The 57,671-nt window shown below is 30.8% G+C and carries 35 protein-coding genes (1 of these 35 running past the window's edge); 27 read left to right on the plus strand and 8 right to left on the minus strand.

The window, feature by feature from the left end; translation table 11 throughout:
* The 7 genes from BLV79_RS12935 to BLV79_RS08430 all read right to left on the minus strand — a co-directional run.
* Positions 1 to 323: hypothetical protein (locus tag BLV79_RS12935; RefSeq protein ID WP_207645670.1), on the minus strand; the 323-nt coding region annotated here is incomplete at its 3' end.
* Entirely contained in the window at positions 323 to 1,144 is an 822-nt protein-coding gene (locus BLV79_RS08405; protein ID WP_074718048.1) for a hypothetical protein, read from the minus strand. The genes BLV79_RS08405 and BLV79_RS12935, both read right to left, overlap by 1 nt.
* A gap of 3 nt (positions 1,145 to 1,147) precedes the next feature.
* Positions 1,148 to 1,840, minus strand: coding sequence for a hypothetical protein (locus tag BLV79_RS08410; protein WP_074718050.1), 693 nt, complete (start codon positions 1,838 to 1,840; stop codon positions 1,148 to 1,150).
* Positions 1,833 to 2,507, minus strand: coding sequence for an ABC transporter ATP-binding protein (locus BLV79_RS08415; protein ID WP_074718053.1), 675 nt, complete (start codon positions 2,505 to 2,507; stop codon positions 1,833 to 1,835). Before BLV79_RS08415 ends, BLV79_RS08410 begins: the two co-directional genes overlap by 8 nt.
* 366 nt (positions 2,508 to 2,873) lie before the next feature.
* Entirely contained in the window at positions 2,874 to 3,569 is a 696-nt protein-coding gene (locus BLV79_RS08420) for a LytR/AlgR family response regulator transcription factor (RefSeq protein WP_074718055.1), read from the minus strand.
* 172 nt (positions 3,570 to 3,741) lie between these two features.
* Positions 3,742 to 4,206, minus strand: a complete 465-nt coding sequence (locus BLV79_RS08425) for a threonine/serine exporter family protein (protein WP_022749857.1) — start codon at positions 4,204 to 4,206, stop codon at positions 3,742 to 3,744.
* Positions 4,203 to 4,982: a threonine/serine exporter family protein gene (locus BLV79_RS08430; protein ID WP_027422431.1), complete on the minus strand. Its 780-nt coding sequence runs from the start codon at positions 4,980 to 4,982 to the stop codon at positions 4,203 to 4,205. The genes BLV79_RS08425 and BLV79_RS08430 overlap by 4 nt, the downstream gene beginning before the upstream one ends.
* Positions 4,983 to 5,211: 229 nt before the next feature.
* On the opposite strand from BLV79_RS08430, the gene BLV79_RS08435 reads away from it, so the two are divergent.
* The 12 genes from BLV79_RS08435 (at position 5,212) to BLV79_RS08490 (ending at position 16,016) form a co-directional block, all read left to right on the plus strand.
* Entirely contained in the window at positions 5,212 to 5,535 is a 324-nt protein-coding gene (locus BLV79_RS08435; RefSeq protein ID WP_074718057.1) for a DUF3837 family protein, read from the plus strand.
* A 46-nt stretch (positions 5,536 to 5,581) separates the two neighbouring features.
* Positions 5,582 to 6,142 carry a TIGR01440 family protein gene (locus tag BLV79_RS08440; RefSeq protein WP_074718059.1) on the plus strand — a complete coding sequence of 187 codons (561 nt, stop codon included), beginning with the start codon at positions 5,582 to 5,584 and terminating at the stop codon, positions 6,140 to 6,142.
* Between the two features lie 129 nt (positions 6,143 to 6,271).
* Positions 6,272 to 6,796 (plus strand): adenine phosphoribosyltransferase, encoded by a 525-nt coding sequence (locus BLV79_RS08445; protein ID WP_074718061.1) that lies wholly within the window; start codon positions 6,272 to 6,274, stop codon positions 6,794 to 6,796.
* Positions 6,797 to 6,813: 17 nt separating this feature from the next.
* Positions 6,814 to 7,314, plus strand: coding sequence for a phosphatase PAP2 family protein (locus tag BLV79_RS08450; protein ID WP_074718063.1), 501 nt, complete (start codon positions 6,814 to 6,816; stop codon positions 7,312 to 7,314).
* A gap of 274 nt (positions 7,315 to 7,588) precedes the next feature.
* Positions 7,589 to 7,978 (plus strand): LytR/AlgR family response regulator transcription factor, encoded by a 390-nt coding sequence (locus tag BLV79_RS08455; protein WP_074718065.1) that lies wholly within the window; start codon positions 7,589 to 7,591, stop codon positions 7,976 to 7,978.
* 105 nt (positions 7,979 to 8,083) lie between these two features.
* Positions 8,084 to 9,091 carry a hypothetical protein gene (locus BLV79_RS08460; protein WP_074718067.1) on the plus strand — a complete coding sequence of 336 codons (1,008 nt, stop codon included), beginning with the start codon at positions 8,084 to 8,086 and terminating at the stop codon, positions 9,089 to 9,091.
* A 240-nt stretch (positions 9,092 to 9,331) separates the two neighbouring features.
* The gene (locus BLV79_RS08465; protein WP_074718069.1) at positions 9,332 to 11,068 is read left to right on the plus strand and encodes an ABC transporter ATP-binding protein; all 1,737 of its coding nucleotides are present in this window, start codon (positions 9,332 to 9,334) and stop codon (positions 11,066 to 11,068) included.
* A 4-nt stretch (positions 11,069 to 11,072) separates the two neighbouring features.
* A complete protein-coding gene (locus BLV79_RS08470; RefSeq protein ID WP_074718117.1) occupies positions 11,073 to 12,824 on the plus strand; it encodes an ABC transporter ATP-binding protein in 1,752 nt (583 codons plus the stop codon).
* Positions 12,821 to 13,408: an MptD family putative ECF transporter S component gene (locus tag BLV79_RS08475; protein ID WP_074718071.1), complete on the plus strand. Its 588-nt coding sequence runs from the start codon at positions 12,821 to 12,823 to the stop codon at positions 13,406 to 13,408. Before BLV79_RS08470 ends, BLV79_RS08475 begins: the two co-directional genes overlap by 4 nt.
* Positions 13,405 to 14,106, plus strand: a complete 702-nt coding sequence (locus BLV79_RS08480; RefSeq protein WP_074718073.1) for an energy-coupling factor transporter transmembrane component T — start codon at positions 13,405 to 13,407, stop codon at positions 14,104 to 14,106. Before BLV79_RS08475 ends, BLV79_RS08480 begins: the two co-directional genes overlap by 4 nt.
* Positions 14,103 to 15,551 (plus strand): ABC transporter ATP-binding protein, encoded by a 1,449-nt coding sequence (locus tag BLV79_RS08485; RefSeq protein ID WP_074718075.1) that lies wholly within the window; start codon positions 14,103 to 14,105, stop codon positions 15,549 to 15,551. The genes BLV79_RS08480 and BLV79_RS08485 overlap by 4 nt, the downstream gene beginning before the upstream one ends.
* 174 nt (positions 15,552 to 15,725) lie before the next feature.
* Positions 15,726 to 16,016 (plus strand): hypothetical protein, encoded by a 291-nt coding sequence (locus BLV79_RS08490; RefSeq protein ID WP_074718077.1) that lies wholly within the window; start codon positions 15,726 to 15,728, stop codon positions 16,014 to 16,016.
* Between the two features lie 84 nt (positions 16,017 to 16,100).
* Here the strand turns inward: BLV79_RS08490 and BLV79_RS08495 are convergent, their stop codons facing one another.
* A complete protein-coding gene (locus tag BLV79_RS08495) occupies positions 16,101 to 16,988 on the minus strand; it encodes an AraC family transcriptional regulator (RefSeq protein ID WP_074718079.1) in 888 nt (295 codons plus the stop codon).
* A gap of 282 nt (positions 16,989 to 17,270) precedes the next feature.
* Here BLV79_RS08495 and BLV79_RS08500 point away from each other — a divergent pair, with 282 nt between their 5' ends.
* The 15 genes from BLV79_RS08500 to BLV79_RS08570 all read left to right on the plus strand — a co-directional run.
* Positions 17,271 to 19,544, plus strand: a complete 2,274-nt coding sequence (locus tag BLV79_RS08500) for a glycogen/starch/alpha-glucan phosphorylase (RefSeq protein ID WP_074718081.1) — start codon at positions 17,271 to 17,273, stop codon at positions 19,542 to 19,544.
* Positions 19,545 to 19,769: 225 nt separating this feature from the next.
* A complete protein-coding gene (locus BLV79_RS08505) occupies positions 19,770 to 21,194 on the plus strand; it encodes an alanine/glycine:cation symporter family protein (protein WP_074718083.1) in 1,425 nt (474 codons plus the stop codon).
* Positions 21,195 to 21,280: 86 nt separating this feature from the next.
* Positions 21,281 to 22,243, plus strand: a complete 963-nt coding sequence (mmuM, locus tag BLV79_RS08510) for a homocysteine S-methyltransferase (RefSeq protein WP_074718085.1) — start codon at positions 21,281 to 21,283, stop codon at positions 22,241 to 22,243.
* 72 nt (positions 22,244 to 22,315) lie between these two features.
* Positions 22,316 to 23,671, plus strand: coding sequence for an LbetaH domain-containing protein (locus tag BLV79_RS12890; protein ID WP_074718088.1), 1,356 nt, complete (start codon positions 22,316 to 22,318; stop codon positions 23,669 to 23,671).
* A 181-nt stretch (positions 23,672 to 23,852) separates the two neighbouring features.
* The gene (locus tag BLV79_RS08520; RefSeq protein ID WP_074718090.1) at positions 23,853 to 25,334 is read left to right on the plus strand and encodes an alpha/beta hydrolase-fold protein; all 1,482 of its coding nucleotides are present in this window, start codon (positions 23,853 to 23,855) and stop codon (positions 25,332 to 25,334) included.
* Positions 25,335 to 25,606: 272 nt separating this feature from the next.
* The gene (locus BLV79_RS08525) at positions 25,607 to 26,578 is read left to right on the plus strand and encodes a tetratricopeptide repeat protein (protein ID WP_083354513.1); all 972 of its coding nucleotides are present in this window, start codon (positions 25,607 to 25,609) and stop codon (positions 26,576 to 26,578) included.
* 115 nt (positions 26,579 to 26,693) lie between these two features.
* On the plus strand, positions 26,694 to 27,944 hold the full coding sequence (hflX, locus tag BLV79_RS08530; protein ID WP_074718092.1) for a GTPase HflX: 1,251 nt from the start codon (positions 26,694 to 26,696) through the stop codon (positions 27,942 to 27,944).
* Positions 27,945 to 28,045: 101 nt separating this feature from the next.
* A complete protein-coding gene (locus tag BLV79_RS08535; protein WP_074718094.1) occupies positions 28,046 to 29,377 on the plus strand; it encodes a hypothetical protein in 1,332 nt (443 codons plus the stop codon).
* A gap of 53 nt (positions 29,378 to 29,430) precedes the next feature.
* A complete protein-coding gene (locus BLV79_RS08540; RefSeq protein ID WP_083354514.1) occupies positions 29,431 to 30,141 on the plus strand; it encodes a DUF6320 domain-containing protein in 711 nt (236 codons plus the stop codon).
* Between the two features lie 92 nt (positions 30,142 to 30,233).
* Positions 30,234 to 31,943 carry a LicD family protein gene (locus tag BLV79_RS08545; protein ID WP_074718096.1) on the plus strand — a complete coding sequence of 570 codons (1,710 nt, stop codon included), beginning with the start codon at positions 30,234 to 30,236 and terminating at the stop codon, positions 31,941 to 31,943.
* 228 nt (positions 31,944 to 32,171) lie between these two features.
* Complete coding sequence (locus BLV79_RS08550) at positions 32,172 to 48,062, plus strand: non-ribosomal peptide synthetase (RefSeq protein WP_074718098.1); 15,891 nt, start codon at positions 32,172 to 32,174, stop codon at positions 48,060 to 48,062.
* Positions 48,063 to 48,074: 12 nt separating this feature from the next.
* Positions 48,075 to 55,361, plus strand: coding sequence for a non-ribosomal peptide synthetase (locus BLV79_RS08555; RefSeq protein ID WP_074718100.1), 7,287 nt, complete (start codon positions 48,075 to 48,077; stop codon positions 55,359 to 55,361).
* 84 nt (positions 55,362 to 55,445) lie between these two features.
* The gene (locus BLV79_RS08560; protein WP_074718102.1) at positions 55,446 to 56,714 is read left to right on the plus strand and encodes an MFS transporter; all 1,269 of its coding nucleotides are present in this window, start codon (positions 55,446 to 55,448) and stop codon (positions 56,712 to 56,714) included.
* Between the two features lie 19 nt (positions 56,715 to 56,733).
* Complete coding sequence (locus tag BLV79_RS08565) at positions 56,734 to 57,486, plus strand: thioesterase II family protein (RefSeq protein WP_159429345.1); 753 nt, start codon at positions 56,734 to 56,736, stop codon at positions 57,484 to 57,486.
* Positions 57,470 to 57,671, plus strand: the 5' end (the start) of a protein-coding gene (locus BLV79_RS08570; RefSeq protein ID WP_074718107.1) for an ABC transporter permease. The gene runs 2,369 nt beyond the window's last position; 202 of the gene's 2,571 nt are visible here — the first part of the coding sequence; its start codon is at positions 57,470 to 57,472; the stop codon falls past the right edge of the window. Before BLV79_RS08565 ends, BLV79_RS08570 begins: the two co-directional genes overlap by 17 nt.

The following is a 57,671-nucleotide window of genomic DNA, read 5'->3' on the forward strand; positions in this document are numbered from 1 at the left end:
CTTTTTATTTCAAAAATATGGTTTATTCTAATTGCGATAATATATATTATAGAAAAAATACTTGCTGTTTTAAAATTAGCAATATTAGCCCTTAATACAAGTTTAATTCTATTTTTTTCTCTGACAATTCTTGTAGAATCCATTAAATTTTCAATATCGCTAGAGATATTGAAAATGTAAAGGAATGCTAGTAAAAGAGTAAAAACTTCTCGCCTCCATATCATTACGTTTTCTTTAAACAAAGCTATATCAAAAAGGATTATAAAAATATAGAAAGAAAAAAATATTATTTTTTTATAGTTCTTTAGTAAATATTCAATCACTAATATATGTCCTCCCTCTTTGTTCCAATGTAGATGCCGATTGCTCCTGTAATAATGAAAAACCCTAAAAGTGTTAATGTAGGTATAACGTCCTTAAATTCATAGGTTGTACAATATAATCCTATTCTTGTCCAGGAATTATTAATATTTGTAATTCTTTTTAGTATTACACTTAAAATTTCAAATCCTGTCAAAACTATAAAAGGAGCAACTATAACATGAGTTTTTTTAAAAAACTTAAACATATGTGATAGTCCATACCCAAACCATGCAAAAACACCAGCTACCATACTTCTATAAAATATAGTAAGAGTTAAATATAGAATAGGGCGATATTTTATTAAATCTTCAAATATCCAATAATCTGATTGAGATAAAATATATTGTTCTGGTTGAGAGAAAAAATTAATGCCTTCAGCTGGAAAAAATAAAGTTATCAAAATCAGATTAACCAATAATGCAGTTGTAAAAACTATGCTAGACATAAATGCAACTGCTAGACCTTGTTTTATAATTTGCTTTTTTTTGCTTATTCGTGTATAAATACATGCAGTTATTTCATTGTTGCGTTCTTCAACGGCTATAGAGGAGCCTATATAGCAACTAATAACAGGAAGTAACAGAGAGAAAAATAGTTCTGCAGGAGAATTGGTAAAGCTATCTAATACAGATAGGGAAATGGGTGTTAGAATCTCGCTTAAGTAATATCCCCGGTACATATTAATGGTGTAGATAAAATCTCCACATCCTGCTGTTAACAGTACTAAAAAAGCAATCCATAATTCATTTCTATTTAAAAGTTTTTTTATCTCGAATTTCATAATCTACACCTTCTTTAAAATATCATTTATATTTTTTTTGTTACTATCGTAAAACTCAACAACGTTCGGATCCAACGTGAATGAATCATATTTTTTTAATTCTTTATATTTTAATGAAGAATTATCTGATTGCTTTTGTGTCATTAAAAAGCATTTACCATCTACAGTATCTTTTGTAACATGGTATTTGCTTATGCTTCCAGTGGTTAAAACATAGGTATTATCATATTTACCATACATGTCACCGGGATATTTCCTCAGAAAAACAATATAATCTTCGCCATTGTTAAAGAAGAGAGATCCTTCTGCACCGCTTAAGTGCTTGTTTGCAATAAAAATTGATTCGACAATTTTTATTTTGTCTTCAATAACTTTTCCTTTATATATTTCTTTAACTTTTCCTTCAACATAACTTGACTGATAGGTTTTATGATGTTTGGTATTTTTTCCAATATTAACACGTACAATCACGTCTGCATCTTTATAGAGAGTGTTAAAATTTTGTATTTGAGCGGGTGTTTTTGCTTCATTTTCAAAAAGTTCATCGAAACAAACGGTATAGTTGCCATAATCGTTAGATGGAATAAATAACAAATCATTTTTCCATGTTTTTTTTATTGCTATACCAAAAAAAAGACTAGTAACAACTATTATAAGAGTCACTAATCCATACAGTAATTTTATTTTTTTATGCACTTAGGTCATCTCCCTTTTTAGTATATTTAGTTTGTTCTTTTAAAATTTTTCCATTTTCCATTGTAATTGTTTCATCAAATAAATCTTTTAACCATTCTAAACTGTGGCTGACAACAATTACAGTAGTTCCGTTTGATTTTTCTTCTTTTAAGATTTGTTCTAAACGTTGATTTCCATCAGTGTCTAATGCATTTGTAGGTTCGTCTAATAATAATAAATCGGGTTTTTCCATTATTGCTTGGGCGATTCCAAGGCGTTGTCTCATTCCTAAAGAAAATTTACGGATTAAAGTTTGTTCTTTTCCTTTTAGACCTACTCGCTCTATTGCATCTTCTATTTCTTTGTCACCAATTTCATTTTTTATAGAAGCAAGTGTTTTTAGAGTTGCTTTAAGTGTATAGTTTTTCCAGAACATAGGATTTTCAATTAAAACTCCAACTTTAGGAGGAAAATCAATATCTTTATGAATAATTTTTCCATCTATTATAACGTTACCAGTTGTAGGAACAATTAATCCGGCAATCGCTCTTAATAGCATTGTTTTTCCGCAACCATTATGACCTTGTATTCCATATATTTTCCCTTTTTCGAATTCTATGTTAATTTTATCTAATACTATATTTCCCTTTATTTTTTTGGTTAGATTCTCTAACTTGATATATTCCATATTCAATTCCTTTCTTAAAAGTGTTCATCATAGTTTATTTAATAAATTATGATGAACACCTAAATATAAATAAGTTAAACGTTATTTATAATTAACAACTCCTGATGCCTTAACAGTGTTTGCTGGTGTTAACAATAATGAAAGTGCTAATGCACTAGCACCTCCAAATGCTATCAATTTTTTACTAATTTTGTTCATACCTAAATCCTCTCTTCCTTAAAAATATTATATTTATGAAAATTTACTATAGAAAAAATAGACTAGTAAATTTTCAAACTTATTACATTAAGAGTATAATATTTCAAATGCTATATTTCAAGTTTTTGTAATAAACGAGAATATTCTGTAATAAACGTGTTTATTACATCAAGAATTTTGTAATAGGTTATGAACATTTTTAGAAAATTTGGCACCAATTGGAAGTATTTTTCCAGATAAAAGAATTACATACCTAGATTTAATTTTTTTTACAAAATTGATGTTAATCATGTAGGATTTGTGTATACGTACAATATCTGTCTCACATAGATTATCTTCTAAGAGACCGATATTTTTAGAAATAAAAATTTCTTCATTAGTGCATATTATATTAGAGTATCTTCCAAAAGCCTTTATAAATTCTATATCGTTCACATTAATACTTTTTTTTTCACCATAATAATTGTAACAGAGGATGTTATTTTTTTTAGAAGCTATTATTTTTTTTAAAAATAATAGCGTTTTTTTAAAATATTTATCTGAAGTGAGGGGTTTTTTAAGAAATCCTCTTGTTTTAGAACAAAAACATTCGGGTAATAGTGAATCATTACCAGCAATAAAAACAACATAACTAATTTTTTTTGATTTTTCAATTAGGTGCAGAGTTTTATGGTTAAAAAAAGAAAAATCGATATCAAAAAATAATATGTCGATATTTTGCCCATTTTTTTTTAGAAACGTCATGATATCATCGATTTCTTTAGGTGTTATAATATCAAGATTATTTTTGGAAAAATTTAATTGTGCTTCTTTAGTCAATGTATTTATTGTTTTGTTATCTTTAGTATAAATCATAATTGTCATTGTGTTATTCTCTCTATTCATTGTATTGCATATTTAAAATAATTCTTGTATATTATGAAGGTTTACAAGATGTATAGTCTCTTATGCCTATGCTGCGATAATTATACTATTTCAATAATTGCACTTCAAGTTTTTGTAATAAACGAGAATATTCTGTAATAAACGTGTTTATTTAGGTCGTTTTGTGATGAAAAAGCTGTCCAAGTTTTGCAAATAGAGACTGAGGTATTGCAAAACCAAAAATAATTCCAAAAACTATTGCGGATGCAATTTCAAAAGTTTCAAGACCTTTTTGAGCAAAAAGAGTATGTTGCTTAGTAATTAAATAATATGCAGTGTAGTAAATTCCAGCTCCCGGCACAAGTGGAAATATTCCTGGTAAAATATAAATTGTAGCTGGATGCATTCTAATAACTGCAAATGATCTAGAAATAATAGCAAGTCCTGAAGTCGCAATTAAGGCAGCAACGATAATTGAATAATGAACATAATTATTTAGAATAAAATAAATAATCCATCCGAATCCACCTGTAATTCCACAAAATATAGCTTCTTTTCTTGGTGCACAAAAAATAACAGAAAAGGATAAAGTGGCAATAGATGCAATTAAAAATTGAATAAATAATTCTAAAATCATAATACTGGTACTCCTCCATTTATAGATTGATAAATGCTTATAACAATACCGACTCCGGCTGCAATGCATAATGCAGTCAAAAGGGCATCAATTAAATGAATTGTGCCAGATAAATAATCGCCGTTGTAATAATCACGTATTGATGTCGTAAATGTTATACCAGGCACTAAAGGCATAATCACACCAATAACAATTTTGTCGTATGAAATTTTAAGCCCAAACAAAAGAGGTAATAAGCTAAGAGTCATTGCAACTATACTAGCAAATACATTTTTTGTAAAACGAGAAAGTTTTTGATGGGCACAGTATAAAAGAAAAATTTCAAGAAAAATACCTGCAACGAAAGCCATAATAGAATCTAAAATTGTTCCTCCAAATAAATAAGTAAAACATGAACAACCAAGTCCACAGAAAAAGCAAAGAAGTCGTTTGTCTGGACTTGGGCTATTTAGACATTCGTCAAGTCGCTTCCAAGCAGTTTTTACATCGCAATGTTTACAGCAAATATCGCGAGTTAATTGATTCAGTGCAGAAATTTTTCTTAAATTAACATCACCAAGCGGGGTATGACGAATGATACTGCATGAATCGTCTAGACCTTCATTAGCGCTGGCAAAAATACCATTTGACAAAACATATATATCAAAGTTTTCTATATTATATGCTTTTAAAATTCGTACAAGAGAATCTTCAACACGATAAATTTCAGCTCCATTTCTAAGCATTGCATCGCCTATTTCAGCGGTTAAAGTTAGAATTTCTTTTGTAGTTGTCATAAATATAATCTCCCATAATTTTTTATAAGAATACATTAATCTTATTTTGAAGGTGAGTCAACAAAAATAGTGGTGAAAATAAGGTAAAAAGTGCTCTTATTTGTGCTATAATATGAAATTAGTTAATAAAGTAAAAAGCGATGTGTTTTCAAGCAAGAAGTTTGGTAACGTGTTGCCGAGTAATTCACGAAAATACATATAATTTCAAGTGACGATAGGAAGTGAGAAGATGGTTACATCAATTGTTAGACAGAGTGTTATAATAAAATGCAAACAAAAGATATCTGCGATGTTAGGAAACTATGAATTCTATTATAGTGTTGGTTTTTTGCATAAAAAATACAATCTTGATTGTAGCAGCGACATGAAGCCTGTTGAGTTAAAAGAAAAAATAGCAGATAAACTTGAAATACTTCAGGGCGATTCACCTGAAGAGGAGTATTTGATTACTATTTTAAAAAAATATAGACCAAAAGATGAATATAACGATCAAATGGTTGAACTATTTGAGATGGGATTAAATGAAGAAAAACCATGGATTGTAAAAATATAAAAAATTATGTATAAATTGACGATAGATTATGTAAGGAGATTGTGTCATGGAATTAGAAAACATTAAAAATCAAAGTAGAAAAGCAGTTTTAGAAATAATTGAAGAAGCCAAATTAAAAGAAGGAGATTTGTTTGTTGTTGGTTGCTCAACAAGTGAAGTTTGTGGACAGAAGATTGGTACTTTTTCTAATTATGATATAGCAACTTCAATTTATGAAGGCATTAAAGAGGCATTAGATACAAAAGGTGTTCTTCTTGCAGCGCAGTGTTGTGAGCATTTAAACAGAGCATTAATTGTTGAAAGAACAACTTGTGAGAAATTCAATTTAGAAGAAGTTAACGTGATTCCTCAGCCAAAAGCAGGAGGATCATTTGGTACAAATGCATACAAATTAATGAAAGATGCAGTAGCAGTAGAAAGCTTAAAACAGCAGGCAAGTGCAGGTATTGATATTGGTGGAACATTAATTGGAATGCACATTAAACCAGTTGTTGTGCCACTTCGTATTTCTTTTAATAAAATTGGAGAAGCCAGCTTTTTATGTGCTAGAAGAAGACCTAAATTCGTAGGTGGACAAAGAGCTATTTATGACGAAAATCTTATGTAATATTCGACGATAGTCTTATATAATATTTAAGTTTGTTATACTTGAAAAATATTATAAAAAGGTTTATAATATTTAGGCTGTCTCGGCCAGTAGTTTATAAATAAGGATAAAAGAGAGGACGCTTTTTAAATGAAAACAGTTGAAGAATATATCAGAAGTATTCCAGATTTCCCAGAACCAGGCATTGTTTTTAGAGATGTAACAAGTCTTTTACAGGATGCTGATGGTTTAAAGTTAGCAATTGACGAGATGATTAAGGCCTTAGAGAATGTTGATTTTGACATTGTTGCAGGTACGGAATCAAGAGGATTTATTTTTGGCGTACCAGTAGCATACGCTATGCATAAGCCATTTATTCCAGTTAGAAAAGCTGGAAAACTTCCTTGTGAAACAGTTTCTCAGTCATATGACCTTGAGTATGGTTCAGCAACAATTGAAATTCATAAGGATTCAATCAAACCAGGACAAAAAGTTGTATTAATCGATGACTTAATTGCAACAGGTGGTACTATCGAAGCTGCTGCTAAATTAGTAGAACAACTCGGTGGTGAAGTTGTTAAGATGTTGTTCTTATTAGAGCTTAAGGGCTTGAACGGCAGAGAAAAATTAAAAGATTACGATGTAGAATCAATCGTTTCTTACGAAGGCAAATAGAATATAGAGGGTTGACTATGAAAAGAGATACATATATAAATATGATAGATTTTTTCAATGCCAATTCATTTAGAGCAAAAACAATCCAGGTAGTCAATAAGTTGATTACTGGGATTGTTTTTGTTAGTTATCCATGTTTTTTGGCGTATCTATTGTGGAAAAATCATCAATTTTTTTTAAGAGGAATATTGGTTCCATTAATTTCATTTAGTGTTTTAACGGCAATACGAAGAATGATTAATGCACCTAGACCATATGAAGTTTTTGAAAAATCGTCAGTAATAAAAAAAGATACAAAAGGGAAATCATTTCCAAGTAGACATGTATTTTCAATATTCATGCTAGCAATTACATATTATGCATTATTAGATATTAAATGGATAGGAATATCAATTGGTATATTTGGAATAGTTTTAGCCGTAACAAGAGTTATTAGCGGGGTTCATTTTACTATAGATGTGGTTGTAGGTGCACTGTGTGGTATAGGTGCAGGAATTGTTGGCTATTTTATTATATAGAAAGATATATTGTTGTAGGAAACGGATATGTTTTTTAGAATTGATAAGAGTGTATTGTTTTTGTTATTTATGTTTCCAGTATTAAACAAGGGCAAAATGAAATTATCAAAAATAGAGTTAGGGTTCTTAAAAACGGGTTGATACGCTACATATAAATGCAGTGGAAAAGAAATTTCTCTTCTGTTTTATAAAAATAGTGCTATAATGAAAATAAATATTTAAGTTAGTATGTATAGAGTAAGGAGTTTTAAGGGAGGCGTTATGACTAGTTATTATGTTAAAAAAAGATGAAAAGCAAGCTAGTATTTTTGATAAAAACACAAGAGATTTTTTAACAAATATAAAAATAGAAGATATAATCTATTGCGAAAGTTGTGGGCATAAATTAATCTTACATACAATTCATAAAGATATTCATATGTATGCAAAATTAAATGATATAGAAGAGTATTTGGCAACGGATATGTTTTTTAGAATTCATAAGAGTTATTTAGTAAATAAAAGATTTATTCAAGGGATTGATAAAAACATAATTATTTTATCTAACGGAATAAGATTAAATATTTCGCGTAGTACAAGTAAGGAAATACATGAGAAATGTTTGCTAGCTGCGTTAAAAAAAAATATGAGTCATGATAGAACATTTACTGTAGCAGAAAATTGATACAACAAAATTTGTCTTTTTTCTGCTATTTTTGCTATACTTCTTTTTTTTAATTCAACTAGTGTTAAAATAGGATTATAAAATAACAAAGGGAGGAATAATATTTTGAAGAAAAAAACGTTTGCATTTGTAGGAGTTGTTTTTACGGTTCTACTTGTAATTGTTGGTGTTTGGTTGTTTAAAAAGCCTAGTAAAATTAAATTACCTAGTGATTCTGAAATAGAACTTATACAGTATAATGGTTTAATTGTACAGGGAAAACCAACAAAGGTTTCGGAATATGAACAGGTTTGGAAAAAATCTATTGAAAATGCTAAACCACTGAGCAGATTTCATAATATGAAAAATAAATCTAACGCTCCTTATTATGTTTTTTCAATTGTAGAAAAGAATGATAAAATCGTTACTTTTAAATTTTTTAAAAAGGGAAATACATCATATTTTGAGACAGAGTCTGGAGAATTATATACAGGTATAGAAAAGATTGATGAGTTAGTGGATATAGAAAAAAGCTCTAAGATTTATGAATTTCGTGCTAAAATTATTCTTTCAGATGAATTTTATGATGATTTATTAAAGTATGCTAAGAATGTTGAGTTTATTAAATATTGTAAAAAGAATAAATTTAGTGATCGCGAAATGTATCAAAGCAGTTGTATTTCATTATTAAATAATGATGTAAAAGGGGCTGATGCTGATAAAGAAGCAACTAAAACTGTACTTGATATTAATGCAGAGTATGAAAATGGAAAAAAAGATAACTTAACCGCTTCTAAGAGTGATTTTGAAAAGTATATTAATGACGAAATTAAAAATTTTAAGAAAAATTCAAAATATAAAAAAATCGATATTGCTTTTAAAAAAGCAGGATACTCTTTTGAAGAATATTTGCGTAATAGTAAAAGAGTATTTATGAATTATCAGTTAGAATACATAAAATATCAATATCAACAAGAATTTTTAAAAGGCAAATTAAAAGTTAAAGGTAGCTATGTTGAGAATATAAATGAGTATTCAAGTGCAAAACAAGCGGAGCTTATTGAAAAGGGAATTTCAAAAGAAAAAGAAAAGGTTGTAAAGAAAGATTGTAAAGAAGCATATAAAAATTTATAGTAATAGCTATGATATTAAAAATAACTGAAACCGAGAGTAGGTGATGAGCTTACTCTCGATTTTTTATTCTTATAAAAGAATTTGTTTTGATTACTTAAAAAAATATCAAATATGAAAAATTAGAGTATTGACACCAAAGTTAGTTAATGCTAATATTGAGACAAAATTGAATTTTATGTAAGAGAGTTTCATGTAAAGTGTTTAAGGTTAATGAAAAATAATTAAGAAGGGAATAATAAAATGATTTCATATGTATTTAAGTATTCAGGAAAGTATAAGAAAAAAACAATTATGGCAATGATTGTTATGACAGTGGGGGTGTTGTTATCAGTTCTTCCATATCTATTTGCATATCAATTAATTGAGCCACTCTTAAACCATCAAAAACTAGAAGTATCGTTTGCAATATCAAGAACGCTATTATTATTTGCATGTCTTTTTATGTATCGTGTTCTTTATTGTTATGGACTTCAGTTTTCGCATGAAGGAGCGTTTTATACATTAAAAAATATCAGGGAATACGTTCAGTCAAGAATAGAGAGAATGCCTCTTGGAAAAATTCAGGATATTGGAACAGGACAATTAAAAAAAATGTTTACAGATGATATAGACGGTCTGGAACTTCTTTTGGCACATGCACTTCCTGAAGGGTTTGCAAATGCTTTAGGCGTAATTGTTTTATGTGTCACAATGTTTGTTGTAGATGTAAGAATGGCATTATTGAGTTTGGCATCCTTAGTTGTTTCAATGATAGTTATGTTTGTGATGTTTGGTTCATGTGTAAAAAAGATGAATGAATATTATGCGTCTGCAGCTAGAATGAACAATACGATTATTGAGTATATTAATGGAATGGAAGTAATAAAAGTTTTTAATCGTAATGAAGAGTCTTTTAAAAAATATAGACAGGATATTGCTAGCTACAGAGATTATACTCTTGGATGGTACAAATTATGTTGGCCATTTTTAGCAATAACAACAAGTTTATTCTCATGTATGACAGTGCTTTCATTACCAGCAGGAGTGAAATTTATTAATGATGGAACACTTACAATTTCACAGTTTGCTCTTGTTATTTGTTTGACAATATCCATAGTAGGACCACTTTTAAAAGTTGGAAGTTTCGGTTCAACTTTACCACAGATTAGGTTTAAGGTTAAAACTTTAGAAGAATTAACAGAAGGTGAAAGCTTGAAGGTAGGTGAAAAGAACTTTCAAGGAACAAAGCATGATATCAATTTTGAAAATGTAAGATTTTCATATAAATCACAGGAAGTTATTCATGGAATTTCATTGGATATTAAAGATAACTCAATGACTGCGTTTGTGGGAGAATCAGGTAGCGGAAAATCAACTTTAGCAAAATTGTTAGTGCATTTTTATGATATTGATAGCGGATGTATTAAAGTCGGAGGACAGGATATCACTACGATTAGTCTTGAAGCTTTGAACAATCAGATTTCGTTTGTTTCACAAGAGCAGTTTTTGTTTAATACTACAATTTTTGAAAACATTTTAATTGGTAAACCAGAGGCTACGAGAGAAGAGGTTTTAGAAGCAGCTCAAAGAGCACAGTGTATGGAATTTTTGAATAAATTACCAGAAGGTATTGATTCAAAAGTTGGTGATAGCGGAAAAATGCTTTCTGGAGGCGAAAGACAGAGGATAGCACTTGCCAGAGCAATTTTAAAGAATTCACCAATTATTGTACTTGATGAGGCTACGGCGTTTATTGATCCTGAGAATGAAGAAAAGATGAATGAAGCCATATCTCATGTTATACAAGATAAGACTGTGATAATAATTGCACACAGACTTCCTTCCATCGTAAGTGCAGATCAAATTGTGGTTTTAAACAACGGAAATATTGTTGCTAAAGGAAGTCATAAGGAACTTTTAGAAAAATGTGATGAGTATAAAAAAATGTGGAGTGCACAAAAAGGGGCACAAGAGTGGAAAATTAAGGAGGATGCATAAGGTTATGTTGAAGATGATACACAGAATTGTAGAAGCTGCCGGAAAAAGAAAAATTCGTATACGTCTGGCATACATTTTTTGTTTTATCAGAGGGTTATTGATGAAGGCTCCTGTCATAGTTGCATTTGTTGTTATTAACAAAGTATTGGAAAATAAATTAAATTCAGATTTTGTTACAAATTCTGCAATTGCAACGGGAACAATTTTATTCGCTCAAATCCTGGCACAATATATTGGCGATAGGCTTCAATCAGCGACAGGATTTGAAATGTTTGCAGATATGAGAATTAAAATAGGAGAACATTTGAAGAATCTTCCTATGGGATACTATACAGAAGGAAATTTGGGAAAAATATCGTCTATTCTAACAACTGACATGTCTATGGTTGAAGAAATATGTATGTCTCAGATTGCTCAACTTATGACATATATTTTTTCAGAAACTATAATGATAGTATTTTTATTTTTTTTCGATTATCGTATTGGAATTTTTGGAGTAGTGACGGTATTTGCAATTGTTTTGGGAGGCAAAATTGTATCGAATAAAATACTTTTACATTCTAAAACAAGACAGGTACAGGCGGAAAATTTAACTTCGGCAGTAATTGACTACACGGAAGGAATGAATATTATAAAAACTTATAACATGTTGGGTAAATCTTCAAAAGAATTAACATATAATTTTGAGGAGAGTTGTAGGGAAAATATAAAATTTGAAGAGGCTGTTTTTCCATTTTCCGTTAGTTTAGGTTTTCTTTACGCTGTAGGAACAGCAGGAACTCTTGCTATATGTGTATATCTTGTAATGAGAGGTGTTATTAGTGTATCTTCTTTTGTTGGAATAATGCTTTTTATCTTTGATTTATATATGCCAGTATATGTTTTATACAACGAATCAACAAGACTTACAGTTATGAATGCCTGCATGGATAGAATTGAGGAAGTATTGAATGTACCAGAACTTGTTGATGAAGGAAAATTGAGAATTCCTAAAAAACATGAAGGAAAACAAGTTGAATTTAAAAACGTATCATTTGGATATGAGGATAAAGAAGTTCTTCATGATATTTCATTTGAAATGGAAGCTAATACGATGACTGCGATTGTTGGGCCATCAGGAAGTGGAAAAAGTACGATTGCCAGTCTTCTTGCAAGATTTTGGGATATAAAAAATGGAGAAATAAGGATAAAAGGAGTCAATATTAAAGATGTTTCCCTTCATGATTTGATGAATGAAATAAGTATGGTTTTTCAAAGGGTTTATCTTTTTCAGGATACAATTTATAACAATATTGTAATGGGAAGACCAAATGCGACGAGAGAGGAAGTTATACAAGCGGCAAAAAAAGCAAGATGTTATGATTTTATAATGGAACTTCCAGAAGGATTTGATACTGTTATTGGAGAAGGTGGAGCAAGTCTTTCAGGAGGAGAAAAGCAAAGAATATCAATAGCACGTTGTATTTTAAAAGATTCACCTATTGTTATTTTAGATGAGGCAACTGCATCAGTAGATGCTGATAATGAGAGACTAATACAAGATGCCATAAATGAGCTCGTAAAAGGAAAGACACTTCTTGTTATTGCACATAGACTTAAAACTATAAAGAATGCGGATGATATTTTAGTCATAGCTGACGGAATAATACGAGAAAGGGGAACACATCAGGAATTAATTAATAAAAACGGATTATATAAAGAGTTTATGGAAAAAGTTAACTCAGATATTTCCTGGACGAAGGGAGAGGTAGCATGAAAAAAGAATTAGAAATTCGGGACATTATTAATATTGGTGTGTATACGGTATTGCATTTTTTATGCGTTGCCTTGATGGCAATGTTGTTATTTGTACCACAGACTATTGTTTTTGTGGGGTTATTAGAAGGATTTTTAGGAGCAATACCAATTATGATTTTTTTACAAAAAGCAAAAAAACCGGGGATGCTTGCAATAATGGGAATACTTTTGGGAATACTGACAGTGATTACAGGCAGACCAGTTGTAGCAGCATTATTCGGTATAGCAGGAGGGATTATTACTGAATTGATTTGGAGAAAGGCAGGTTATAAAAATATAAATGCTGGAGTGATTTGCTGTGCTACGATGTCATTATGGGTTGGAGGAATGGAACTTCCTATGTTTTTTGGTTATAGAGACAATTATCTTGCAAGTCTTGAAAAAGGATATGGAACACAGTATGTAAAAATAATGAGATCACTTACTCCAGACTGGATGTTTATAGCGTTAATAGTTATGTGTCTTTTAGGAGGAGTGTTAGGAGGCATGTTTGCAAAGCGTTTATTACGTAAACATTTTGAAAAAATAGGAACTGCGTCATGATAAAAAAAATTGATCCTAGGACTAAATTATTTTTACTGATAGTCATTAATATAATAATGATGGGGGGAAAGATTTCTGGAACATTCACTTTTTTTAGGATTATTATGGCTATGATACCGTTTTTATTAATGGTTAACGAAAAATGGTACCGAAAAGCAGCGATGTATTTTGTGTTGTATGCGTACTCATTTTCTATGGAAAGATATATTTTAACCAATATACAGACGACTTTATTGATAATAATTCTTTTTACAACTGGAATGATTTCAAGATTTTTAGCTAGTGCTATGATGGCATATTATCTTATGAAAACAACTACGGTAAGTGAATTTGTTACAGCAATGGAAAAAATGCATATACCAATGGTTATAGTAATTCCGTTTGCTGTTATGTTTCGTTTTTTCCCGACTATAAAGGAAGAATGGCATGATATTAGATTCGCTATGAAAATGAGAGGTATATTGACATTAAAAAGGAATCCTTTTGACACGTTAGAATATGCATTAGTCCCTTTGTTTATGTCAATTTCAAAAATAGCCGAAGAATTGTCAGCTGCTTCGATGGCTAAATGTCTTACGGTAAAAGGAAAAAGAACACATATAGTAGAAATTGGTTTTTCATTCTTTGACTTTTTACTTTTTTCTATTGGAATATTTGAATTAGGAATTTTTTCATTTTTCGGAGGAATTGTAGCATGATTGAGTTTGAAAATGTTAGTTTTAAATACGCTAACAATAAGTCTGACAAGGCTAACTTATATGACATAAATCTAAAAATTAAAAGTGGTGAGTTTGTTGTTTTCACAGGAGAAAGTGGTTGTGGAAAGACTACGTTTACGAGAATTTTAAATGGGCTTGTACCTAATTTTTTTCAGGGAGAACTTACTGGTAATGTAAAAATCGACAATGTAAGTATTATTGGAAAAAAAGTAGAGGAGTTGGGAAGAATAATAGGCAGTGTTTTTCAGAATCCAAGAAGTCAGTTTTTTAACGTAGATACGGATAGCGAGCTTGCTTTTGCTGCTGAAAATATAAGCATGGATACTAAAGAAATAATATCTAGAATGAAAGACGTTACCAGTCAACTAAAGCTTGAAAAATTACGTAGCAGGAATATTTTTGAGTTAAGTGGAGGAGAAAAACAACAAATTGCTTGTGGTAGTGTTGCTGTAATGCATCCAGATATTGTAGTGTTAGATGAACCATCTTCAAACCTAGACAGATATGCTATTGAAAATTTAAGACAAGTGTTAGTAAAATGGAAAGCTGAGGGAAAAACAATAGTTATTTCTGAACACAGGCTTTATTATTTGAAGGATTTGTTAGATGAAATTTTTATATTAAAAAAAGGTAGAATAGATGAGCAATATACTCGAGATGAATTGATTTTCTTATCAGATAAAGAAATTTCTGAGAAAGGGCTAAGAACATTAGATGAATCTTGCGTAATTATTAAAGATAAGACTGATAAAGAAAAAAATATTAAGCAGGATATAAATAAACATAATAATGAAGATTCTACTGTAAATTGCATAGAAATTGAAGATTTAGAATATGAATACAAGAGAAAAGACAAGGCGTTATGCCTAAAAAAATTCGAAATTGTGTCTGATGGCATTGTTGCGATAATCGGAAAAAACGGAGTAGGGAAGAGTACATTTTTGAAGTGCTTATGTGGGGTTTATAAAGCAAAGCACGATAGAGTTTATAAAAATGGAAAACTTTGGCCAAGGAAACAACGTCTAAAAGATAGTTATCTTGTAATGCAGGATGTTAATCATCAGCTTTTTACAGAATCTGTCTTAGAGGAAGTAATGATAAGTATGGATGCTAAAATGTCAGATACAGAGAAAAAAGAAAAGGCTATAAAAATCCTTAAGAGATTTAAGTTAGAAGAATTTGCTAACGCGCATCCTATGTCGTTATCTGGAGGACAAAAACAAAGAGTTGCAATTGCATCATGTATAGCTGCGGAAAGGAAGTTTATTTTATTAGATGAACCTACAAGTGGTTTGGATAAAAATAATATGCATTTGTTGGCAAAAGAACTTAAATTTTTAAAGAATAAAGAAAAAACTATTTTTGTAGTAACTCATGATTATGAATTTATTAATGAGTGCTGCGATGAAGTTGTAAAAATATAGTATACATTTAAGTAGTAATGTTATATTTTTTCGGGGAAATATAATAAAGAAGTAACATTATAAATGTGATATAATAGAAAAGTAAAATCATAAATATTATAAATAAATTATGATTGGTCATTGACTTATATGGTCAATAATTATACTTAATTAATACAGAACAGGAGGAACATAATGGCAGTACATTCAATAGATGCAGAAGATGATCAATTTGCATATCGTTATGATACACAGCTATTAATTGATAGACGTGATAAAGATTTAGACGAAGATGAAATTGCGGATTACATAACAGAGCATTTTGAAGGAAACAGCTTAATTGCTGCAGGTGATGAAGATCTTATAAAGATTCATTTTCATACTAACGAACCTTGGAAAATCTTAGAGTATTGTAATACTGAAGGTGAAATCTATGATATCGTAGTTGAAGATATGATTAGACAATCTGACGGTCTTCAGGGATAATAATCATAGTTATATATGTTTTAACGTAAAATTTTTATTTTAAGAAAAGAAAGAGCTTCATTGTAATGAAGCTCTTTTTTGATATTATGTTCTGTTTGCCTTGCGATAACGTAATGGCGTTGTATTATATTTTTTCTTAAAACTTCTGTTAAAATATGAAAGGTTATCAAATCCAACTTCATTTGCAATATCTAATATAGAAGAATCAGATGTAACAAGAAGTCGACTTGCCATAGTCAGTCTATATTCATTTAAGTAATCAATAAAAGAAGTACCCATCGTATTTTTAAAATATCTCATAAAATGTGATTCAGAATAATCAAGAAGACTTGCAACATCATAAATGGAAATTCGATTCATATAGTTGTTTTCGATGAATTTTAAAATGATTTTCATTTTATCAAGTGCAAGAGTTGTTTTGTTTGAGCGAGGATTAGATAATATCTTGCAACGGTTATTTAAAACAAAAAACAGATTAAAAAGTTGACTCTTAATATAAAGTTGATAACCTTGTGGACGAGTCATTGAAATATTGTCGCAACAATCTAAACTTTGAACAACATCTTCATAATATGGATATACAGGTGTAAATACTGTAGGAACTGTTATTTGTCTGTTAAGTAGGGGAAGAATAAAATCAGTTGTACAACAGTCAGTTTGTTTAGGTATAAGCATTGATGGGTTAAAAATAATATTTTCATATTCCATAGAATAAGAATCATGTTGCTCAATCGAATGTAATTGTCCTGGTAAAATAAGAATTACAGATGGACTTTTAACATTATAAGATTTAAAATCCACAGTGACAGTTCCTTGGCCTTTTTTTATATAAATAACCTCCATTTCTTCGTGCCAGTGTAGTGGAACTTTTGAAAAGTCATATGGAATTGAACAAAGATACGTATTATATGGAAAAATTATATCACCATGTGATATTGTTTCGTGATAATTTTCATATTCTAATATATTCATGATAGAATTGTACCATTTTTTAAGAGAATAATGCAAGAATAATGTTAGATATTTGCATATAATTTAATTGTAAGTTAGGTGAGACGTTCAAAGGATTGTGTTTTTTCAGACAATATCTAAGAACGGTAAAATTAATAAAGGAATGCATGAAAGTGCACAGGATGCTAGGGGATAGTCAGCATGTTGTAACTTCCCTTTCCTCAAAATACAGTTTCAATATACAATGATAGTATGAAGACTGTTCCCTAGAGTAGTGTGCCAGGATATGGAGGATATTTACGAATGAAAATTAACGGCAAAGAAAAAGATTTTGCAACAATCATTAAAAAGAAATATGGAAAAGGTATTGCCAAATGCACAACAAAAGAGTTATATGATACTCTTTTAGAAACAGTAAAAGAACTTGCAAAAGAAAAAGAAAGCAACGAAGGAAAGAAAAAACTATATTATATTTCAGCAGAATTTTTAATTGGAAAGTTATTATCAAATAACTTAATCAACTTAGGAATTTATGAAGAAGTTAAAGAAACATTAAAAGAAAACGGAAAAGATTTAGCTGACTTGGAAGAGTACGAGGCAGAACCATCACTTGGTAATGGCGGACTTGGAAGACTTGCAGCATGTTTTATAGATTCAATTGCAACACTTGGTTTAAACGGAGACGGTGTTGGACTTAATTATCATTATGGATTATTTAAACAGGTTTTTGAAAAAAATTTACAGAAAGAAACACCTAATCCATGGATTACAGAAGATAGCTGGTTAAATAAAACAGAAAAGACATATGAAGTTAATTTTGGTGGATTTAAAGTAAAATCAAAATTATATGATATCGACGTTGTAGGTTATAATAACAGAACAACAAAATTACATTTATTTGATATCGATACAGTAGATGAATCAATCGTTGGAGAAACAATTGATTTTGATAAAGAGCAGATTGAGAAAAACTTAACACTTTTCTTGTATCCAGATGATTCAGATGATAAAGGTCGTTTATTAAGAGTTTATCAGCAGTATTTTATGGTAAGCAATGCAGCAGCATTAATTATTGATGAAGCAGTTGAGAAAGGTTCAAACTTGCATGATTTAGCTGATTATGCAACAATTCAGATTAACGATACACATCCATCAATGGTTATTCCTGAACTTGTTCGTCAGTTACAGGAAAAAGGTTTATTAATGGATGAAGCAATCGAAATTGTTTCTAAGGTTTGTGCATATACTAACCACACAATCCTTGCAGAAGCACTTGAAAAATGGCCAATCGCTTTCTTAGACAAAGCAGTACCACAATTAATGCCAATTATCAGAGAACTTGATAACCGAATTAAAGGAAAAGTAAAAGATGAAAGCACATACATTATTAAAGACGGGTTAGTACACATGGCTCATATGGATATTCATTATGGTTATAGTGTAAATGGTGTAGCTTACTTACATACTGAAATCCTTAAAAATACAGAATTAAATAATTTTTATAAATTATATCCAGAGAAATTCAACAACAAGACAAATGGTATTACATTTAGACGTTGGTTAATGGAATGTAATCCTGAGTTATCTGCATTAATTACAGAATTAATTGGAGACGGTTGGAAAAAAGATGCAAACGAATTAGAAAAATTAGGTAATTTCGTTAATGATGATGATGTATTAAATAAAGTTTTAGATGTTAAACATCAGAAGAAAGTTGAATTAAAGAATTACTTAAAAGCAACACAAAACATTGACATCAACGAAGATTCAGTCTTTGATATTCAAGTTAAGAGATTACATGAGTACAAGAGACAGCAGATGAATGCATTATATGTAATTAACAAGTACTTTGAAATTAAAGAAGGTAAATTACCTAAGAGACCTATTACAGTATTCTTTGGTGCCAAAGCGGCTCCAGCTTATGTAATTGCAAAAGATATTATACATTTAATCCTTTGCTTACAGCAGATTATTGAAAAAGATCCAAAAGTAAATAAATACCTAAAAGTTGTAATGGTAGAAAACTACAATGTTACATTAGCTGAAAAATTAATTCCAGCTTGTGATATTTCTGAACAGATTTCACTTGCATCTAAGGAAGCATCAGGAACAAGTAACATGAAATTTATGTTAAATGGTGCAATTACACTTGGTACAATGGATGGTGCAAACGTTGAAATCGCAGAGCTTGTAGGAGATGATAACATTTATACATTTGGTGAGTCATCAGAGACTGTTATTAAACGTTACGAAGATGCAAGCTATGTATCAAAAGATTATTATGATGAAGATGAAGATTTACAGAAAGCTGTAGATTTCATTGTAAGCAAAGAATTATTAAAAGTTGGTTGTAAAGAAAACTTAGAAAGATTATATAACGAATTATTAAATAAAGACTGGTTTATGACATTCCCAGATTTTAAAGACTTTGTAGAAACAAGAGATAAGGTTTATGAAGACTTTGAAGATAGAAAAGCATGGGCTAAGAAAATGTTAATCAACATTAGCAAGGCAGGCTTCTTCTCATCAGACAGAACAATTGCTCAGTACAATGATGAAATCTGGAAGTTAAAATAAATGTAGTAAAGTTAAAAATGTAATACAATTACAGACTAACATTATTGCCATTTTATGAGAAAATCAGAGTTATAGAAATATAGAATTATAAATAATATAAAATTATAAAACAAAGATTACAGAAATAGACGGCGTTTAAAAGCGTCGTCTATTTTAGTTGACAGGATAAAAAAAATATATATATAATGTCATTATGCTTTTGAAGACTAAAGGAGAGTTTTATTTATGAAAAAGTTTACAGATATTTTGATGACTATTGATGATTTCATGTGGGGAAACTGGATGACAGGTCTTGTTTTGACAGTGGGAGTACTTCTTTCAATTCGATTTTTATTCCGTTATCAACGAAAAATTATTTTTAATGCGAAAAACACCTTGGGAACAATGTTTTCTGCAGGTGAGGGTGATGGTACAATTTCAGGATTTAAAGCAGCTTGTACAGCACTCGCTAATACTATTGGAACAGGAAATATCAGTGGTGTCGCAACTGCTATTGTAAGTGGTGGCCCAGGTGCTTTGATATGGATGTGGATTTCAGCCTTTTTTGGAATGTCGACAAAGGCTTGTGAAATAATAATTGGTCAAAGGTACAGAGAACATTATGAAAAATCAATGGATGAATATGTGTGTGACCGTTCATTCGTATTGAAGAATGCTTTTGGCTGGAAAAAAGGAGCAACAGTTTTAGCAGTATTTTGTTTTATTTTTGGACCATGGACGTGTTGTGTGCAAACTGAAGCAGTTACAAGTTCGGTAAATCAGGCATTTGGAGTTCCTCCAATTATAATGGATGTAATTATTGGAGTAACATGTTTAGTTACCATATGGGGTGGTCTAAAAAGAATTTCAGAAGTAATGAGTAAAACAGTTCCAATTATGGCAACATTATATATTATCATGGGTTTAGGAGTAATTATTTTTAATTATCAGGAAATACCAAGAGTTATTATGTTGATTGTAAAGAGTGCGTTCTCTCCGGTATCAGCTGTGGGTGGATTTGCAGGTGCAACAGTAAGAGATGCCATACAATTTGGTGTTGCCAGAGGAATCTATTCTAATGATGCAGGTACAGGTTATGGAATGATAGCTCATGCCAGTGCAAAAACGGATCATCCTGTGCGTCAATCTTTATGGGGATGGGGAGAAGTGTTTTTGGACACATTTGTAGTTTGCTCGATTACTGCATTTACAATTATTATGACAGGTTCATATTTCAAAACAGACGTAACAAGTGGCGCATTAACTACTTTTGCGTTTACTTCAGCATATGGAAAAATTGGTGGTCAGCTGACAGCAATAGCAATCACAGTTTTTGCCTGGACAACAATTATAGGAATGTATTATACATGTGAAAAAAGTGTAAATTATGCATTCGGAGATTCGGATGTTAATCGTAAAATAAGGCCGTTTTACATAATCTATTACATGATTCCATGTGTGATTTTTTATAACATTAAAGCGGATGTTTTATGGGCATTTACAGATATTTTGTCAGCCTTCTATGTTTTGATTACAATTTTTATTATTTTTGCAAAAAGTAAAGAAATTTTTGGATTGTATGATGATTTTTGGAAAAGATATCTACCTGCAAAGGAGCGTGGAGAAGCCGTGGAGTATGTAACATTTGACTGCAAAAAAATCCAGGAGTAAAATAATTAGAAGATATCAGGATTATACAAAATTTAATTTTGAAAAAGTAAATTAATACAAATAAAAAAACAGGAGACCAGGTTTAAATGGGAAGAATAGATGATTTTTTAAAACAAGGTAAATTAATCGTAATGGATGGTGCTATGGGAACGGAGCTAGAAAAACGTGGATATAACGTAAGTGATGCTTTGTGGAGTGCTAAATTTTTAAAAGAAAATCCTGATGCAATCAAACAAATTCATAAAGATTACATGGAAGCAGGAGCAAATGTTGTTACTTGTTGTAGTTATCAGGCAACAATTCCAGGTTTTATGGATGCAGGTTATTCAGAAGCAGAAGCCGAGGTGCTTATTAGAAAATCAATGGAAATTGCACTTTTAGCAAGAGAAGAATGGTGGCAAGAATCAGGAAAAGAAAAGGGATGTGACTACCCAGTAATTGCAGGAGATATTGGACCTTATGGCGCATATCTTGCTGATGGTTCTGAATACTCAGGCGCATATGATCTTACTAAAGAGGAATATAAAGATTTCCATTCAAAAAGAATAAACATTTTAAAAGATGCTGGGGCTGAAATTTTTGCAGTTGAAACTTGTCCAAAATTGGATGAGGCGAAGGCGGTTGCAGAGTTGCTAGAAGAATTAGATAGCGATTTTTGGGTGAGTTTTACAGTTAAGACACCGGATAGAATTAGCGATGGAACACCTATAAAAGATGTTGTTGAATGCATGAATAAATATAGTCATATTAAGGCAATTGGGGTTAATTGTGTTGCACCAGAAATTGTTGAAGATATAATTTTAAATTTAAGAAACGAATCAGATATTCCAATTTGCGTTTATCCTAACAGTGGCGAAGTTTATGACGGAATAAATAAAGTTTGGAATGGTGCACCAGACGGTATTTCTTTTGCACAAAGAGCAAAAAAATGGCAAATCGCAGGTGCTCGATTTATAGGTGGATGTTGCAGAACATCACCGGATGATATAAAAGAAGTGGCAAAATTGAGAGATATTTCTACGAATCCAATAATTATAAAGGCAAAATAGAATTATTTTTCAATAGAAAAATACAATAAAAATGCAATAAAAATACAAGGAAAATCAAAGGAGAATACAAGTATGAGTTTGTTAGGAAAAATCAAAAATTTTTTTGGTAGTGATGAAGTAGAAAAAGAACAATTAAATCAAAAGTATAGTTTTACCGAAGAAACAAGAGTTGTAGATGGTCATGTGCTTCATAGAATCAAAGCACTTAAAACGATTGAACGAAAGGATGTACGTGTAAATAAACGAGAGTTAGGTGGTTTTGTTGAAAGTTATAAAAATTTAGGAAACAATGGTAATTCGTGGGTCTTCGATGATGCGTGTGTATATTGTGATGCAGAGGTATATGGTAATGCTGGAGTTTGGAATAACGCGAAAGTATTTGATGCAGCTCATATATGTGGAGATGCACAAATAAAAGATAATGCCCAGGTGTACGGAAACGCTTATGTAGAGTTTCATGCACAAGTAATGGATAATGCGCATGTATATGATAGGGCAATTGTGGAATCAGATGCCAAAATATCAGGAAATACAAGAGTGTATGGAAATGCAGAGATTTCTTTAGATGCATGTATTAGTGAAAATGCACAGGTATATGATGATGCGCGTGTATACGGTGGTGCACAGGTATATGGTGATGCGCAGATATATGAAAATGCGTTAATAGATGATAATGCTAAAGTATATGGAAATGCCAAAGTATATGGTAATGCATTTGTGGTAGATAATGCTAAAATCTATGAAAGTGCGGAAGTATATGGCGATTCTATAGTAGAAGATGACAGAGTAATTTGTGGTTATGAAAAAGTTAATGAGCCTCTAGAAGATGAAGAAGATGATGATAAAAAATATGAAATCACAGATGAAACAATTGTCGTTGATGGACGAGAGTTACATCGTATAAAAGCAATTAAAGATTTTGTACGAGAAGATAAAGATGGACAAGAGAGCCATGTTAATGTGGAAAATTATGGAGGTTATATTGAAAAAGAAGATAATCTATCTCACATGGATGGAGCATGGATTTATGATGATGCATGTGTCTATGGAAATGCTTGTGTAGATGATGATTCAGCAGTTTTTGATTGCGCCAAGGTACATGGGAACGCTTCTGTAGATGGAAATGCAAAAATTATGGATAATGCGGAAATACATGGGAACGCTACTGTAGATGGAAATGCAAAAATTATGGATAATGCGGAAATACATGGGAACGCTACTGTAGATGGAAATGCAAAAATTATGGATAATGCGGAAATATATGGTACCGCAAATGTAAGTGAAAATGCAAAAGTCTATGGAAATGCTAGGATATACGATGGGGCAGAGATTGAAAAAGATGCAGAAATATGTGAAAATGCAACAGTTTGTCATGATGCATCAGTTTTTGGTAAGGTGATAAAAGGTGATGAGTATGTGGTAGAATAAACAATAATCCAATACTCAAATATTTTAGCATTCCACATCACTCCATAAATTTAATATATGAGACTTCTTTCTTGATGTCTGCTATAATTAGGATGCTTAAGCAAATATATACTCAGTCTGAGGAGAGTTTATAATCAGTAAATAGCTTTAAAGAAAAGATAAGACAGAAAAGAGAGAAGTTATGAAGAAAAAAAATATAAATCGTTATCAGCTCGGTAAACGAGTTGTGTCATGTGCCTTAGCATTAGGACTTACAGCTGGAAGTGTAAGTTTTCAAGGAAACATTCTTGGACAAAACGTTAAAGCAGCACAAGTTACAAATGTAAAAGACGGATGGTATTATATTAAAAATGTAAATGCACAGAAATATTTGCAAGTTACAAATAATCAGTCAAGAAATGGTGCTAATGTTGAATTATCAAAAGGTACTGGAGTGCAAGGTCAGAAATGGTATGTTAAACATACAAATGATGGCTATGTTACACTAACAAGTGCAGTTGGTAATTTTATGCTAGATATTGCTGGAGGAGCTAACTACGATGGAGCAAACGCGCAGATTTATTCAGCATATAGTGGTAATCCACAAAAATTTAGTTTACAGCCAACATCTAAAAATGGTTCATTTGTAATTGCAACTAAATGTAGCAATAATTCAAAATGTTTAGATGACTATAATTTTTCAAAACAGGATGGTGCTAATGTGTGTCAGTGGAGTCGTTCGGGTAGAGAAAATCAACAATGGATTTTTGAAGAAGTAGATCAAAGTGGTTCAACACAGCCAAGCAATCCACAGCCAAGTAACCCACAGCCAAGTAACCCACAGCCAAGCAATCCACAGCCATCAAAACAGATTGAAGTAAATTGTCCTGCAAGTGCAATGGCAACAAGACAAGGTGTGGCATATGGAAGATATACACACGAAACATATTATTCAAAAACTTGTAGAATGCAAAGAGGATACACTGTTTTATTACCAGAAAACTATAATAAAAACAAAAAATATCCTGTACTTTATTTATTACATGGTGTATTTGGAGATGAGAATACATTTTCTTCAGACCCAAGTAGTAAAGTAAGAGAAATTTTCTACAATTTAGCTAGAGATGGAAAAGCAAGACAGTGGATTGTTGTTATGCCAAATATGTTTGCAGCAACAAATCCAGCTCAAAGACCTGCTTTAACACCTGAAGGTTTAAAACCATATGATAATTTCAAGAATGATCTTGTTAATGATTTGATGCCATGTATTGAAAGTAGATATTCAGTTTTAAAAGGTCGTGATAATACGGCAATTGCTGGATTCTCATTAGGTGGAAGAGAAACACTTTACACAAGTATTTCATATCCAAATCTATTTTCGTACGCAGCAGCATTTTCGCCAGCTCCAGGACTTGTTCCTGCAAGAGACTGGGCAACAAATCATCCTGGAAGTTTAAAACCAGAGCAGGTGGTATATCCTAAGGCAGGACAACCAAATGCTATGAAAACAGTTATGGTAATGTGTGGAACAGCAGATAGTGTCGTAGGTCAGTTCCCTAAGAGTTATCACGAACTCTTGGCAAAAAACGGCGTTTCTAATATTTGGTATGAGGTTCCAGGAGCTAACCACGATAACAATGCAGTTCACAGTGGACTTTATAATTTCCTTGTACAGGTAGGTTAATAAAAAAACAGCATAAAAATGTATATAACACATAAAAGTTATCAGCACACAGATACATAAAAAAAACAAACATAAAAAAACATAATACATAACAAGATAAAAGAGGCTATCCGTATAATATGATATTTTTAAAATCAAACAAATATCATCTGATAGTCTCTTTTTTATTATTTGCGATGAAATAAAATTGCTTAAAACAAGTCAATTGTGTATAATTAATAGTATTGAAAAAATAAGATAAATCAAAAAAGTTCAAGAAGAAGGACAAAATAATGAAGCAAATGAAAAATAAGATTTTAACATTAGTAATGACATCTGTAACAGTAATGTCTGTTTTAGGAGGATGTGGAAGAAATGAATCGAAACAGACTACATATAAGCAATATGGAGTAAATGCATTAGAGAATGGTCAGTACAAAGAAGCCATTAAATCATTAGATAGTGCACTTAAACAGTCAAATGGCAAGGTTGGCAAAAAGGAAATTGAAATATGTTTTTACAAAGGTGAAGCACAGTATTTAAGCGGTGATGCTAAGGGTGCAATTAAAACATACACATCATTAATTAACTATGATAATAATGCAAAAGCATATTATTTAAGAGGAAATGTATATCTAAGTCAGAGTCAGGAAAAAAAGGCGATAAATGATTATAAAAAAGCTTTAGAGGAAGATGAAAAAGATTACGAATTATACATTGGAATCTATAATTCACTTGCAAATGATGGTGAAGAAAAAGAAGCAAAAGAGTACCTAAATAAAGCACTTAATATTGATAAGAATAAGGCTTATGATAAGATGCAAAAAGGTAGAATTTATAATCTTTTAGGGAAAAAAGATAAAGCAATCGGCTTATTAAAAGAAGCGATTGACGATGGTGAAAAAGAAGCATATTTTTATTTAGGAGATATTTATGCTGATAGTTCTAAAAAATCAGATAAAGATGAAGCTAATAAAAATTTCAAAAAACATATGGAAGAATCTGATTTATCATCCGAGGAATATTATAGATTCGGTAAGAGTTTAATGAAAGAAGATAAATATGGATATTCTTTAAGTTATTTTTTGAATGGACTCAAATTAGAAGAAGTTCCAAATAAACAGGCACTTATGAAGAAGGCAATTTCTGCGTATGAGCACACTGGAGATTTTAAATCTGCCAAAGAACTCATGAAAAAATATGTAGAAAGCTATCCTTCAGATGAGGCAGCTAAATCAGAATATGTTTTCTTGAAAACTCGTTAGAAGAGGTTGATAAATTTTTTGTGCTTAAAGAAAAAGTGTAAGTTTTTAATAGTGTGATTAGAAAACATTTAGATTAAGATTGATATTAAGATTAAGAAAAGAAAAGGAAAAATGTATGGCAGAAGCATTTGAAATGGAAGAATTACAAGAAAAATTAATATTAGTTGGTGTGGGTGAGCAAAATGGTGATGACGTCAACGAGTCATTAGATGAGTTAGAAGAACTTGTTGAGACAACGGGTGCAGTTGTGTGCGGAAGGATTGTTCAAAATCTTGAAATCAGAAATAATGCTACTTATGTTGGAAGTGGTAAAATTCAAGAAATTGCAGAATTAATTGAACAAACAGGTGCAACTGGAATTGTTTGTGATGATGAATTATCTCCAGCTCAGCTTAAAAATTTAGATGATGCTTTAAATGTAAAAATAATGGATAGAACATTAGTAATTTTAGATATTTTTGCAGCAAGGGCGTCCACAAGTGAAGGTAAAATTCAGGTCGAGCTTGCACAATTGAAGTATAGAGCAAGTCGTTTAAGTGGATTGGGTGTTTCTATGTCTAGACTTGGTGGTGGAATCGGAACAAGAGGACCAGGTGAAAAGAAGTTAGAAATCGATAGACGTCTTATTCGTGATAGAATATCCCAACTTAATAAAGAGTTGAAGGTTATTCAAAAACATAGGGATGTTACAAGAGCACAAAGAAAGAGAAATAATATTCCTGTTATAGCTATTGTAGGTTATACGAATGCCGGCAAATCGACACTACTTAATCATTTGACAGATGCGACAGTTCTTGAAGAAGATAAATTGTTTGCAACATTAGATCCAACAACAAGACTACTTGAACTTGATGCGCATCAACAGGTATTGTTAACAGATACAGTTGGTTTTATCAGAAAATTGCCACACAATTTAATAGAAGCGTTTAAGAGTACACTAGAAGAAGCAAAGTATGCGGATTATATTTTTCACGTAGTAGATTCTTCAAATGTAAATTATGAGCATCAGATGGAAACAGTTTATCAAACATTAGATGAATTAGAAGTAAAAGATAAAACAATTATTACACTTTTTAATAAACAAGATAAAAGAACGGATAATGAACCGTTAAGAGATTTTAGGGCAGAAAAAACTTTACTTATTTCGGCAGTAAAAGATCAGGGCTTAGATGAAATAAAAGAAGTAATTGTAAATTTACTTAGAGATAATAAAATATATATTGAAAGAATAATTTCATATCAAGATGCGGGAATTATTCAGCTTGTAAGAAAACAGGGTGAACTTGTTTCAGAAGAGTATGTTCCAGAGGGAATAGCAATCAAGGCATATGTTCCAATGGAAGTGTATGGCAAATTGCCAGATTAAAATTAAAAATTTTTTTATGTTATCATCCGATAAATTATATGTATTTACATACGTTGTTATATGATTTTTTTGAAAAATCAGTTGAATATCTATAAACTATTATGTACATATTTTTTATATGGATGATAAGTGAAAGGGGACCAAAGAAGTTGGCTGGTAGAAAAAGACGAGAAATACGTTGGGATAAACTAGATAATACGGCTAATCTTTTTCCTGTTATTGCAGGAGAGTCGATGACTAACGTATATAGAATTAGCGTCAAATTAAAAGAAGAAATACAACCAGAACTTTTACAAGAAGCTCTAAATAAAGTCCTTCCTAGGATGGATGGATTTAATTTGCGTTTAAGAAGAGGTGTTTTTTGGTATTATTTTGAAGAAAATGGGAAAAAAGCTCCCAAAGTAGTAGAAGAAAACACTTTTCCATGCAGATTCATTCATCCAAGTTCAAATAGGGATTATTTATTTAGAGTGACTTATTATTCATGTAAAATAAATCTAGAAGTTTTTCATGTTTTGACAGACGGAATGGGCGGAATTAATTTTATCAGAGAATTGACATATCAATATTTGAGATTAGCACATAAAGACTTGCAAGAAAAATTAGGTGATGAATTTAGCTATAACACATCTTTGAATAGAGAAGATAGTTTTATCAAAAATTTTAAGAAAAAAACAAAACGTGGTTATAAGAGTCAAAAAGCATATCTTATAAAGGGAGATAAATTAAGTGATGGCGAATTTGGAGTAATGCATATTTTGATGCCTTTAGATGAAATAAAGACAGTTTCAAAAAAATATAATGCAACTATAAATGAATATTTGGTGGCATGTTTTGTGTGGAGCATTTATGTTGAGTGCCTCAAAAAGATGCCAAGTGAAAAAGCGATACGAGTAGCTGTTCCGGTAAATCTTAGACCTTTTTTTGATTCGATAACAACCAAGAATTTCTTTATTATGGTTTCTGCTGAATTTATAGCAAAAAATGAAGAATATACTTTTTCAGAAGTTTTAGAAATCATAAAAAAAAGTTTACATAAACAGATAACAAAAGAACATTTAGAAAATCTTTTTTCATACAGTGTTGCAGGACAGCTTAATAAATTTGCACGTCCAGTTCCTTTATTTTTAAAAAATGCATATATGAAGATGATTTACACTAAGTCGGCGTTGGCAAATACTACAACTGTCACAAACATTGGCAATTTGAAAGTAGATGAACCTTACGAAAAATACATAGATCAGTTTTATGCATTTATAGCAATGTCCGAAGGACAATATATAAAAGGAACTATCTGCTCATACAATGGAGTCTTGGTTTATACATTTAGCTCAATTTTAGCTGATACTTCAATACAAAAATGTTTTTGTAAACAGCTCGTAAGTGATGGAATAAGTGTATCAATTGAGACTAATGGAGTGTATTCGTCGTAGAATTAAGAAATTATCCAGAAAATACGAAAAACATAACATGCATAAGAATAAATATGCAGGAAAATATACAAAATGGAAAGTTTGGTGGAAAAATGGCACGATGTAAAAAGTGTAATGTGGAAATATTAGATGATACAGATAGATGCCCACTTTGCAATTTAATATTAGAAAAAAACGATACCCCGATAAGTAATCTATATCCTATTGATGCAATTGAAATTACACGAAGATTTCGTGTTTTTTCAAATATATTATTGTTTTTATCAATTGTATTGCAAACATTTTGCTTTTGGTTAGATTATAGCATAAATGGAAGAAAAATAATGTGGAGCATAATAGTTGGCATGGTCGTAGTCTATGTCAATGTGATTTTACGTCTGACTATTATGGGAAAATCAGGATATCTATTCAAGATAGTTGGTATATTTTTTATCGCTTTGGGAATGTGTGTATGTAGCGATTTTGTAATGGGATACAAAGGCTGGTCATTAGAATATGTGTTTCCAATAGTTATTTTAGTATTAGATTTAATAATAGTGATTTTAATGCTTGCTAATCGACGAAATTGGCAAAGCTATATAATGATCCAACTTTTCCAAGTAGTATTAGGAGTAGTTTTAGTAACTCTAGGTGTATTCGGTGAAATCAAATGGGTGGTTTTAATAAATGTTTCAACTGCTGTGTCAATTTTTCTGTTTTTAGGAACAGTAATAATAGGCGATAAGAGAGCAAAAACAGAATTGAAGAGAAGGTTTCACATATAAAATGCTTTATAAATTAAAATAATACTTAACACATAAAAATAATGAAGACAGCAAAAACTAAATGTAGTGTTTCTATAAATGAGGGAAAAAATATGAAACAAAAAATTGATTTCTTTAGAGATGAGATTAGAAATGGTTTCTATGTTCCAACTTCGATAAAGCAAGCGTGGGCAACGGAATTAGATGTTTTAAAAGAAATTGATAAAATCTGCAAAAGATACAATATAAAATACTTTGCTGATGCAGGTACGCTGTTGGGAGCGGTGCGACATGGCGGTTTTATACCATGGGATGATGATATAGATATAGTGATGTTTAGGGAGGATTTTGAGTTCTTTTTGGAAAAGGCAAAAGATGAACTTCCAGAAGAATACACAATTCACGATTATAAACAAAAAGAGAATTACCATAATTTTTCAGTGAAAATAGTCAATGGACAACGAATAAATTTTGAAAGTGATTCTCTAAAAAATCACTATAATTTCCCTTGGTTATCGTGCGTCGATGTTTTCCCTTTGGATTATTTATATGAAGATTCGGAAAAAGAAAAACAAAGAGACAATGAATTGCTTTTTATGCTTGTAACAATAGAAGAGATAGAATCAGTAGATGAAATAGAATCAACAGAAAAAAATAGTGAGAAATCAGATCAAAAATCGTATCAAAAACTAAGTTCCAAGAGTTTAAAATTGTTAGACAAACTTGAAAAAACCTATAACATAACAATTTCAAGAGAAGGTAGTAAAAGAACAATCGCCAATAGGGTTAGAGAATTGTTTGTTGAGCATTCCAAAAGAGTTACCAAAGAAGAAAGTAACCTAGTTGGAATATTGCATCCTTTTATAATTTCAGGTGAGGAAGGAATTCCAAAAAATTATTATGAAGATGTTCTTTTTTTACCATTTGAAGACATAAAAATTTCAGTTCCGGTAGGGTATGATGATATTTTAAATAGAAGATATAATGATTATAAGGTTTGTGTAAAAAGCAATGCGTTACATAATTATCCTTTTTTTGAAAAACAAAAAGAAGAAATGGAAAGATTAGCAGGAAAAGAAATTTTTGAGTTTAAAATAAATCCGGATAAGCTAATTAATAGACCGATAGTTGATGTTTGTGAATGTGAAAGAGAATTAACGTTGAACGAACATTTGAATAAGGATGCCTCATTAGTAGAAAATAATGATGGAAATAGAAGAATTAAACAAGCTAAGCGAGAAATTGTTTTTTTACCAATCGGAATCAAAGAGTGGAAAAGCATGCAACCATATTATGAAAATGCAAAAAAAGAGGACGATACGGTGGTTTATATTATTCCTTTGCCACTTATGAAGAAAGATTTTTTTGGAAACATTATATCGTCAGATGAAGAAATTTTTGAATCACTAAATTTTGATGCTTATTTAAGAGAAGAATCGATAGAAGTAGAAGATATTAAAAGCTTTATTGATTATAAGATTGAAAAAAGTTGTCCAGATGAAGTATATATTCAAAATCCTTATGATAATGAAAATCCTTTACTTACAGTACCGTCAAATTATTATGTCGAGTATATGAGAAAATATGCTTTTGAAATAAAATATCTACCAATTGGCACAGTGGATGAATTTGATTCAGAAAGCATTGCAGATAATTATAATTTAAAACACTATTTGTGTAAACCAGGTGCAGTTTATGCAGACAAAATAATAGTCCAGTCTGAAAATATGAAAAAAATCTATATAAAGAAATTAGTAGATACTTTCGGAGAAGAATATACTCAAATATGGAAGAATAAAATTCAAGTAACAAAATATATATAGTTTAAAAAAGAAGTTAGAAATATCAAACAACAATTATAATACCATAAATAAAATAATTTATTTTTTTTAGTTTATTTATATTGACAGGTGTCGTGGCACAATGTAAAATGTCTATAGCTAAATTTAATGAGTTAACAAAAATAAATAAGGGGACAAATAGGAGTATAGTTAAACGAATTAAATATAAATATTAAAGGTAAATTTTATAGAAAGAATGAGAGAATATTTATGTTTAAATTAACGGACACCCAAAGTGAATTGTACGAGTTAGAACAGTACAGTGGAAGCGGCGTAACATGGTTGACAGGAGATGTATTTTTGACTGGAAAAATCGACACTAAGATTGCGCTAGAGAGCATACAAGAGATTGTTATGCAGAATGAAATTTTTCATTTAAGAATTGTCACATCAAATGACAAGAACGAACCAGAATGGGAATATGTAGAGAATATTGATTTAGAAAAATGTACGGGAATTAGAGAGTTTGACGAGTCTATAGCGTGTATTGAAGCAAGAGATGAATCAAACTTTGAATCATATAATAAAGCATATCTCGAGTGGGTTAACAAAGAGATGGAAAATGTTCCACGAATGACAGAACAATTATTTAAGATTTGGATAGTTAGACGTGGTAATGAAATCGGAATGTTACTTATGATGAACCACATTATTTCAGATGGTTGGACAATGTCAAAGATTGCTGAGAAGTTTATTAAGTTATATAATGCCAAATTAAAAAATGATACGTATGACGTGACAACGAATTCTTATATTGAAATAATGAAAGAAGAACAAGAGTATCTTAAAACTAATAGATTTTTAAAAGATAAGCAATTCTGGGAAAATCAAATTGATAAGTGCAGTGAACTTACAGTACTTGCAAATCATAAGATGGATCAGATGAAATCTAGAAGAGTTCAATTAGATTTAAGCAAAGAACATTCAAAAAAAATCATAGAATTTTGTAAAAAAGAAAAAATATCTGAATATGTGTTATATCTTTCAGCTTTAGGAGAGGTATTCCACGAACAGACAAATTCAGATGATTTTTACATAGGAAGTACGCTGACAAATAGAACGGGAAGAAAGCGTAAAGATGCTTTAGGTTTATTAGCAAATACAGTACCTATTTATTTTTCATTTAAAGAAGAAAAACAAGATAAAAATGTAGATAACTATATTGGTAGTGTGAAAAATTTTGTGGGAGAAGTTTTTAGACACCAGAAGCATACATACAATCGTATTTTAAAAGAAAACAACATTGGAAAAATATTTGATGTTAGTTTGAATTATCAGGTAGCATCAATTCTTGATGATGTTTCATCGGATCTTACTTTTTACAACGTGCCATACCAGATAGAAAGTTTGGTAGTTCATATTTTTATGACAACTGATAAGCAGTATAAAATTATGTTTGATTATCAGGAAGAAGTTTTTGAAGATTGGGAAATCAAGGCGCTTCAGAAACATTTTATGACATTTATCGACAGAGTTGTTGATGATTGGGAGAATTTTAGAGAGAAAAATGCAAGAAAAGTAAACCTGATTACAAAAGCTGAAAAAGAATTAGTACTAGGAATATTTAATGATACAAAATGTGATATTAAAGGTTATACAATTAATGGAATGTTCGAAGAACAGGTAAAGAAATATCCTAAGAAAACAGCAATAATTTTTGGAAACGAAAAGATAACATATGAAGAATTAAATGCTAGAGCTAATTATGTCGCCAACAAATTAAATGAGAAAAAAATAGGGGTTGGAGATTTTGTTGCAATTAGTGCAAGTAAGAGCGTGGAAACGGTTGCAGCAATGCTTGGAACATTGAAATGTGGTGCAGCTTTTGTGCCAATTGATCCAGAATATCCACAGAAAAGAATTGATTACATTTTAAATGATTGTAAGCCAGAAATATTTATTGAAACTATAGGAGCTGAAACACTAGAAGTTGAAGCTACAGTGGCTGAAACATCGAAAATGAAAACTATGATAGATTTCTGCGCCAAATTACACCTTGGTGGCAAATTTAATGAAACTAACCAGTGTAACACGGAATTAGATTTCATAAGTCCTCATACAAAAGATGATGTTGCCTATATGATTTATACTTCTGGAACAACAGGAAGACCAAAGGGCGTTTTAGTTGAGCATAGCGGTGTTGAATCTCTTAGAATGTATTTCAATAAGTTCAGAGGAATCGGTGTAGATGATGTAGTTATGCAGTTTGCAAGTTTTTCATTTGATGCTGCTATTTCAGAGATTACTATGTCGATTTTGTCAGGTGCAACTATGTGCATTGTAACAGAACAAATTAGAAACGACATTGATTTACTGGAAAAATACTTAAGTGATAATCATGTGACAGCAGGAATTTTTCCACCTCAGTATTTGATGCAGTTAAAAAATGTTCCATTTAAGTTATTGATTACAGCAGGTTCAGAAACAAATAGAAAGATTATTGAAAAATTTGGTGCGGATAAAAATTGCATTTATAGTAATGATTATGGCCCAACAGAAGGAACAGTTTGTGCGACTGCGTGGAAATACGAAGGAGGCGAGATTCCAAGAAATATTCCAATTGGTAAACCGATTGCAAACAAACAGGTTTATGTTGTAAAAGAAAACAATCTATGTGGAATAGGTGTGCCAGGTGAATTATGTATTGCAGGTGAAGGACTTGCAAGAGGATATCATAATCAAGAAGAATTAACCAAAGAAAGATTTGTTGATAATCCTTTTGGAGAAGGTCGTTTATACAAAACAGGTGACAGAGCTCGTTGGAATGAAAAAGGTGAAATTGAATTTTTAGGACGAATTGATAACCAGGTAAAAATCAGAGGTTTTAGAATTGAAATTGCTGAGATTGAAGAGGTTATGCGTCAGATTGACAGTGTTAAAAGTGCAGCAGTTGTTGTAAAGAAAAATGAATCAACAACTGAAAAATATATTGATGCATATTATACAACTGATTCGGATGTTAGATATGAGGATGTAGTTTCTAATATGCATGAGAAACTTCCAAATTATATGATACCATCACACATTAATCAGGTTACTTCAATTCCATTAAATAGAAATGGAAAAGTAGATGTCAAGGAACTAGAAAAACATATTATAAAAAGAATTAAAAAAAATAGTGCTCCTGTAAATGCTAATGAAGAAATTGTTTTATCAGTTTTTAAAGAAGTAATTGGAAACGAAGAACTAGGAATGGAAGATAATTTCTTTGAAGAAGGCGGAGACTCAATTAAAGCAATCAGAATTGTTGCCAAGTTGAAAGAAAAAAATATTTTTATAACAGTTAAAAATATAATTCAATCAAGCACATTAAGAGAGATTTGTAAGAATATCGAAAGCGTTAAGGATGCAAATACAAAGTCTTTAGAAAAAGAAATAAAAATTGAAAAACGTGATAAGACTATAAAGTATTTACCACTGACTGATATTCAAAAAGAAATCTATATAGGTGCGAAATTAGATTCGCAAGGAATTGCTTATAACGTACCAATGATAGTAAAATTCAAAAAAGAATTAAATGAAGAAAGAGCAAATTCTGCTGTAAATGAATTATTAAGAACACATGCATCGCTAAGAACGGCATTTATAACTGTGGACGATGAATTAATGCAATGCTATAGAGATGTAGAAGAGTACGAGTTAAAAATTGACGAGTATGCAACAATAGAGGATGCTTTTAAAAAGTTCCTTAAACCATTTGATTTAGAAAATGATTTATTATTCAGAATGGAAATTGCAAAAGTAGATGACGCGGAATATTTGATGTTTGATTCGCATCATATTGTTGTTGATGGTATTTCCATGAATATTTTATTCGATGAGTTTATCAAACTATATAATCGTGAAAAACTTGAGAATACTACAATTGATTTTGATGATTATATTAAGTGGGAATCTGATGATGAATCAAAAACTGTCAAAGAAAAAGATTTGCAATATTGGGAAAAAGTTTTTGAAGATGGTGTGGAGAAAAATTTAATCCCAGCTGATTATGAAAGAAGTGGAGAAATCAGCAATGAAGGAAAAACTGTCTATAAAAGAATTGATGGAGAACTTTTTGAAAAAATAAATAGTTTTTGTAGTAAGAATAAAGTTACACCATTCGTTCTTTTAATGGGTGCTTATAGCGTATTAGTGTATAAGCTTACTTCAGCAAACGAATTAATCATAGGTGTTCCAACTTCTGGAAGATTTGTGGAAAGCACAAGTGATATGGTTGGTATGTTTGTATCAAGTTTACCATTCAAGGTAAATGTTGATTCGAAAGAAGATTTTGTAAGTCTTGTAAATGGTGTTGGTGATAATCTTTTTGAAATCTTACAGCATCAAAATTGTACATTAAATCAGATTGCAAGTCGTTTAGATTTAAAAGCTGAGAATGGACAAAATCCATTTTTTGCAACAATGTTTGGTGTAAATGATATTGAAAATGCTAAAAATCCTGATTTTGAACTCGTTGATTTTGAACAGAATCAGGCAAAATTTGATATAACATTTGATGCTAATAGAGTAGATGACAATTGGGAATTAGTTCTTAGATATAATAAAAAATTGTATAAGAATGAAAAGATGATTCAGTTTTTAGAAAGATATGTAAAAATCGTTGAACAGGTAATGGAAAATCCAAATATTAAGGTAAGCGATATTTCTATTCTTTTAGAAGCTGAAAAAAATAAATTGTTATTTGAGTATAATGACAACAAAATTGATTTTGAAAGAAAAGATTCAAATGTTGTTACACTTTTCCATGAACAGCTAGAAAAGAATCCAAATTCTGTTGCGGTTGCCTTTAAAGGAAACTATTTGACATATAGACAGTTGGATGATTATTCAAATATACTTGCAGATCAACTTGTTTCAAAAGGAATTGGCAGAGGAATAATTCTTCCTATTTTAACTGAACGTAGTATTGAAATGTTAGTAATGGAGTTGGCAATTATAAAGACAGGTGCAGCATTTTGTCCAATGGATCCAGCATGGCCTATAGAAAGAAAAAATCTTATCTGTAATAGATTAGATGCCAAATTTATTTTGACAGGACCTGGATGCTATAATGCTCTAATAAAAAATATGCAAGTTAAGTTAAGTGACATTAAAGAAACTATGCAAAAACACCTAGGTGAAAAAAATGATTCAACTTCAAGAAGAGTTTATGATGGGGCAGATATCAAAGGAACGGATACTTTTTATGTTATCTATACCTCAGGTTCAACTGGCGAACCAAAGGGTGTAGTTGTTCCATATAATGGAATCATAAATCGTTTAATGTGGATGAATCAGACACTTGGAATGAAGGCTTGCTCAAGTGTATTATTGACTACAAATTATGTGTATGACAGTTCAATCTGGCAATTTTACTGGCCTTTAATAAACGGAGGTAAATCAGTAATTCCAGGACCACAAGATATGTTAACAGCTGATTATCTTTTGGAAATTATTGAAAAGGAAAAGATAGGAATTGTTGACTTTGTACCTTCAGTTTTCAACACAATTGTTGAAGGTATGGAGAGCATGGAGGATAAAAGTCATGCATTAGATAGTTTAGTGTGGGTAATTCTTGGTGGTGAAGAAATCAAACCCAAAGCTGTAAATAGATTTTTGACTATTTTTCCACATATGAAATGCATAAACTTGTATGGTCCGACAGAAGCAAGTATTGGATGTATTTACAAAGCGCTTACAGGAAATAAAAATACAACAATTCCAATAGGAAAGCCAATCTCAAATGTTGATATATTGATTTTGGATAAAGATATGAATCCAGTTCCAGAGGGCATTTGCGGAGAAATTTATATTGGTGGAGTTTGTCTTGCGGATGGTTATAAAGGAGATAAAAAACGAACAGATTTGAGTTTTATTCCTAATCCATTTAAAGAGATAAAGAGTGATAGACTTTACAAGACAGGTGACCTTGCAAAGTGGGATGAAAATGGGGATATTTTCTATCTTGGACGAAGCGATTCTCAGGTGAAAATCAGAGGATTTAGAATTGAACTTCAAGAAATTGAAGCTAAGATTTTGCAATATCATAAAGTCAAAGAGTGTATAGTTTTAGCGGTTGAAAGAAGTAAAGATGATAAAGTTTTATGTGCATATATAGTTGGTGAAGCTAGCGAGGCAGAGATTAAAGACTTCCTTACAGCAGAACTTCCTGGATATATGGTTCCATCTTATTATATAAAAATTGATAAGATTCCAATCAGTGCATCAGGAAAAGCTAATAGAAAAATACTTCCAAAACCTGATTTTTCAGTAAAAAAAAATAAAGTGATTGCGCCACAAAACGAGATTGAAAGTAGAATTCTTAGTGCGTGGAAGAAAGTTTTAAAAGAAGAATCAATTAGTACAGATGATAATTATTTTGAAATTGGTGGAGATTCAATTAAGGCTCTACAGATAGTTTCAATTTTAAGACGTGACAATATAGAATTTACCATGCCAATGTTGTTTGCAAATCCTACTGTAATGCAACTTGCAAAGGTAGTTGATGTTAAGGATACTAAGCAAAATATTAAAGCAAATGCAAGTAATAATTTGAATAGTAGTCAAAATAGTGATTTTAATGGAAAGCTAAAGCTTTCGCCAATTCAAAAACGTTACTTTAAAAAATATGATGCAAATAAGCATTTTAATCAGGCTGTAATGCTTGAAAATAGAAAGCTTTGGGATAAAGAAATTCTTGAGACAGTGATACAGGCTGTTGCCAAAAAACATCCTATGTTAAGAGCGACATTTGAGTTAAAAGAAGACAATACAGTTGTGCAGACAATCTTGCCAAAAGAGGATTTTATAAGTGAAATCAATGTTGTGGATTTAGTAGGTACTAAGGATTTTAAAGCGCTAGATTTGAATAATGCTGTTAATGATGAGAATGTAATAGATCCAAAAATAATAGATGATCTTCAAAGAAGATTAAATCCATTTGAAAAAACATTCGAATGCAGTCTTATCGGAGTAGGAAAAGATGCAACAAAATACAGATATTTATTTGTAGCATTAAACCACTTAGTAATAGATGCTGTATCATTAAGAATTTTAATTAAAGAAATAATTAGCGTATATCAAATGATTGAGGAACGTGAAAACATCAGCAAAAAAAATGATGGAATGTCTGATGAGATTTCAAATCTTCTTGGAGTTGAGCATAAGAGTTATAAAGACTTTGTTATGTCATTAAATGATGCAAAAGATAAATATCATTTTACAAAATATAATGATTATTGGAATCAAGTAGATGCAAAAAAAGCAAAATTAGATTCTAAGAGTACATTAAAAAGCAAGATGACAGATTATTATTTTGAAAATCAAAAAAATGTATCATTTACATTAGACAGTGATATAACAGATTCTATTTTAACAAAAGCAAATAAAGCTTATGACACTAAAGCGGAAGACTTGATATTAACAGCGTTTGTTAAAGCTCTTAAAGAAACGAAAGTTGATGATTCGGCTGATATTGTTGTTGATATGGAAGCTATGGGACGTAATGTAACAGGAAATGAAGCAGATTTTGCAGAGACAGTTGGCTGGTTTACAGCTATTTATCCTGTAAGCATAAATAGTAATTTCCACAATCTAAATCAGCAGCTTGTAGAGGTTAAAGAACAACTAAGAGCAGTTCCGGATAAAGGAGTTGGTTACCAACTATTGTCGTATGATGTTGAATGTAAGAACACTAAAAACTGTGAAATATCAAATGAAACTTTATATCAGGATGCTAGATATTGCTTTAACTATCTTGGAGATTTGACTCTTACAGAGAATGACAAGGATATCAGACTTTGTGAAATATCAAATGCAAGTATGATTCATCCTAAAAATAAGGTTCCATATGCGATGAGTTTTACGGCATTTGTTAAAGATAATAGATTAACAGTTTCTGTCGATTACGATAAAAACACATATGAAGAGATAAAAATAGATGAGTTTAAGAATAAAGTTGAAGCAGTTTTAGAAGAACTTAGTGTTAAACTTGTCGAGCAAAAAAATAATATAAAAACACCATCTGATTTTTGTAGATTAAAAGGCAATAGATTTGGCATGAATCAGTTGCAAAAGATCTATGAAATAGCAGGAAAAGATATTGAAAAAATCTATCCATTGTCCCCAACTCAGGAAGGTATGCTTTTCCATTCTATTAAAGATAATGGAAAGGGCGCATATTTCGAGCAAAACTATTTGACGATAAAGGGTGACATAAGTTTTGAAAATCTAAAAGAGGCATATAAAAAAGTAATTGAAAATAATGATATTTTTAGAACTGTATTTTTATATGACAATTTAGAATCAACTTATCAGGTTGTAAAATCTGCACAAGCAATGGATTATATTTTTGAAAAAGAAGATATAAGTAAAGAGCCTAAAGAAAATCAAAATCATATAATTGCATCATATTGCAAAGAGGACAAGCAAAGAGGTTTTGATCTTCAAAGAGGACCTTTAATGAGAGTTAAGGCATTTAAAACAACTGAAAATGTATGGAAACTTGTGTGGAGTGATCACCATATATTAATGGATGGTATGTGTCTTGCAATGTTACTTGATAAGTTTACAGCTTATTACAATGCTTTATGTGAAGGCGCAGAAATAATTGATGATAAAGTTTTTCAGTATGAAGATTATATTGTATGGCTTGAAGATCAGGATATTTCTAAAGCTAAAGAGTATTGGAAAAATGAAGTAATTGATTTTGAAAAAACAAAAGAATTATATAAAGGCGGAGCTAAAGATGATACAACTCAAAATGAATATAAGCAACACTTAGAAAAGGATGTTGTAAATAAATTACAAAGAATTGCTTCTAAAAATGGTGTTACATTAAATGCTTTAATGCAGGCAGCATGGGCAATTACACTTATGAGATATAAAGATACCAAAGACGTAATTTATGGTTCAGTTGTATCAGGTCGTTCAGTACCTATTGCTGATGTTGACAAAATGATTGGTTTATTTATTAGTACATTACCAATTAGAATTAAAGCAGCTAAAGATGCAGTATTTGTTGATGTAGCAAAACAAATGATGGAAAAATGTGCAAATGCTGAGATTAATAGTTATTGCCCATTATCAGAGATTCAGAAGTTTACAGAGTACGGAAGTACATTATTTGATCATATTTTTGTATTCGAAAACTTTGATTTCTTAAATGCAAATAATTCGGATCCAAAATCTGCTAAGGCAGATCAAAATGCTAATAGAGAAGTTTCAGATTTGAATAAAGATTTGAGTAATAAAAATGGATTTGAAATTATAGAAACAGCAGCTAATGAGTCTACAAATTACGATTTAACAGTTGTTGTAGTACCAAGAGAAGAAATGCGAATTAGTTTCATGTATAAAAAATCTATTTTTACAGATGATTTCATGAAACAGCTTATGCGTCATTATATAAATGTAATTAATCAAGTTGTAGAGAATGAAGAGATTTCAATTGATGAAATTGAAGTGCTTGATAAGTCTGATTATGAAAAAATTAATTGCAAAGAGGCATTTGAAATTGGTTTCCCAGATGAGTCAATTGTGGAAATGTTTAATAAACAAGTGTCAAAATATCCTGAGCGAATTGCAATTCAATATGAAAATGAAAAATATACTTACAGAGAAGTAGATGAATTTTCTAATAAAATTGCAAATACCTTGCTTGAAAAAGGCATACAACAAGAAGATATTATTGGAATTTTAATGCCAAAAAGTGCAGTTGCAATTATGGTAGCCATTGGTATTTTAAAAGCAGGCGGAGCGTATATGCCTATAGATCCAAGTTATCCTAAAGAGCGAATTGATTATATGATTAGTGATAGTAATGCAAAATTCGTTTTGATAGATAAAGATAATTTTGGAGTAGAAGATACAATCGACATCCAAAAAGATTTATCAGATAATATCGGTGCAGTTAATGTTGAAGTAACAGCAGATAATCTTGCTTATATTATTTACACATCAGGAACAACAGGAAAATCAAAAGGAACAATGATCACTCATAGAAATGTTGTAAGATTATTTGTGAATGATAAATGTTTATATGATTTTAATGAAAAAGATGTTTGGGTTATGTTCCACTCATTTAGTTTTGATTTCTCTGTATGGGAGATGTATGGAGCCTTATTATTTGGTGGAAAACTAATAATCATTACAAAAGATTTTGCAAGAGATACTTATAAATTTGTAAGACTATTAGAAAGTGAAAAAGTTACTGTATTAAACCAGACACCATCAGCATTTAATGCGCTTTCACTTCAACTTGAGATGGAACCTTCGGTTGAACTTAAAGTCAGATATTTGATTTTTGGTGGAGAAAAATTACATCCAGCAGTACTTAAATATTTTCACGAAAGATTTAGTTCTTGTAAGATTGTCAATATGTATGGAATTACAGAAACTACGGTCCACGTTACATATAAAGAGATAACAGATTACGAGATTAAAGAAAACGTTAGTGATATTGGTGTTCCTATTCCAACACTTGGACTTACACTTGTAGATTCTAGACTAAGACCAGTACCTATGGGTATGCAAGGCGAAATTGTAGTCTGGGGTCATGGAGTTTGTAGAGGTTATTTAAACAGACCAAAGCTTACAGCTGAGAGATTTGTAGAGAGTAAGAATAATATTTTTAACCCTTACGATAAGGAGAAAAAAGAAGATTCATTAAGAATATATCGAAGCGGTGATGCAGGTAGATACATTGAAAATGGGCTTGAATATCTAGGGCGTATTGACCAGCAGGTTAAGATTAGAGGTCATAGAATTGAGCTTGGAGAAATCAAAAATTGTATTTTAAAACACAGTAAAATTGAAGATGGCGTAGTAATTGTACATTCAGATTTAGATGATAATAAGTCTATTGTAGCTTACTATCAGTTGAAAAATGGATTAAATCTTGAGGCGCATGAACTCAGAGAATTTGTAGAAGAACAACTTCCGGCCTATATGATGCCTGCTCATTTTATTGAAATAGATAAGATTCCATTAAACATTAATGGAAAAGTAGATAAGAAGAGTCTTCCAAAACCAGATATGGTTGCTCATAATAACACATTTGAAAAACCAGAAACTGATTTTGAAAAATATATTGCAGGTATTTGGGAAGAAGTACTTAATTTTGCACCAATAGGATTAAATGATAATTATTTTGAAGTAGGAGGAGATTCAATCAAAGTAATTAAAATTTTATCAAGAGTACATGCAGATGGATATCATTTTGAAGTTGGAGATTTATTTGCACATCCAACAATCAAAGAATTCAAAAACTACGTAAGTCGCAATGAAAATGTGTATTCGCAGGATGAGATTTTTGGAAAAGTAAAACTTACTGCTATACAAGAAAAGATTGCAATGGATGATAAGGCAAAGACGAACCAGTACAATCAAATGATTTTACTAAAATCAGAAAATAGATTAGATGTTGTGGCATTGCAGAAATCACTAAAAGAATTAGTAAGTCATCATGATGCTTTAAGAAGTGTTTATGTTGAGAGTGTGGATGCGAATAATGTAAGTGCAGGTAAAACGGATAATATTACATATGAAGAAGATATAAGAAGTTATGACAAGTACTTAGAAATCAGAAAAGTAAGTGATATTTCCAATATTGATTTTGTAAATGTAGTAGATATAACAACGCAAGAAACAATTTCAGATTCGTCAGGAGAAAAAGGAACAGACATTGTTAGAATCGAAGAAATCTGCGCTAAAGAGCAAGAAAAAATCAATTTAGGAAGTGACAAATTATACAGCGTGACTCTGATTAAGACAAAAGAGAATGATTATATTTTCTTTGTTATTCATCATATGGTCGTAGATGTTGTATCTTGGAACGTAATTTTAGAAGATTTTGTAAATCTTTATAAAGCATCAATTGAAGGTAAAGCTATTAAGCTTCAAGATAAAACAATGTCAACAAAAGAATATAGTGAGTTCCTATATTCGAATGAATTAAAAGAAGAAGTTAAGCAATGCTATGAAGTTATCTGGAAAGAAATTGCGTCTTCTAGAAATTCAGCACAAGAAAAACAAATCTGGAATACAACAGATTATGGAAGTTTTAAAGATACTAAGGAAATTGAATTTGATATTAATGGAAATATTTTTGATGAACTTAGAATGAAATCATTAGAAATCACTTCTGCAAACGTAGAAGAAACACTAGTTGCAGTTACAGCTAAAGCAGTTGCTAAAGTAAGCAACAAAAAGCAGATAGCTTTTGCAATGGAAAGCAGTGGACGTTTTGCAAAAGACAAAGATATTGAAGTATCAAGAACTGTTGGATGGTTTACTTCAATCTATCCTATGAATGTAAGTGTAAAAGCAAATCCTCTTGAACAAATATGTTTAGTAAAAGAGAGTAGAAGAAAAATAAAAGATATTGAATACACTTATAATTTAGTAGCTAAAGAAAACACAGATATTTTTGTTAGACCACAGATAAGCTTTAACTATCTAGGAAGAATAGATGAAGTAAAAGGTGAATTTGATATTGTAAATATTTCAAATAAATCAGCAATAGGAAATGAAATTAGTCGTGACTATGCAGTTGATATTAGTTGTAAGGTAGTTGGAAAAGAAAACGATATGCGTTTGCATTATACAATTGCCTATAGTGATGGTATTGTGGATGAATCATGGGCACAGGAAGTGAAGGCACAGATCGAAGAAACAATTAAAGCTTGCACTAATGCATTTGAAGAATCACTTTCACTAGGTCAGACTAGAATGATAACTCCATCAGATTTTGCAATTGATTTAAGTATGGATGAGTTAGAATACCTAAATGCCATTTATGGAAATAAAGCAATTGATTATGTGAAGATGACTCCAATGCAAAAAGGTATGTTGTATCATGTGGTTTCAAATCCAAACGATGATGCATATTACGAGAACTTTGGCATGAAAATAAGTGGTGATTTTTCACTGGAAAAAATAAGAACAGCATTTGTTTTAGTTGGAGAAAAATATCCTACACTAAGAACAGCATTTGTAAATGAAAATATTAGTGAGCCTGTACAAGTGATTTTAAATAAAGCTAATTTAGACATTGATATTGTTGATGCAAGAGAGAAGTCTGTAGCAGAAATAGAATCAATGAAATACGATTTTGACAAAAAAGCATTTGTTCCTGAAAAGGGAATCCTTTCAAGAGTAATGTTGATACAGCTAGAAAAAGATTCCTATGAAATTGCTTGGAAATTCCATCATTTGATTTTAGATGGATGGTCAATGTCACAGATTTTAGAAGAAATCTTTAAGACATATATCAAGCTTTTAGAGCAAGAAGAATTAGATAATATTGGCTTAAATGAATTAAGTACAGATGTTTATAGATACATTGGAAAACAAAATCGCTATTATGCTAAAGAATTCTGGAAGAATTATTTAGCAGGAAGAAACTTAAATACAAAGATTGCTTTTGAAAAATTAAGAATAGAAGAGTCAAGCAATAATAAAAATGAAACAAACGAAAATAGAGAGTTTGATTTCTATGTTGACAAAGAAACTACTAAAGAGCTAGTAAAGGTAGCAGGTAAGAATGTAACACTAGCATCAATTGTAATTTCAGCCTGGGGCTTATTGCTTCAGATGACAACAGTTGAAGAAGAAGCAGTATTTGGTAATGTTGTATCCGGAAGAAGTATGCAATTAGAAGGCGTAAATTCTGCTGTAGGTATGTTTATAAATACTATTCCTGTGTGTACTTCATTACAAGAAAATGAAACATTTGTTGATTCAGCTAAGAGATTACAGGGTGATTTGGTAAATGCAGAAAGATATTCATATTATCCATTATATGAAATTCAATCAGATATTAACAAAGGAAATCCTATCATTAGTCATACAGTTGCTTTTGAAAACTATCCGGTTAATGAAGTTTTAAAAGAAGGCTTATCAAGTGGAAACAACAATGGATTTAAAGTAGAAGACGTTGCCTTAAAAGAACATACAAATTATGGAATAGGTGCAGTCTTTACACCAGGCGAAAGATTAAAACTTAATTTAACATATAAAGCTAGCGTTCTAAGAGACGAAGATTGTAAAAAACTTGGAGATGCATTCTGCTATTTAATTAAGCAGATAGCATATAATCCAGAGATAAAAATTCAGGACATCAAGTTACTAGATGAAAAGAGCGAGCTTGAATTAGTGAAGGATTATCAGGTAAACCAGGATACGATTTCACTTATGGATCAGTTTAAAAATGTTGTAAACAAATATCCAGACAGTGTAGCTGTAAAAGATGAAGTTTATGCTTTTACATATAAAGAACTTGATGAGATTACAAATGCCCTTGCGTATAACTGCGTAAAAGAAGGCATCCAAACAAAAGATGTAGTAGCACTTATGTGTAAACCAAGTGTTTCTCAAGCTTTGGGAATTATTGGTATTATGAAATCAGGTGCAATTTATCTACCAGTAGATACTTCGTTGCCAACAGAAAGAATCAAATATATGTTAAAAGATTCTAACGCAAAACGTATTGTAACAGATGCATCGTTAGTTGATATGGTAAGTGAATTTGATTTGCCAATTACAATAATTGATTCTAAAGAAAGAAAAGATAGCCTAGGTAACGTACCTGATAGTGGTACTTTAATTTCTAGAACAGATTTGGCTGATGATAAGGAAGATAGATTAGATAAAGATGGATTGAATGAGGGCGCATATATTATTTATACTTCAGGAACTACAGGAAAACCAAAGGGTGTTTTAGTTTCTAAGAAAAATATAGCAGGTGCAATTGCATGGAGAAGCAAAGAGTATAAGTTAGATACAACGGATTCAATTTTACAGTTGTTCTCATATGCATTCGACGGATTCATGACAAGCTTTTTTACACCAATTGTTTCTGGCGCAAAAGTAGTATTCATCGAGAACGTGCTTGATGTTAATAAGATAGGTAAAATTATTGAAACTGAAAAAATCACACACTTTATTTCAGTGCCAATGTTATGCCAGACAATTTTTGAAAACATGACAACAGAACAATTAAAGAGCCTTAGAATCATTACAACAGCAGGTGATAGATTAGGTGAAAAAACATATCAAATCATCAAAGAAAAAAATGCAGATGTTGAGATAGTAAATGAGTATGGACCAACAGAATGTACAGTTGTATCTACTATTAAGAGAAATGTTACCTTAGAGGATATTGTAAATAGTAATATCGGTAAAGCCTTAGATATTGGGTACACATACATAGTTGATAAATATATGCATATGCTTCCTGCTGGATTAGAAGGTGAAATTGTAGTCGGAGGTGCAGGTGTATCGAAGGGATATTTAAATGCACCAGAACTTACAAATAAATCATTTGTAGAAGATAAGTGGAGAAATAATGGACTCATTTATCGTACAGGTGATAAAGGAAAATTACTAGAAAATGGCGACATTAGTATTCTAGGAAGAATGGATAAACAGGTTAAGTTACGAGGTTATAGAATCGAGACTCAAGAGATTGAAACACAGATTGAGAATATGTCATTAGTTGATAATGCAGCAGTTACAGTAAAAGAAGATAAACTTGTAGCTTACTATGTTGGAACAGAAATCGAAGAAAATATCAGAGATTTCTTAAGTAAAAGACTTCCAAAATACATGGTACCAAATGTATTTATAAAACTAGATAAGTTACCACAGACTAGAATTGGAAAAATAGATTATAAACAATTGCCTGATTTAGTGCATGAGAATAAAGAAGTGGTAATGCCTCAGACAGCTGAAGAAAAAACAATATGGAATATTTGGCAGAATGTTCTTGGAACTTCAGAATTTGGCATAACTGATAATTTCTTTGATATAGGTGGTAATTCTATAAGATTAATGAGTGTTTACGGACAGTTAAATAAATTATATCCAGATGAATTTACAGTTGCATCATTGTTCTCATTAACAACTGTAAAAGATATTAGTGAAAAAATCAGTTCAGACAAAAGCTCAACTAATAATATAGAAGTCGAATTTGATTTAGATAGTCCGTCTGAAAAAGAAAGATTTGAAGTTAAATTTTCAGAAGATGGTTATTCAGATGATGAATTAACAGAAGAAGACATCTTAAGTGCACTAGATTCAGATGATATAGAACTTGATGATTTACTCAGTAAATTGTAATTAAGGAGTATTATGAAACAATTAGCAAAGTATTTACTAGAGTCAGCTAAAGCCGGAAAAATCGATAAAGCGGTAGCAGCTAAAGTAGTTATGGCTCTTAGTAAAAATGAAAAGAAAAATAGTACAAATGAGTATGCAATTGTTGGTATGAATGGTGAATTTGCTCTAGGTGAAAACCTAGAGCAGTACCATAGCATATTAAAAAATGGTGTAGATTGTGTACGAGATTTTCCAGAAGAAAGAAAAGAATACGCTAAGAAGTATTTAGATTTTGTAGGAGCAAATTCGGATATTGAATTTGTAAAAGGGGGGTTCCTAGAAAATATTGCAGATTTTGATTACGAGTTTTTCGGAATATCACCGGCAGAGGCAAAATTAATGGATCCAAACCAACGTAGATTTTTACAGACTGCGTGGAACTGTTTAGAAGATGCTGGATATGGTGCATCACAGTTAAATGGAAAAAATGTTGGAGTTTTTGTTGGATATGATAACTCGTCAATTAATGAATACAAAAAGTTAGTAACGGATGTTAATCCAGAGGCAGCAGCTCTTTCTGTTGCAGGAAATATAATTCCGGTTATTGCAAGTAGAATTTCTTATATTTGTGATTACCATGGCCCTTCATCAATTTTTGATACAGCCTGTTCATCGTCAGGTGTTGCTTTATATTTTGCGTGTCTTGCGATTGAAAGTGGGGAATGTGATTCAGCAATCGTAGGTAGTTCAAGAATCTGTATGGTTCCAGCAGCTTTTAATACAAAAGTTGGAGTAGAAGCAGGAGATTGGAAAGCAAAAGCATTCGATGATTCAGCAGATGGAACAGGAGTCGGAGAAGGTGTTGGTGCAATCTATATCAAGAAATTAAAAGATGCAATAAGAGATAAAGATGACATTTATTGTGTTATCAAATCAGTTGCAATAAATTGTGATGGAGATTCAAATGGAATAACAGCACCAAACCCAGATGCACAGGCAGTTCTTATTTCACATAATATCAAAAAAGCAAACATAGAAGCTGATTCAATTTCGTATTTTGAGGCGCACGGAACAGGCACTAAATTAGGAGATCCAATTGAGATAGAAGGAATTACAAAAGCAATTGGTTCTAAAACAAAAAAGCAACAGTTTTGTGCGATAGGTTCAAGTAAGACAAATATAGGACATTTAGATCATGCATCGACAATGGCATCCATAATAAAGTCTGCTTTATCTTTAAAAAATAAGGAATTGTATCCAAGTCTTCATTTTAAAATGCCAAATAGACTTATTGATTTTTCATCAACGCCAGTGTATTTAAATACAGAATATAAACATTGGGAGATTGAAGAAGGCAAAAAAAGAAGACTAGCTATAAATGCATTTGGATTAAGTGGAACAAATGTAAATATTATTCTAGAAGAATATAATGAAAAAAATAAAACTATTCCAAATGATATAATCACTAAAAAAGAAATAGAAGATAATCAATTTTTACCAATTACGATTTCAGCTAAAAGTGAGGAATCATTTAAAGCTAGAATTAGTAATATGATTTATTATCTTGAAGAAAGCAATAATTCTCTTGCAGATATTTGTTACACGTTATTTAAAAACGAAGGAAAATATAAATACAAGTTTATTACTTTTGCGTCAAACAAAGATGAAGCCATTAAATCGTTAGCTGAATATGAAGAACAATTATTTATTCAAGATGAAGATTATTCCGATGAGAGGCAATTAAAAAGATGCTTAGACAATTTAAAAAAAGCATCCAAAGAACATATAAAATATGTGCAAAACTTCTTTGACAACAAAGAACTAGAATATGATTTTCCTGAGGATTGCCATAGAGTACACATTCCGGTATATCCTTTTAAAAAGAATAAATGTCTTGTTGAGATACCTGATGTTTATATGCAAGAAGAATCAATTGCTACGAGTAGAACAAGTGCAAACAGCACATATGAAAATGCTACGAAAAAAAGTACAATAAATAAAATAAATAAATTTAAACATTGTCCGATTCGTGGTAAAATGGTAAATTGTGATGAAAATCTTGCGCAAACGATGGCAAATATTTGGTGCTATGTGCTAGGTACACAGGAAGTTGAATTGAATGATAACTTTTATACACTAGGTGGTGATTCTATTTTTGCAATGAAATTTGTTGCAGAAATTAAGGAAAACCTTGGTGTTAATATATCGGTTAAAGATGCATTTATAAATCAAACTTTCGAAGAAATTACTAGATTTGTAAATGAGGCTTACAAACAGTTAGAAGTATCAAAAGAAGGTAATGAGAATACAGATATATCGAGTGCAGATATAGATGAAACAGATAATAAGAGTTTTGTTTTAAAAAGTTATGGTGCTCCTAAACAATATGAGATGACAAATTCGCAGAAGGGAATTTTTGTTACTCAGATGGTTAATCCAAACTCAACAGCCTACAATATGTTCAATGCAATTAAAGTCGTTGGAAAATTCGATCAAGCTAAATTTTTACAATGTGTAAATGAAATAATTGCTAAGCAAGATTCGATAAGAACAAATTACGTATCAGTTGATGGTCATTTTATGGCAGTTGTTAAGGATACTAATGAAGTTTGTGTTAAGGCTAGTCATTATGAGGTACCGGATTTAGAAAAAGAAAACATAAAAAAATGTGCAAAATCGTTTATACGTCCATTCAATTTACAAAATGATTTGCTAATTAGAATCGGATTTGTAAATGTAAAATCATATGAAAACATTAATGAAAATGAGACTGTTATTTTGTTTGACATTCATCATATAGCTTGTGATGGAATGTCGACAGGAGTGCTTATTAAGCAGGTTTATGAGAAATACTTTAAAGTGCAGGAGTTGGATGTCGTCTCAGGTAATGAAACAACATCAGACAACAAATTCGAAATTACATACAGCGATTATGCATGCTCTGTTAATGATTACGAGTTAACCATGGAATATAAGGAAAAAGAAGATGAGTTGGTAGAGAAACTATCAGGTGCTGAAATGTTGAAAATACCTACAGATTTTCCTAGAAATAATGAAGAAGAATTTGTAAACTCAGGAAATAAAATTAGTTTCGATTTAAGCAAAGCAGAATCAGAACAAATTAAAACCTTTGTAAAGAATAAAAAGATAACAGCATTCCAATTCTTTATTGCAATGTTTGAAATACTTTTATCTAAGTATAGTGGACAAAAAGATATAGTAGTTGGAGTTCCGACTGCAGGAAGAAATGATGTTAGACTTGAATCGTTAGTAGGTTTATTTATAAATACACTTGCTATCAGAAATGAAGTCGATGACACCAAATCGTGTGAAGATTATTTGAAAGATGTAGCGGCTACAGTACTTGATACATATGATAAACAATGTGTAAGTTTTTCAAGGATAGTTGAACGTCTTGAACTAAAACAAGATGAAAATTTAGGTCATAATCCATTATTTGATGTGATGTTTTCAATGCAAAACTTTAATCATGAACTTTTATCTATAGGTGAAACGCATTTTTCAAATGCGGATGTTATAAATGAAGTTTCTAAATTAGATATTACAATGAATGTTAGTGAACATGATAATGTATTTAATGTAGAAATAGAATACTCTACAAGGTTGTTTATGGAAGAAACAATCCAAAGAATGTTAGATAATTATCATGGAATAGTTGTACAATGTTTGAATGAACCAGATAAAAAGATACAGGATTTAGAACTTTCACAAAAAGAATTAGAGCTTTTAGCAAAAGTTGAAAATAATACAGTTGCATTTGATAAAAAGAAAACGCTCAAAACTATTCTAGAGAATTCATCTGAGAAATTAGCTGATAAAACAGCTTTGGTTTATGAAAACAATAAAATCACATATAGAAGTTTAAATAACAAAGCAAATTATCTTGCAAAATTATTGATGGAACAGCATGGTATAAAGCCAAAAGATAGAGTCGCAATTTTATGCGAACGTTCAATAGAGATGGTTATTGCGATGCTTGCATGTGTTAAGGCGGGAGTGACTTATCTACCTCTTGATCCAGATTATCCAGAGGATAGACTTTGTTATATTTTAGAAGATAGTCAGACAAAATGTGTTATCAGATATAACACTAAAAAAGTTTGGGAAAATGATAAAAAACTAGATAATATCAAAGATATCGTTTTATCGGATATCGCTTTATTAGAAATCTCTAATTTTGACACTACATTTGAAGCAAATATTCCAATGTATATGATTTATACATCAGGTTCTACGGGATTGCCAAAGGGAGTAACAATTACACAGGCGAATGTTTGCAACTTTATATTAGGAATGAATGAATCTATTGGTTTTAATAAGGAAGAAAAAATTATTAGTGTAACAACAATAGGATTTGACATTTTTGTATTAGAAAGCTTTATGGCTCTCTCAAATGGAATGGAAATCGAGATTGCAAGTGTAGAATGTATAAACGATATGGATAAACTTTGCCAGAAAATAATAGAAGGTAATATTGATATAATTCAGACTACCCCTTCACGAATCAGGGTAATGATGATTTCTGATTATTTTGATACAGCAGCATGTTGTTTGAAGAAAGTTTTAGTTGGTGGCGAGCCATTCCCTAAAGACTTTTTAAGATTACTAGGTAAAACTTCGGCCAAAATATTTAATGTTTATGGACCAACTGAAACTACAGTATGGTCAACAGTTGGAGAACTTACAGATAGTAGTTACGTTCATGTTGGCAAACCAATCGCAAACACAAGATGTTTTGTTTTAAATGATAAAAAAGACAAAGTACCATATGGTTGTGTGGGTGAACTTGCAATTGGTGGCTATGGTGTATCGAATGGTTATTATAACAGAGAAAAATTAAATAAGGAAAAGTTTGTTGATTTAGTAGTCAATGAATTATCAAGTATAAATTCAACAGATGCGACAAATGAAAAAACATCACATGAGAAAGAAAGATTTTTCTTAACCGGAGATTTAGCATTTTGGAATAATGAAGGCAATCTAATAATCGTTGGAAGAAATGATCGAATGGTTAAATTAAATGGTTATAGAATTGAACTTGATGAAATCCAAAATGTAATTGGAAGAATAGAGTGTGTCAAAGAAGCTTCTGTTTTCGTCAAAGGAGAAGATTATTTGGTTGCATGTGTTAGTCCAAAAGGCTCTAATCCGATTGATGAAAAAGATTTATATCAACAGATAAAAAATCAATTACCAAGATATATGATTCCAAATAATATATTGGTGTTAAAAGAACTTCCTCATACGCCAAACGGTAAATTAGATAATAAAAAACTTAAAGTTATGGCAGAATCAGGAGAATTATTTGATTTAGCAAGTCAACTAAAATCTTCAAACACAGGAGATATGCTAGATGAATCAAATAAGATTTTATCAATCTGGCAGAAAGTTTTAAAATTACCTAATCTTACGATTGAAGATGATGTTTTTGAAAATGGCGCAAACTCACTTAAAGTAATAGAATTTATTGCTTACCTGAAAAAAACAGGTATAGATATAGTGATAAACGATGTGTTTTCAAATCCAACAGTTGAGGCATTAGATGCTTATATAAAAACTAAGAAAAATACTAACCTTCTTAAAGATGCAGATAAGATAGAAAGCCTAGTGTTAAGTGAGTTAGGTATAAAAGTTAAGATATTATGTAAGACTGTTGAAGATCAAAAATTTGTATTTTATGGAGTTGAATCGTTAGAGGATTTTGAGAAAAATCATAAAAAGGATTTATTAAAACTTCTGTCTAAAGAAGTTGCACCTTCGCACTATGTAACTCATTTTATAGAGTTAGAACAGATTTCGAAACTTAATAGTAAGACGTTAGAAATCGAAGATGTGTTAAAGAAAAGAAATCTGACCCATGATGCAACGGTGATTGATAAACTTTTGATGCAATGCAAGATTTTTGAAGAAGAAATACTTGCAATGGATTTTGAAAAAGAATATCGTATGGCTGCAATACAACATTATTTCCTAGATAGCGAAAGATATTCAGGCACAATGATTACTTTTTACAATCTACTTGATATTGACGTATTTAATGAAACAATTACAAGATTTGTAAATGAACAGGAATTGTTTAGAGCTAATGTTGTAAAACACGGAAACAAGTTATTCTGGAGAGTTCATGAGAACATTAAAAATGTAAAAATACCATTTGCAGACCTATCTGCGTTTTCAAGGGAAAGTCAGTTTGAAATTGTAAATGATATTTGTAAGAACATTTACTTTAAAGAATATGAACAAATTAGAAATATCTATGATTCGAGCATCAAAGAAGCTGTATTCGAAGGCCTTTTATATAGAATGCTGTTGATAAAGATTTCGGAAAGCGAGTTTTATTTGATTTTACCTGTAAACCATGCAATTTTTGATGCTATGAGTGGTGAAATCGTAAAAAGAAGAATCCTAGATATTTATAACGAAGTTGAAAAAATTGAATCGGCAGAAGATGAATCTGTAAATAATGAACAAAGTTTAAATGCAAAAAATAAAATATCAAGCATCAACTCAATTAATTCGTATCAAAAGTTCGTGGATCAAACAAGGTTAGGACCGGTAGATATAACAGAAAATGGGTTAGAAAAATTGTTTGAAGTTGATAGATATGATAAAGCAGTTTGTGAGTTAGAAAAATCAATTTCTAAATATAAAAAAGACAATATAACTTACATTCGTTTAGAAATGCAAGACGTAGGCAATCATAATCAAAACGATAATAATGCATGGAGTAGTGCATTTGAAGTTTTACGTATTGTGGCAAAGGATTTCCTACAAATCAATGATATGCCATTTATGATTTATTACTACGGAAGAAAGTATGCAAATGAAGAATACTTTGATACAGTTGGTGAGTTTATAGATATGATTCCTATGACAGCTTCTGTTAATGAAAGATCTTCTCAGATTCAAATCAAAACGCAAGAAGTAATTGAAAACAGCGAGCGTTATAATGTTAATTTTTCAACTTTGGCATTACATACTGGAAAATCGCCTTTGGAAAATTTAGAAGAGAAGATAGAAAAAATAAACAATAAAACATCGATTGTATTTAACTTCCAGGGTAAATTAGAAAAATCAGAAATGGGTGTGTTTGAAAAATTCTTGTACAATCGATTGATGCAAGAACTTAATGAAGAAGAAGCGCACAATATTCATGTGATGACAAGATATAGTAATGACAAAATTCAAATGGATATCAATTTACCATTCGAGGTTAACGATGACAGTATTCAAAAGCTTTTAGCAGAAAAATGTTTGGCTCTTACAAAATATGAGCAGAAGATTTTAAATAAAAGTTAGTGGTAGAGACATATAACATAAAACTTAAAAGACAACGGGTATAGTCATTAAGATAATGGCTATACCCTAAAATAGGAGTAAAATATGGAACAAAGTTATAACCAAATAAAAAACGTAAAAAGAAATATGTTTTTGTTGTTTGCAGGAAGGTTCATTAGTGATTTTGGCACAGCGTTATTTAGATTTTCCCTAAGTTTATATGTGTTAGATATTACAGGATCATCAACATTGTTTTCACTAATACTTACACTAACAATTCTTCCGGGAATTCTAGTAAGTATTTTCGCGGGTGCAATAGTTGATAAATACGACAAAAAAAAGATTATTGGAATCGCAGATTTATTAAGTGCAATATGTACAGGAATATTATTTGTTTTAATAGAGACAGTGACAAGTAGTTTGATTTTATTCGGCGTTGGAGTTGTAATGGTAAGTTTTATCCAGACTTTTTTAAACCTTGGTATAAACTCAGGAGTTGGAAATATGGTTCCGGAAGATAAAGTTGGAAAGATTAATTCATATTTCCAAGGAATGGGAGCATTACTTACTATTATCGGACCAATTTTAGGAGCAATTTGTTATGGAGTATTTGGAATAAAAATAGTACTTTTGATTGATTGCATTTCATATGCGATAGGTGCTGTAACAACATTGTTTATGGAATTTACAAAAAACAAAGAAGCTAAAGAGGAAATTACATTAAAAGAAAGTGTGAGTTATATTTTTACCTATGTAAAAAAATACAAAATGGTAAAAATTCTTATGATAATGCTTTTTGGTTTAACACTTGTGTATTATCCACTTACGAATCTTGCAATACAAAATATTATGAGAATTCGAGTTGGAGCAACAGAAAACCAGCTTTCTTATGTAGTAGCAGCACTTGGAATTGGCGTGATTGTTGGGGCAATAGTAGGTTCAACTAAAAAAATAGAAAACGAAATAAAGAAACTTTCAAATAAAATTTTTGCTTTAGCCATCTTGGTATTAGCGTGGGTGGCTCCTGCTATGATTTACTTAACTATGGATGTAAGTAAAAAAAGAACTCTAGTAATTACAGCAATTTTCATTGTAATAATGGCCGCGCTTGGAGCATTTTATACTCAGATTGTTATTCCTTCTTACTCTTACATGCAAATGTATGTAGATGAAAATGTAAGAGGAAGAGTATTTGGTCTTGCAACATCAGCACTAAATATAGCCGGTCCAGTAGGTTTAGTTTTATACGGAATACTATTTGATATGAAAATAGATATTGCAATAATTGTAATATCAGCGCTATTGCTTATAGGACTCGGCACTTATGTTGCACGAGCAACATTTAGATGTGATAGCATTCAAGAAAACATATAAAGTTTATAGAGGAGAAAAAATGAAACTATTTTGTTTACATCATGCTGGTGGTAATGGATACAGTTACTATCAGTGGAAAAGAATATTGAAAAATCAAGATATTATACCGATTGATTTGCCAGGACATGGAAGTAGAATAGAAGAAGATTTGCTTGTAGATTTTGAAGAAGCGGTGGATGATATTTTTAAGCAGATTGAATCTAAGATTAATAATTGTGAACCATATGCAATTTGGGGGCATAGTATGGGAGGATTATTTATCCTTTATATTTTAGATAAGATAAAAAAGAATAGTATCAAAATGCCAAGGCTTGTTATTTTATCAGGGGCATCAACTCCAAATGAGAAGCCAGACAGAAAACAGGTAAGTCAAATGGATGATGATGAGTTGATTGATATGATATATAACCAAGGCGGAACAGCAAAAAGTTTATTGCAGACACCTGAATTTAAGGAATGTTTTTTGCCGATTATCAGAGCCGATTATACTATCCTTGATAATAAAAAAGAGTTAGATTCAAAAGAATCACAATTTGACACCAGAGCATTTATTTTTAATGGAACTAAAGATATAAGTGCTTGTGAATGTGAAGAAGAATTAAAACAGTTTTTTACAGAAGAAGTTGAAGCTGTTCATTATGATGGTGGACACTTTTATTTTGAATCTCAACTTGAAAATGTGTGTCATAAAATTGAAGAAGTGATAGCTAAAACAAATAAAGTCATTTTTGAAGAAATAGAATCGGAGGAAGAAAATGCGATTAATTTTTAAGTATTTACTGCAAAATTTAAAAGCAAAAAAATTCAGAACAGTCATAATTATCGTTTTTTTGGTGCTTTGCAATTTTTTAATTATAGCAAATCTTGGCATAAATGATTATTATAACGTTGCTTATAAGAACAATGTTGAATATGAGAATGGTAAGGTGGATTGTGTTGTTAATCCAGGAACATTAG

Origin of the sequence: Lachnobacterium bovis DSM 14045 (genome assembly GCF_900107245.1) — a bacterium.
Lineage (GTDB): Bacteria > Bacillota > Clostridia > Lachnospirales > Lachnospiraceae > Roseburia > Roseburia bovis.

What these genes read in the sequence shown, in the direction of transcription:
- BLV79_RS08405 (WP_074718048.1), bottom strand. Translation starts at nt 1,144, where the DNA reads ATGAAATTCGAGATAAAAAAACTTTTAAATAGAAATGAATTATGGATT.
- BLV79_RS08415 (WP_074718053.1), bottom strand. Translation starts at nt 2,507, where the DNA reads ATGGAATATATCAAGTTAGAGAATCTAACCAAAAAAATAAAGGGAAAT.
- BLV79_RS08420 (WP_074718055.1), bottom strand. Translation starts at nt 3,569, where the DNA reads ATGACAATTATGATTTATACTAAAGATAACAAAACAATAAATACATTG.
- BLV79_RS08425 (WP_022749857.1), bottom strand. Translation starts at nt 4,206, where the DNA reads ATGATTTTAGAATTATTTATTCAATTTTTAATTGCATCTATTGCCACT.
- BLV79_RS08430 (WP_027422431.1), bottom strand. Translation starts at nt 4,982, where the DNA reads ATGACAACTACAAAAGAAATTCTAACTTTAACCGCTGAAATAGGCGAT.
- BLV79_RS08435 (WP_074718057.1), top strand. Translation starts at nt 5,212, where the DNA reads ATGGTTACATCAATTGTTAGACAGAGTGTTATAATAAAATGCAAACAA.
- BLV79_RS08440 (WP_074718059.1), top strand. Translation starts at nt 5,582, where the DNA reads ATGGAATTAGAAAACATTAAAAATCAAAGTAGAAAAGCAGTTTTAGAA.
- BLV79_RS08445 (WP_074718061.1), top strand. Translation starts at nt 6,272, where the DNA reads ATGAAAACAGTTGAAGAATATATCAGAAGTATTCCAGATTTCCCAGAA.
- BLV79_RS08450 (WP_074718063.1), top strand. Translation starts at nt 6,814, where the DNA reads ATGAAAAGAGATACATATATAAATATGATAGATTTTTTCAATGCCAAT.
- BLV79_RS08455 (WP_074718065.1), top strand. Translation starts at nt 7,589, where the DNA reads ATGTTAAAAAAAGATGAAAAGCAAGCTAGTATTTTTGATAAAAACACA.
- BLV79_RS08465 (WP_074718069.1), top strand. Translation starts at nt 9,332, where the DNA reads ATGATTTCATATGTATTTAAGTATTCAGGAAAGTATAAGAAAAAAACA.
- BLV79_RS08470 (WP_074718117.1), top strand. Translation starts at nt 11,073, where the DNA reads ATGTTGAAGATGATACACAGAATTGTAGAAGCTGCCGGAAAAAGAAAA.
- BLV79_RS08475 (WP_074718071.1), top strand. Translation starts at nt 12,821, where the DNA reads ATGAAAAAAGAATTAGAAATTCGGGACATTATTAATATTGGTGTGTAT.
- BLV79_RS08480 (WP_074718073.1), top strand. Translation starts at nt 13,405, where the DNA reads ATGATAAAAAAAATTGATCCTAGGACTAAATTATTTTTACTGATAGTC.
- BLV79_RS08485 (WP_074718075.1), top strand. Translation starts at nt 14,103, where the DNA reads ATGATTGAGTTTGAAAATGTTAGTTTTAAATACGCTAACAATAAGTCT.
- BLV79_RS08490 (WP_074718077.1), top strand. Translation starts at nt 15,726, where the DNA reads ATGGCAGTACATTCAATAGATGCAGAAGATGATCAATTTGCATATCGT.
- BLV79_RS08495 (WP_074718079.1), bottom strand. Translation starts at nt 16,988, where the DNA reads ATGAATATATTAGAATATGAAAATTATCACGAAACAATATCACATGGT.
- BLV79_RS08500 (WP_074718081.1), top strand. Translation starts at nt 17,271, where the DNA reads ATGAAAATTAACGGCAAAGAAAAAGATTTTGCAACAATCATTAAAAAG.
- BLV79_RS08505 (WP_074718083.1), top strand. Translation starts at nt 19,770, where the DNA reads ATGAAAAAGTTTACAGATATTTTGATGACTATTGATGATTTCATGTGG.
- mmuM (WP_074718085.1), top strand. Translation starts at nt 21,281, where the DNA reads ATGGGAAGAATAGATGATTTTTTAAAACAAGGTAAATTAATCGTAATG.
- BLV79_RS12890 (WP_074718088.1), top strand. Translation starts at nt 22,316, where the DNA reads ATGAGTTTGTTAGGAAAAATCAAAAATTTTTTTGGTAGTGATGAAGTA.
- BLV79_RS08520 (WP_074718090.1), top strand. Translation starts at nt 23,853, where the DNA reads ATGAAGAAAAAAAATATAAATCGTTATCAGCTCGGTAAACGAGTTGTG.
- BLV79_RS08525 (WP_083354513.1), top strand. Translation starts at nt 25,607, where the DNA reads ATGAAGCAAATGAAAAATAAGATTTTAACATTAGTAATGACATCTGTA.
- hflX (WP_074718092.1), top strand. Translation starts at nt 26,694, where the DNA reads ATGGCAGAAGCATTTGAAATGGAAGAATTACAAGAAAAATTAATATTA.
- BLV79_RS08535 (WP_074718094.1), top strand. Translation starts at nt 28,046, where the DNA reads ATGTACATATTTTTTATATGGATGATAAGTGAAAGGGGACCAAAGAAG.
- BLV79_RS08540 (WP_083354514.1), top strand. Translation starts at nt 29,431, where the DNA reads ATGCAGGAAAATATACAAAATGGAAAGTTTGGTGGAAAAATGGCACGA.
- BLV79_RS08545 (WP_074718096.1), top strand. Translation starts at nt 30,234, where the DNA reads ATGAAACAAAAAATTGATTTCTTTAGAGATGAGATTAGAAATGGTTTC.
- BLV79_RS08550 (WP_074718098.1), top strand. Translation starts at nt 32,172, where the DNA reads ATGTTTAAATTAACGGACACCCAAAGTGAATTGTACGAGTTAGAACAG.
- BLV79_RS08555 (WP_074718100.1), top strand. Translation starts at nt 48,075, where the DNA reads ATGAAACAATTAGCAAAGTATTTACTAGAGTCAGCTAAAGCCGGAAAA.
- BLV79_RS08560 (WP_074718102.1), top strand. Translation starts at nt 55,446, where the DNA reads ATGGAACAAAGTTATAACCAAATAAAAAACGTAAAAAGAAATATGTTT.
- BLV79_RS08565 (WP_159429345.1), top strand. Translation starts at nt 56,734, where the DNA reads ATGAAACTATTTTGTTTACATCATGCTGGTGGTAATGGATACAGTTAC.